Source organism: Paenarthrobacter sp. MSM-2-10-13 (assembly GCF_011605365.1).
Classification (GTDB): Bacteria; Actinomycetota; Actinomycetes; order Actinomycetales; family Micrococcaceae; genus Arthrobacter.
On sequence record NZ_JAAOXO010000014.1, the window covers coordinates 1 to 57,671 of the forward strand.

Annotated in this window: 47 protein-coding genes and 2 tRNA genes (1 of these 49 running past the window's edge); 18 read left to right on the forward strand and 31 right to left on the reverse strand. The window is 62.7% G+C overall.

Translation table 11 applies throughout. The annotated features are described in order from the left end of the window. Positions 1 to 487 precede the first annotated feature (487 nt). The 3 genes from HAV21_RS19805 to HAV21_RS19815 are packed head-to-tail and all read right to left on the reverse strand — an operon-like array spanning position 488 to position 8,026. Entirely contained in the window at positions 488 to 4,144 is a 3,657-nt protein-coding gene (locus tag HAV21_RS19805) for a 1,4-alpha-glucan branching enzyme (protein WP_166842860.1), read from the reverse strand. 1 nt (position 4,145) lies between these two features. Further along, complete coding sequence (gene treS / locus HAV21_RS19810) at positions 4,146 to 5,942, reverse strand: maltose alpha-D-glucosyltransferase (protein WP_142936557.1); 1,797 nt, start codon at positions 5,940 to 5,942, stop codon at positions 4,146 to 4,148. Beyond that, positions 5,942 to 8,026 (reverse strand): alpha-1,4-glucan--maltose-1-phosphate maltosyltransferase, encoded by a 2,085-nt coding sequence (locus HAV21_RS19815; protein WP_187697050.1) that lies wholly within the window; start codon positions 8,024 to 8,026, stop codon positions 5,942 to 5,944. Before HAV21_RS19815 ends, treS begins: the two co-directional genes overlap by 1 nt. 125 nt (positions 8,027 to 8,151) lie before the next feature. Between HAV21_RS19815 and glgP the strand changes: the two genes are divergently transcribed. After that, positions 8,152 to 10,776 carry an alpha-glucan family phosphorylase gene (gene glgP, locus HAV21_RS19820; RefSeq protein ID WP_347877678.1) on the forward strand — a complete coding sequence of 875 codons (2,625 nt, stop codon included), beginning with the start codon at positions 8,152 to 8,154 and terminating at the stop codon, positions 10,774 to 10,776. 137 nt (positions 10,777 to 10,913) lie between these two features. Here glgP and HAV21_RS19825 read toward each other — a convergent pair whose 3' ends face one another. The 3 genes from HAV21_RS19825 to glgX are packed head-to-tail and all read right to left on the reverse strand — an operon-like array spanning position 10,914 to position 13,892. After that, positions 10,914 to 11,273 carry a barstar family protein gene (locus tag HAV21_RS19825; RefSeq protein WP_166842861.1) on the reverse strand — a complete coding sequence of 120 codons (360 nt, stop codon included), beginning with the start codon at positions 11,271 to 11,273 and terminating at the stop codon, positions 10,914 to 10,916. Positions 11,274 to 11,279: 6 nt separating this feature from the next. Then, on the reverse strand, positions 11,280 to 11,750 hold the full coding sequence (locus HAV21_RS19830) for a ribonuclease domain-containing protein (RefSeq protein ID WP_166842862.1): 471 nt from the start codon (positions 11,748 to 11,750) through the stop codon (positions 11,280 to 11,282). 27 nt (positions 11,751 to 11,777) lie between these two features. Continuing rightward, positions 11,778 to 13,892, reverse strand: a complete 2,115-nt coding sequence (gene glgX / locus HAV21_RS19835) for a glycogen debranching protein GlgX (RefSeq protein ID WP_166842863.1) — start codon at positions 13,890 to 13,892, stop codon at positions 11,778 to 11,780. Positions 13,893 to 14,132: 240 nt separating this feature from the next. Here glgX and HAV21_RS19840 point away from each other — a divergent pair, with 240 nt between their 5' ends. Then, on the forward strand, positions 14,133 to 14,942 hold the full coding sequence (locus tag HAV21_RS19840) for a carbon-nitrogen hydrolase family protein (RefSeq protein ID WP_166842864.1): 810 nt from the start codon (positions 14,133 to 14,135) through the stop codon (positions 14,940 to 14,942). 202 nt (positions 14,943 to 15,144) lie between these two features. On the opposite strand, the gene rlmB is transcribed toward HAV21_RS19840, so the two are convergent. From rlmB to HAV21_RS19870, 6 genes are all read right to left on the reverse strand, one after another. Further along, positions 15,145 to 16,137, reverse strand: a complete 993-nt coding sequence (gene rlmB, locus HAV21_RS19845; protein WP_166842865.1) for a 23S rRNA (guanosine(2251)-2'-O)-methyltransferase RlmB — start codon at positions 16,135 to 16,137, stop codon at positions 15,145 to 15,147. An 80-nt stretch (positions 16,138 to 16,217) separates the two neighbouring features. Then, complete coding sequence (cysS, locus tag HAV21_RS19850; RefSeq protein WP_166842866.1) at positions 16,218 to 17,681, reverse strand: cysteine--tRNA ligase; 1,464 nt, start codon at positions 17,679 to 17,681, stop codon at positions 16,218 to 16,220. A 35-nt stretch (positions 17,682 to 17,716) separates the two neighbouring features. After that, the gene (locus tag HAV21_RS19855; protein WP_166842867.1) at positions 17,717 to 18,070 is read right to left on the reverse strand and encodes a hypothetical protein; all 354 of its coding nucleotides are present in this window, start codon (positions 18,068 to 18,070) and stop codon (positions 17,717 to 17,719) included. Next, positions 18,063 to 18,614: a 2-C-methyl-D-erythritol 2,4-cyclodiphosphate synthase gene (ispF, locus tag HAV21_RS19860; RefSeq protein WP_166842868.1), complete on the reverse strand. Its 552-nt coding sequence runs from the start codon at positions 18,612 to 18,614 to the stop codon at positions 18,063 to 18,065. Before ispF ends, HAV21_RS19855 begins: the two co-directional genes overlap by 8 nt. Beyond that, positions 18,614 to 19,396, reverse strand: a complete 783-nt coding sequence (gene ispD, locus HAV21_RS19865; RefSeq protein ID WP_166842869.1) for a 2-C-methyl-D-erythritol 4-phosphate cytidylyltransferase — start codon at positions 19,394 to 19,396, stop codon at positions 18,614 to 18,616. Before ispD ends, ispF begins: the two co-directional genes overlap by 1 nt. A gap of 85 nt (positions 19,397 to 19,481) precedes the next feature. Then, positions 19,482 to 19,964: a CarD family transcriptional regulator gene (locus HAV21_RS19870; RefSeq protein ID WP_011690592.1), complete on the reverse strand. Its 483-nt coding sequence runs from the start codon at positions 19,962 to 19,964 to the stop codon at positions 19,482 to 19,484. Between the two features lie 292 nt (positions 19,965 to 20,256). Between HAV21_RS19870 and HAV21_RS19875 the strand changes: the two genes are divergently transcribed. Next, entirely contained in the window at positions 20,257 to 20,793 is a 537-nt protein-coding gene (locus HAV21_RS19875) for a hypothetical protein (RefSeq protein WP_142936592.1), read from the forward strand. A 94-nt stretch (positions 20,794 to 20,887) separates the two neighbouring features. Here HAV21_RS19875 and HAV21_RS19880 read toward each other — a convergent pair whose 3' ends face one another. Then, positions 20,888 to 21,568 (reverse strand): response regulator transcription factor, encoded by a 681-nt coding sequence (locus HAV21_RS19880; protein WP_020608526.1) that lies wholly within the window; start codon positions 21,566 to 21,568, stop codon positions 20,888 to 20,890. Beyond that, on the reverse strand, positions 21,565 to 22,839 hold the full coding sequence (locus tag HAV21_RS19885) for an ATP-binding protein (protein WP_208097267.1): 1,275 nt from the start codon (positions 22,837 to 22,839) through the stop codon (positions 21,565 to 21,567). Before HAV21_RS19885 ends, HAV21_RS19880 begins: the two co-directional genes overlap by 4 nt. A gap of 199 nt (positions 22,840 to 23,038) precedes the next feature. On the opposite strand from HAV21_RS19885, the gene phoU reads away from it, so the two are divergent. Further along, complete coding sequence (phoU, locus tag HAV21_RS19890; protein ID WP_142936569.1) at positions 23,039 to 23,692, forward strand: phosphate signaling complex protein PhoU; 654 nt, start codon at positions 23,039 to 23,041, stop codon at positions 23,690 to 23,692. 69 nt (positions 23,693 to 23,761) lie between these two features. On the opposite strand, the gene HAV21_RS19895 is transcribed toward phoU, so the two are convergent. Then, a complete protein-coding gene (locus HAV21_RS19895) occupies positions 23,762 to 24,508 on the reverse strand; it encodes a phosphoglyceromutase (protein WP_166842870.1) in 747 nt (248 codons plus the stop codon). A gap of 96 nt (positions 24,509 to 24,604) precedes the next feature. Here HAV21_RS19895 and HAV21_RS19900 point away from each other — a divergent pair, with 96 nt between their 5' ends. Then, positions 24,605 to 25,426, forward strand: a complete 822-nt coding sequence (locus tag HAV21_RS19900) for a class I SAM-dependent methyltransferase (protein WP_347877679.1) — start codon at positions 24,605 to 24,607, stop codon at positions 25,424 to 25,426. Positions 25,427 to 25,432: 6 nt separating this feature from the next. Here HAV21_RS19900 and HAV21_RS19905 read toward each other — a convergent pair whose 3' ends face one another. Together HAV21_RS19905 and HAV21_RS19910 are read right to left on the reverse strand one after the other, a co-directional pair. Next, positions 25,433 to 25,774, reverse strand: a complete 342-nt coding sequence (locus HAV21_RS19905) for a DUF2516 family protein (RefSeq protein ID WP_142936571.1) — start codon at positions 25,772 to 25,774, stop codon at positions 25,433 to 25,435. A gap of 10 nt (positions 25,775 to 25,784) precedes the next feature. Next, positions 25,785 to 26,969 carry an aminotransferase class I/II-fold pyridoxal phosphate-dependent enzyme gene (locus tag HAV21_RS19910; RefSeq protein ID WP_166842871.1) on the reverse strand — a complete coding sequence of 395 codons (1,185 nt, stop codon included), beginning with the start codon at positions 26,967 to 26,969 and terminating at the stop codon, positions 25,785 to 25,787. Between the two features lie 73 nt (positions 26,970 to 27,042). On the opposite strand from HAV21_RS19910, the gene tmk reads away from it, so the two are divergent. From tmk to HAV21_RS19925, 3 genes are read left to right on the forward strand one after another with little or no spacing between them, the layout of a single operon-like run. After that, positions 27,043 to 27,732, forward strand: a complete 690-nt coding sequence (gene tmk, locus HAV21_RS19915) for a dTMP kinase (protein ID WP_142936573.1) — start codon at positions 27,043 to 27,045, stop codon at positions 27,730 to 27,732. Beyond that, positions 27,729 to 28,880, forward strand: a complete 1,152-nt coding sequence (locus HAV21_RS19920) for a DNA polymerase III subunit delta' (protein ID WP_142936574.1) — start codon at positions 27,729 to 27,731, stop codon at positions 28,878 to 28,880. The genes tmk and HAV21_RS19920 overlap by 4 nt, the downstream gene beginning before the upstream one ends. Positions 28,881 to 28,888: 8 nt before the next feature. Continuing rightward, positions 28,889 to 30,523 (forward strand): alpha/beta hydrolase, encoded by a 1,635-nt coding sequence (locus HAV21_RS19925; protein WP_166842872.1) that lies wholly within the window; start codon positions 28,889 to 28,891, stop codon positions 30,521 to 30,523. Here HAV21_RS19925 and HAV21_RS19930 read toward each other — a convergent pair. Then, a complete protein-coding gene (locus tag HAV21_RS19930; RefSeq protein ID WP_166842873.1) occupies positions 30,520 to 31,251 on the reverse strand; it encodes an HAD family hydrolase in 732 nt (243 codons plus the stop codon). The genes HAV21_RS19925 and HAV21_RS19930 overlap by 4 nt on opposite strands. A gap of 216 nt (positions 31,252 to 31,467) precedes the next feature. Between HAV21_RS19930 and HAV21_RS19935 the strand changes: the two genes are divergently transcribed. From HAV21_RS19935 to HAV21_RS19945, 3 genes are all read left to right on the forward strand, one after another. Beyond that, positions 31,468 to 31,540: transfer RNA gene (locus HAV21_RS19935), tRNA-Thr, on the forward strand. A 167-nt stretch (positions 31,541 to 31,707) separates the two neighbouring features. Further along, a complete protein-coding gene (locus HAV21_RS19940; RefSeq protein ID WP_142936577.1) occupies positions 31,708 to 31,968 on the forward strand; it encodes a helix-turn-helix domain-containing protein in 261 nt (86 codons plus the stop codon). After that, complete coding sequence (locus HAV21_RS19945; protein ID WP_166842874.1) at positions 31,965 to 33,227, forward strand: HipA domain-containing protein; 1,263 nt, start codon at positions 31,965 to 31,967, stop codon at positions 33,225 to 33,227. The genes HAV21_RS19940 and HAV21_RS19945 overlap by 4 nt, the downstream gene beginning before the upstream one ends. Here HAV21_RS19945 and HAV21_RS19950 read toward each other — a convergent pair. The 4 genes from HAV21_RS19950 to HAV21_RS19965 are packed head-to-tail and all read right to left on the reverse strand — an operon-like array spanning position 33,196 to position 37,237. Then, positions 33,196 to 34,404: a DUF6226 family protein gene (locus tag HAV21_RS19950; RefSeq protein ID WP_166842859.1), complete on the reverse strand. Its 1,209-nt coding sequence runs from the start codon at positions 34,402 to 34,404 to the stop codon at positions 33,196 to 33,198. The two genes, HAV21_RS19945 and HAV21_RS19950, sit on opposite strands and share 32 nt — an antisense overlap. A 28-nt stretch (positions 34,405 to 34,432) precedes the next feature. Next, complete coding sequence (locus HAV21_RS19955) at positions 34,433 to 35,662, reverse strand: amidohydrolase (protein WP_166842875.1); 1,230 nt, start codon at positions 35,660 to 35,662, stop codon at positions 34,433 to 34,435. Positions 35,663 to 35,705: 43 nt separating this feature from the next. Then, positions 35,706 to 36,440, reverse strand: a complete 735-nt coding sequence (locus HAV21_RS19960) for a hypothetical protein (protein WP_142936581.1) — start codon at positions 36,438 to 36,440, stop codon at positions 35,706 to 35,708. 47 nt (positions 36,441 to 36,487) lie between these two features. After that, positions 36,488 to 37,237 (reverse strand): DUF5058 family protein, encoded by a 750-nt coding sequence (locus HAV21_RS19965; RefSeq protein WP_166842876.1) that lies wholly within the window; start codon positions 37,235 to 37,237, stop codon positions 36,488 to 36,490. Positions 37,238 to 37,510: 273 nt separating this feature from the next. Here HAV21_RS19965 and HAV21_RS19970 point away from each other — a divergent pair, with 273 nt between their 5' ends. After that, entirely contained in the window at positions 37,511 to 38,959 is a 1,449-nt protein-coding gene (locus HAV21_RS19970) for an amidase family protein (protein WP_166842877.1), read from the forward strand. Here the strand turns inward: HAV21_RS19970 and HAV21_RS19975 are convergent. The 8 genes from HAV21_RS19975 to HAV21_RS20010 form a co-directional block, all read right to left on the reverse strand. Further along, entirely contained in the window at positions 38,940 to 39,896 is a 957-nt protein-coding gene (locus HAV21_RS19975; RefSeq protein ID WP_142936584.1) for an AsnC family transcriptional regulator, read from the reverse strand. The two genes, HAV21_RS19970 and HAV21_RS19975, sit on opposite strands and share 20 nt — an antisense overlap. A gap of 143 nt (positions 39,897 to 40,039) precedes the next feature. Continuing rightward, positions 40,040 to 40,879 (reverse strand): aldo/keto reductase, encoded by an 840-nt coding sequence (locus HAV21_RS19980; protein WP_026005386.1) that lies wholly within the window; start codon positions 40,877 to 40,879, stop codon positions 40,040 to 40,042. 135 nt (positions 40,880 to 41,014) lie between these two features. Next, positions 41,015 to 41,455: a hypothetical protein gene (locus HAV21_RS19985; RefSeq protein ID WP_142936585.1), complete on the reverse strand. Its 441-nt coding sequence runs from the start codon at positions 41,453 to 41,455 to the stop codon at positions 41,015 to 41,017. A gap of 8 nt (positions 41,456 to 41,463) precedes the next feature. After that, the gene (locus tag HAV21_RS19990; RefSeq protein ID WP_142936586.1) at positions 41,464 to 42,117 is read right to left on the reverse strand and encodes a bacterial proteasome activator family protein; all 654 of its coding nucleotides are present in this window, start codon (positions 42,115 to 42,117) and stop codon (positions 41,464 to 41,466) included. Between the two features lie 91 nt (positions 42,118 to 42,208). Next, positions 42,209 to 42,400 (reverse strand): YbdD/YjiX family protein, encoded by a 192-nt coding sequence (locus tag HAV21_RS19995; RefSeq protein WP_166842878.1) that lies wholly within the window; start codon positions 42,398 to 42,400, stop codon positions 42,209 to 42,211. 31 nt (positions 42,401 to 42,431) lie between these two features. Further along, positions 42,432 to 44,702: a carbon starvation CstA family protein gene (locus HAV21_RS20000; RefSeq protein ID WP_166842879.1), complete on the reverse strand. Its 2,271-nt coding sequence runs from the start codon at positions 44,700 to 44,702 to the stop codon at positions 42,432 to 42,434. A gap of 158 nt (positions 44,703 to 44,860) precedes the next feature. Beyond that, on the reverse strand, positions 44,861 to 45,427 hold the full coding sequence (locus HAV21_RS20005; protein WP_166842880.1) for a PadR family transcriptional regulator: 567 nt from the start codon (positions 45,425 to 45,427) through the stop codon (positions 44,861 to 44,863). 49 nt (positions 45,428 to 45,476) lie between these two features. Then, entirely contained in the window at positions 45,477 to 46,460 is a 984-nt protein-coding gene (locus HAV21_RS20010; protein ID WP_142936589.1) for an NAD(P)H-quinone oxidoreductase, read from the reverse strand. Positions 46,461 to 46,562: 102 nt separating this feature from the next. Between HAV21_RS20010 and HAV21_RS20015 the strand changes: the two genes are divergently transcribed. From HAV21_RS20015 to HAV21_RS20035, 5 genes are all read left to right on the forward strand, one after another. Further along, positions 46,563 to 46,650, forward strand: a tRNA-Ser gene (locus tag HAV21_RS20015). Between the two features lie 283 nt (positions 46,651 to 46,933). After that, positions 46,934 to 47,878, forward strand: a complete 945-nt coding sequence (locus HAV21_RS22610; protein ID WP_166842881.1) for a colicin E5-related ribonuclease — start codon at positions 46,934 to 46,936, stop codon at positions 47,876 to 47,878. After that, positions 47,866 to 48,198: a hypothetical protein gene (locus tag HAV21_RS20025; RefSeq protein WP_166842882.1), complete on the forward strand. Its 333-nt coding sequence runs from the start codon at positions 47,866 to 47,868 to the stop codon at positions 48,196 to 48,198. Before HAV21_RS22610 ends, HAV21_RS20025 begins: the two co-directional genes overlap by 13 nt. A 772-nt stretch (positions 48,199 to 48,970) precedes the next feature. Then, positions 48,971 to 49,756 (forward strand): VOC family protein, encoded by a 786-nt coding sequence (locus HAV21_RS20030; RefSeq protein ID WP_166842883.1) that lies wholly within the window; start codon positions 48,971 to 48,973, stop codon positions 49,754 to 49,756. 199 nt (positions 49,757 to 49,955) lie between these two features. Beyond that, complete coding sequence (locus tag HAV21_RS20035; protein WP_166842926.1) at positions 49,956 to 54,473, forward strand: ExeM/NucH family extracellular endonuclease; 4,518 nt, start codon at positions 49,956 to 49,958, stop codon at positions 54,471 to 54,473. Positions 54,474 to 54,568: 95 nt separating this feature from the next. Here HAV21_RS20035 and HAV21_RS20040 read toward each other — a convergent pair whose 3' ends face one another. After that, positions 54,569 to 56,506 (reverse strand): FAD/NAD(P)-binding protein, encoded by a 1,938-nt coding sequence (locus HAV21_RS20040; protein ID WP_166842884.1) that lies wholly within the window; start codon positions 56,504 to 56,506, stop codon positions 54,569 to 54,571. A gap of 60 nt (positions 56,507 to 56,566) precedes the next feature. On the opposite strand from HAV21_RS20040, the gene HAV21_RS20045 reads away from it, so the two are divergent. Continuing rightward, on the forward strand, positions 56,567 to 57,671 hold the 5' portion of the coding sequence (locus HAV21_RS20045; RefSeq protein ID WP_166842885.1) for a prolyl oligopeptidase family serine peptidase. Its footprint extends 1,124 nt past the window's final position; the window shows 1,105 of its 2,229 coding nt (coding positions 1-1,105); it begins with the start codon at positions 56,567 to 56,569; the stop codon falls past the right edge of the window.

Below are 57,671 nucleotides of genomic sequence, written 5' to 3' on the forward strand. Positions count from 1 at the left end.
CAGCTGAAAACCAGACCACCACACACGGGGGTGCGCAATGATCCAGCCATAATTTCAACCAATCAATAAAACAATCGGTATCAACAAACTTGGCACACTATTGAGTTCTCAAACAACAGGTCACTATCCCAGAGCAGTACCACCAGCCTCAACTGGATCGCTCCGGAGCAACTTTTCAAACCTACCGGCTGGATTCCTTACGGTCAAATCGGCAAGACTGACTTGATTTTTCCTTGCGGTTTCTTGTCAGTTTGCGGTCTCAACCAGTGGAGCAGCGCGGGTACTAACTATACCCACACTTGGCCCCGGTTGGCAAAGCCGCCTTGGTGAGGGCCGCCGTCGTCGAGCCGTTGCCTGTAGATCCGGCCGTAAACGCAAGCCGGCCGGGAACCAGCAACGCTCCCCCACGTGAGTGAGAGAGCGTTGCTCGAAAGCGGCCGTTATGTGAGCTAGGGACGCTGGAAAAGGGTGGTGATGTGAGAGAGGATCAGCCAGCCGGCGTGAACCATGAGGCGCCCAGCGGAGGAAGCGTTACAGTCAGCGCCGCAGGTTGTCCATCAGTTCCCGGAGTAGACGCCGTCAGCGATCCTGCGTTGACAACCCCCGAGCCGCCGTATGTCTCAGCGTCCGTGTTGAGGACTTCCGTCCACTCCCCTGCTGCCGGTACGCCCAAGATGTAATCCTTGTGCGGACCGCCGGAGAAGTTCACTGCGCACACCAGCGGTTTGCCATCGTGGTCCCAGCGGATGAACGTGAGGACGTTGTGATCAGCATCCCCGCCGTTGATCCATTGGAAACCGCCGGCCTCGTTGTCCCGCTGGTAAAGGGCCGGCGTTGCGGTATAGAGCTCGTTCAGATCCTTGATCAGGAGCTGCAGCCCGCGGTGCGCGGGAATGTCGGCGAGGAACCAATCCAGTCCGTACTGTTCGGACCATTCTGCTTCCTGGCCGAACTCCGTACCCATGAAGATGAGCTGCTTGCCCGGATGCGCCCACTGGTACGCAAAGAACGCGCGCAGGTTTGCCAGTTGCTGCCACCGGTCGCCCGGCATCTTCCGCAGCATGGAGCCTTTGCCGTGAACTACTTCGTCGTGGCTGATGGGCAGCAGGAAGTTCTCAGTGAAGGCATAGACCAAGGAGAACGTGATGGTGCCGTGGTGCCATTTGCGGTTGATGGGGTCTTCGGAAATGTACTTGAGCGAATCATGCATCCAGCCCATGTTCCATTTGAGCCCGAAGCCGAGTCCGCCGTGGTTGGTGGGAGCCGTAACACCGGGGAATGCGGTGGATTCCTCGGCAATGATGATGGCGCCCGGGTGGGACTTGTAGACGGTGGCGTTGACTTCCTGCATGAAGGAAATGGCTTCGAGGTTCTCACGCCCGCCGAACTTGTTGGGCTTCCACTGCCCTTCTTCGCGGGAATAGTCCAAGTAGATCATCGAGGCAACAGCATCTACACGCAGGCCATCAATGTGGAATTCTTCCAGCCAGTACAGCGCGTTGGACACCAGGAAGTTCCTGACCTCGCTGCGCCCAAAGTCGAAGATCAGCGTTCCCCAGTCCGGGTGTTCGCCCAAGGCAGGGTCCGAGTGCTCGTACAGTGGCTGGCCGTCGAACTGTGCCAGCGCCCAGGAGTCCTTGGGGAAGTGGGCAGGTACCCAGTCAAGGAGGACGCCGATGCCGGCCTGGTGAAGCGAATCCACCAGGAACCGGAACTCGTCCGGGTGTCCGAACCGTGAGGTCGGCGCGAAGTAGGACGTCACTTGGTAGCCCCACGAACCACCGAAGGGGTGCTCCGCCACCGGCATGAACTCAACGTGGGAGAAGCCGAGCCACTTCACGTAGTCCACGAGTTCCTTGGCGAGTTCCTTGTAGCCAAGGCCCAGCCGCCAGGATCCCAGGTGGACTTCGTAGACGCTCATGGGCGAGTTGTGCGGGTCTTTCGCAGCACGCGCGCTCATCCATTCCGCATCCTTGAACCGGTAGCTGGCGTCCACAACACGTGAGGCCGTCAGTGGCGGAACCTCGGTGCCGAAAGCCAGCGGATCGGCCTTTTCAATCCAGTGTCCCGACTTGGTCAGGATCTCGTATTTGTAGCACGCCCCTGCTACAACACCCGGGATGAACAGTTCCCACACACCGGAGGACCCCAGTGAACGCATTCCGTGGGAACGGCCATCCCACGCGTTGAAGTCACCCTTCACACGTACGGCCTGGGCGTTGGGGGCCCAGACGGCGAAGGAAACACCGTCCACCTCGCCCAGCGCGGAGCGGTAGTGCTGAACGTGCGCACCCAGAACATCCCAAAGGCGTTCGTGGCGGCCTTCGCCGATCAGGTGCAGGTCCACCTCACCCACGGTAGGCAGGTAGTGGTACGGGTCATCGATGGTGACGGGTTCGACGTCGTACACCACTTCCAAACGGTAGTCAGGCACGTGGCCGGCCTGCAGCGGTTCCAGAACAGCAGTCCAGACGCCGTGGGCCTCGTGGGTCATGTCGGTGCGGCCGGCTTCGGTCACTACAACCACGGACTTCGCGAGGTGCTTCACGGTGCGGATGGTGACGTGGCCGTGATCGTCCAAGTGTGCGCCCAGCACTGAGTGGGGTGCATGGTAGGCGGCGGCCGCCACGCGTTCCAAGGTCTCGGAGTCCACGTGCAGGGGAACTCGCGGCCGTTCGGTGCGTGCAGAGCCAGTCATGTCATTACCTTCCGCTGTAGCTGCCGCATGCTTGCCGCGGCTAGTGTTTTCGAGGATTCGTCGGGATGCATTCACGGGGATCGACAACCAGTCGGGCCGGTTCCGCAACTCGTAAACAACCTCGTATAAGGCCTTGTCCAGCCACAATGCCACAAAGAGCGGCGAGCGGCGGTCAATAGTTCCCGGGGTGACCTCGCTATACCCCTCAAGGAACGCGGCAGCGCAGTCATCCACCCAGGCTTCAGGCACTCTGACGTCGATGTTTTCGAGCGTGGCGGCCCCGGCTGCGTAGTCGAACGAGCGCAGCATCCCGGTGACATCCCGCAAAGGAAGATCGGGAGTATTGCGCTCATCAATGGTCCGGAGCGGCTCGCCCTCGAAGTCAAGGATGGCCCACCGCCCTGGCTGCCCCTCAGTGCCGGGAACCAACAGAATCTGGCCCAGGTGGAGGTCGCCGTGGACGCGCTGCAACTGGCCAACGTCGCGGGGATCCAGAGCCGCCAGCAACTCATCGAGTTGTTGGTCATGGGGACCGACGGCGGACGAGGCTTCCGCCCACGAGCCGCGGACGCGCCGGACTACTGAGGCGATGATGTCCGGGCCCTGTTCCTGCCCGTCCTGGGTTCCGAATGTTTCAGCGAGCCTGGCATGAACCGTGGCAGTAGCAGCGCCCAGCCCGCGGGCGTCTGCGGTGAAATCCTTACCGGCCGCGGCTGCCTCCACCGCCAGGCGCCAAGCGTCCCGGCCGCCGAGGAGAAACTCGTGGGCAACGGTCAGCTCACCGGTGGCCACTGTTGAACCGTTCGACGCCGGACCATTCCACGAGCCGGTAATCCAGCCAAGCGTCGCGGGAACCTCCGTGGTGCCAGCCGCGGTCAGGGCAGCGCCAAGCTCCACTTCAGGATTCTTGCCGTCGGCAAGCACACGGAAGATTTTGATGATCGCCGCCGAATCGCCGTCGTCAATGATGACTGACGTGTTGGATTGCTCACCCGAGAGGACACGCACTGACGTTGGGTCTTTCGGGAGCGCTACACGGCCAGTGGTTAGGTGTCCTTGGGCACCGCCCACTGTTCCTTCACTGCGCATGAGTTCCAGCCATGCTGTGACGAAGTCGGAATCGTAGACGGCATCGTAAACGAGCCTCAGGCCTAGTTCTGGATCCGTCACCTCGCCCAGCAAAGCTGTTGGCGCATCGGATAGCGGCTGGCTCCGGTAGCTCAACGGAACCTGAACAACGTCAGTCCGCGAACCGCCGTCGGCCGTTCGGTGGGTTACCGCCAACAGCACAACTTCCAGCTGTGCGTCGCCGCTTGCATGGGGGAGGCTGAAGCCGCCCACCTGCTCCAGCGCAAAGTCGGGGCTCTTGACCGGGAACCAGCGCTTGCCTGGCAGCCAGGTCCGGAGAAGTCCTTCAATGGAGGGGCTCAAGTGTTCCTCGTTCATCTCATCCTTTGGAGGTCACCACGGGAATCGCCTGGGTAAAAGGCGACGAGGGATTGGAAAATGCCGAGCGAACCCGCAGCCAATAGAAGCTGTGGCTGCCCAACATCACGGTCAGATGACCGTTGTCTCCGACCGCCGGGAAGGGCTGGCCGCCGAAAATGTCGCGCAGGCCCCTGCCCGCGAACTCGGGAATGTCCAGCGTTGCCGCTACAGGGTGCTGGGAGAGGTTGAAGACGCACAATATGGTTTCGGCGTCCTCCCCCTCGGGGTTACCCGCCGGCAACTCGCGAACATAGGCGAGCACCACTTCATGATCCGCCTCGATATGCCGGAAACCGCCCAGACCAAACACCGGATGGTTCTTCCGGACGCTCAGGATCTGGCGGGTCCAGCGCAGCAGCGAACCTGAGTGCGCGGCCTCGGCCTCAACGTTGGCCATGCTGTAGTTGTACACCAGCGATTGGATGACCGGCAGGTACAGCTGGCCTGGATCAGCACCGGAAAAACCTGCGTTCCGATCAGGGTTCCACTGCATCGGAGTTCGGACGGCATCACGGTCATCGAGCCAAATGTTGTCCCCCATGCCGATCTCATCCCCGTAATAGAGGAAAGGACTGCCCGGCAAGGACAGCAGCAGCGCGTTGATCAGCTCAATCTCGGAACGGGAGTTGTCCAGCAACGGCGCCAAGCGTCGTCGAATACCAATGTTGGCCCGCATCCGCGGATCCGGGGCGTACCATCCGAGCATGGCGGCGCGCTCTTCTGCTGGCACCATCTCCAACGTCAGTTCGTCGTGGTTCCTCAGGAAAGTCCCCCACTGCGCGCCCTTGGGTATCTCCGGGGTGTTCCGCAGTGTCTCAATGATGGGAGCGGCCTTCTGGTCCCGCAAGGCGTAGTAGAGCCTGGGCATGATGGGGAAGTGGAAGGCCATGTGGCATTCGGGGGCTTCCTCCGTGCCAAAGTACTCCACCACCTCATGCGGGGGCTGGTTCGCCTCGGCAATGATGACCCGGCCGGGGTAGTTCGAGTCCACCATCCGGCGGAGGTCCTGCAGGAAGGTGTGCGTGGCAGGCAGGTTCTCGCAGTTGGTTCCGTCTTCTTCGAACAGATAAGGGATGGCGTCAGCACGGAAGCCATCGATGCCCTGGTCCAGCCAGAAGCGGACTACGTCATAGAGCGCCTCAATCACCTTGGGGTTCTCGAAGTTCAGGTCCGGCTGGTGGCTGAAGAAGCGGTGCCAGAAGAACTGCCGGCGGATGGGATCGAACGTCCAGTTGGACTCTTCTGTGTCAACGAAGATGATGCGCGCGTCCTGGTACTTCTCGTCAGTATCGCTCCACACGTAGAAATCGCCGTAGGGACCCGTTGGGTCCTTACGCGATTCCTGGAACCAGGGATGCTGGTCCGAGGTGTGGTTCAACGGGAGGTCGATGATCACACGGACCCCACGGGCGTGGGCCTCGGCAACCAACCTCTTGAAGTCGCTGATGGTACCGAACTCGTCCAGCACGGACGTGTAGTCCGCAATGTCATAACCGCCATCGCGCAACGGGGAATGGAAGAACGGCGGCAACCACAGGCAGTCAACACCCAGCCACTGGAGGTAATCCAGTTTCTCGATCAGGCCGTGGAAGTCGCCGGACCCATCCCCGTTGGCGTCCGCAAAAGCCCGCACCAGTACCTCATAGAAGACTGCCTTGCGGTACCAGTGCGGATCGTGCTGGAGACCTGGGGCGTTCAACTCGAAGGTGTTCTTCGGCGTGAAGTACTGGCTGGGGTTCTGCGGAGAAAAACTCACTAAGGCTGCCTCCGGATGCTCAGTATGTGCGCCGGCTCAACGTGGGCATCCAGGCGGACGTAGTTGTGCTCGCCCCACTCCCAGCTCTCACCGCTGATCAAGTCGTCCACCCGGAACCGGCCGTCCTCGTTGAAGTCCGAAGGATCCAACTGCAGGGCCCCCAGGTCCAAGGACACCGTGCTTTCGCGGGTGCTGTGAGGATCCACGTTGACCACAATGATCAAGGTGTCCTTGGTGCCGTCCGGCAGCGTCTTGTGCTTGGAGTAGACAATCGTGGCGTCGTCGGTGCTGCTGTGAAGTGTCAGGTTCTGCAGATCGCCCAAGGCCACGTGGTCCTTGCGGATGGTGTTGAGCCTGGTGATGTACGGCGCCAAGGTCCGCCCTGACTCGGCAGCGCCTTCCCAATCCCGCGCCTTGTACTCGTACTTTTCGTTATCGATGTACTCCTCCGCGCCCGGACGGGCCACGTGCTCGTACAACTCATAGCCCGCATAGACGCCCCACAGCGGGCTGGCCGTAGCGGCCAAGACCGCCCGGATGCGGAACGCGGCCGGGCCACCGTACTGCAGGTACTCGGTGAGAATGTCCGGGGTGTTCACAAAGAAGTTGGGACGGAAGAAGGCAGCGGTCTCGTGGCTGACCTCGTGGAAATACTGCTCCAGCTCGGTCTTGGTGTTCCGCCACGTGAAGTAGGAGTAGGACTGCTGGAATCCCGCGCGGCCCAAAGCGTGCATCATGGGCGGGCGTGTGAAGGCTTCGGCCAGGAAAACAACCTCGGGGTTCTTCTTGTTGATCTTGCCGATCAGCCATTCCCAGAACCAGACGGGCTTGGTGTGGGGATTGTCCACACGGAAAACCTTGACGCCGTGGCTGATCCACAGCTGGACAATCCGCAGGATCTCCTTGGAAAGGCCGGCCGGGTCGTTGTCAAAGTTCAGGGGATAAATGTCCTGGTACTTTTTCGGCGGGTTCTCTGCATAAGCGATGGAACCGTCCACTCGGGTGGTGAACCACTCCGGGTTGGACGCTACCCAAGGGTGGTCCGGAGCTGCCTGCAGGGCGAGGTCCAACGCAACCTCAAGTCCGAGCTCGTTGGCTCGCGCTACGAACGCGTCAAAGTCCTCAAACGTACCCAGTTCCGGGTGGATGGCGTCATGGCCACCGTCCCGGGAACCAATGGCCCACGGCGAACCGGGATCCTGCGGGCCCGGAGTCAACGTGTTGTTGCGGCCCTTGCGGTGTTGAAAACCGATCGGGTGGATAGGTGGCAGGTAGATGATGTCGAAGCCCATCTCCGCCACGGCGTCGAGCCTTCTGGCTGCCGTCCGGAAGTTGCCGGAGGTCCACACACCGGTGGAGTGATCCAGCACAGCGCCCTCTGAGCGGGGGAAGAACTCGTACCAGGAACCGCGGCCCGCGAGGTCGCGCTCCACCTGCAGCGGGAAACGCTCGGAAACAGTCACCAGTTCGCGGATCGGAACGCGTCCGACGGCGGCCAGCACCTCCGGGCTGAAGCCGGCGCCAAGGCGCTCCTCGGCAGTCTTGGTGGTGTCGGAGAGCACAACGGAAGCGGCACGCAAGGTGCGCTTCTCCGCAGCGCTGCGTCCGGCGTCGTCCACTGCTTCGGCGAGGAGGGCAGCGCCCTCGGCAAGCATCAACTCAACGTCAATGCCGGCCCCCACTTTGACCTCAGCGTTGTGGTGCCAGGTGCCGTAGCGGTCATGCCAGGCCTCAATGACGAAGGACCAGGCGCCGGTGCCGGCGGGCGTGATCAAGCCCTCCCAGCGGTCCAGGCCCTTCCATTGCTCGCCCTCGGCCGGGGTCAGGCGGACGCGCTGACGCTCCTTGCCCTTGGGATCGAGCAGCACAGCGGATACGCCCAGCTGGTCATGGCCTTCACGGAAGACCGTGGCGCCAACCACGAGGTCCTCGCCCGGCAAGGCCTTCGCCGGGAAACGGCCACCCTCAACCACCGGCTGCACGGCCGTGATGGGGAACCGGCCGAAGCGAAGTCCCTCGGTGATGTCCGTAGTCGTCTTGGATTTCAGAGCGGTGATGGTTCGCGCGGTTTTCGTCACAACCACGACGTTAGCGAGAAAAATCACAGAATGCTAAGCACACGACCTTTCTCCTCGACGCAAGATGACTTTTACCTAAAAGAAACCCAATGCAGTTCCGGCTTCCATGCGAGTCCGTTAGTGTGGCGCTCGTGAAGGCTATTCGAAGGTTTACAGTCCGTACCGTCCTCCCCGAGCCCATCAGGCCCCTGGCCCGTCTGGCGACCAATTTGCGCTGGTCCTGGCACCGGCCCACTCGGGAACTTTTCGCGAGCCTCAACCCGGCTCTCTGGGAGGCCTCGCAGCACGACCCCATCGCCTTGCTGGGGTCCATCAGCCGCGAGCAACTGCAGGACCTGGCAAACGACGGAGAGGTTGTGGAACGCGTTCAGCACGCCGCAGCCGATCTGGACCGCTACCTCAGCGAACCCCGCTGGTACCAGGACCTCAACGAGGACGCTCCGGCATGCATCGCGTACTTCTCCCCCGAGTTCGGCATCACCGAAGTGCTTCCGCAGTACTCCGGAGGTCTCGGAATCCTCGCCGGCGACCACCTCAAGGCCGCTTCGGACCTCGGCGTGCCGCTGATCGGCGTAGGCCTTCTGTATCAGGCCGGCTACTTCAAGCAGTCGCTCTCCCGGGACGCCTGGCAGCAGGAAACCTACCCCGTCCTGGACCCCGACGGACTCCCCCTGACGCTGCTTCGCCACCCTGCCAAGGACGGCGCCCCCGGAAAGCCCGTTCACATCTCCCTGCCGCTGCCCAACGGACGCGAACTCCACGCGCATGTCTGGCGTGCCGACGTCGGACGTGTTCCTCTGCTGCTCCTGGACTCCAACGTCCCCTCCAACGACGAAGCCGCGCGCGGCATCACCGACCGCCTGTACGGCGGCGGCGGCGACCACCGGCTCCAGCAGGAACTTCTCCTGGGCATGGGCGGCGTCAAAGCCCTGCGCGTCTATCAGGAGATCACCGGCACACCCGCGCCCGAGGTTTTCCACACCAACGAAGGCCACGCCGGTTTCCTGGGGATCGAACGCATCCAGGAAGCCATGTCCAATCCCGAGCACCCCCTCAGCTGGGACGAAGCCCTCGCCGCCGGCCGGGCATCCACCGTCTTCACCACGCACACACCCGTACCCGCCGGAATCGACCGCTTCGAAACCGTGCAAATCAAGCACTTCTTCGAAGCCGGGCTGGCACCCGCCGTGCCCACCGAACGCATCCTGGAACTCGGACGCGAAAACTACGACGGCGGCAACCCCTCGGTGTTCAACATGGCCGTAATGGGCCTGCGCCTGGCGCAACGAGCAAACGGTGTGGCCAAGCTGCACGGCGTGGTGTCCCGCGAAATGTTCGCCGGACTCTGGCCGGGATTCGACCACTCCGAAATCCCCATCACCTCCGTCACCAACGGCGTCCACGTGCCCACGTGGGTGGATCCCCGCATCTCCGCCCTTGCACGGACCCAATTCGGGGCCGAAGCCGAAGCCATGGGACGCTGGGACCTGGCCTACAACGTCAGCGACGAAGACGTCTGGGCCCTCCGCCGGGAGCTCCGCGCCCAGCTCATCGACGACGTCCGACGCCGGCTCCGCGCCTCCTGGAAGAAGCGCGGCGCGGCCGATGCCGAACTCGGTTGGACCGACTCCGTGCTGGACCCCGACGTCCTGACCATCGGATTCGCACGCCGTGTGCCCACCTACAAACGGCTCACCCTCATGCTGCGCGATCCTGCACGGTTGAAAGCCCTCCTGCTGGACCCCAAGCACCCCATCCAGCTGGTCATTGCAGGCAAGTCCCACCCCGCAGACGACGCCGGCAAGAAAATGATCCAGGACCTGGTCAAGTTCACCGACGACCCCCAGGTGCGGCACAGGATCGTGTTCCTGCCCAACTATGACATCGCCATGGCAAGGACCCTGTTCCCCGGCTGCGACGTCTGGCTCAACAACCCGCTCCGCCCGCTCGAAGCGTGCGGCACCTCCGGCATGAAAGCAGCCATCAACGGCTCGCTCAACCTCTCCGTCCTGGACGGCTGGTGGGACGAAATGTACGACGGCGAAAACGGCTGGGCAATCCCCACAGCCAACAACAACGCCTCCTCCGAGGAACGGGACGACATTGAGGCATCGGCACTCTACGAACTCCTGGAAACCCAGGTAGCGCCACGGTTCTACGGCACAACGGTGGCACAAGCCGCCGGCGCGGCCGGACCCTCGGAATCCAGCGTTGAGACCGTGCCCACCCACTGGGTGTCAATGATCAAGCACACGCTGGCCAACCTGGGCCCGGCAGTCTCGGCAGAACGCATGCTCCACGACTACGTCAACAACCTCTACTGCCCGGCCGCTGTATCCGGGCGCAGGGCAGTTGCCGAAGCGTTCAAGGAAGCCAAGGAGCTCGCATCCTGGACCACCAAGGTAAGGAACGCGTGGCCCGAGGTTGTGGTGGAACACGTTGACTCCGTGGGCGTCTCCGAAGAACCCCAGGTAGGCGACGCGCTCCAAGTCAACGCCTACGTGGCTCTCAACAACCTGACACCCGACGACGTCTCCGTGGAAGTAGCCTTCGGACGAGCCGAGGAATCCGACGAGCTCGAAGACATTGTGGTTGCCGAACTGGACTCGGTGGAAGACCTCGGCGGCGGACGCCACCTGTTCAGCGGGTCCTTGGTGATCAACAGGTCCGGCTCCTTCGGCTATACCGTCCGGGTGTTCCCGAAGCACTCAGCGTTGGCATCCAAAGCTGAGCTGGGATTGATCGCGAACGCCTAGTCCGCCGTAGCCCAATTGGCGACCGTAACCCTCTGCGTGCTGCTCCTTCGTCGCTTTGACGCACGCTGCCGGGTCACGGTCGCCAATTGCGTCTCAAGGCCCGCTACGGTTGGGATCCATAGGGCCCGTTGGCGCGACTAGTTTTCGAAGACCGCGATGACCGTGAGGTCCCGTCCGGCGTACTTTTCGGCGTCTTGGAGGATTTCGCAGACTACTCCGAAGGAGCGGTCCGTGCGGTAGGCCGCGGGGACTTGCCAGATCATGGTGACTGGGCTGCCGTCATCCTCAGAGAGGGCATCGGCGTAATCGTGCAAGGAGTCGTTGAGGGCGTCGAGGTTCACCCCGTAATACTCGGGGAAGTCGAGGACCTGGCCGAAAACCTCCAGAACCGCCTGCTTGGTGGTCGCCGGCGGGACAAGGAGGGTCCGGCGGCCGGCGTCGGAGACCTGCTCTTGCAGTTCTTCAAGCGTCCAGGTGTCTGCGGAATAAATCTTCATGAGCTCCTACTTGTCTTCGACAATGAATTTGAAGGACTCGTAATGGTCCGGTGTGTAGTACTTGGCTGAGTCCTTGCCCACAATGATTCGTCGCGCGCCACGGTCCGACTCCCCTGGCGTAGGCACTGTGTACTCCTTGTAGAAACCACCGGACTTCTTGGGCAGCAAACCCTCGAAGTTGCCGAAATTCACGCCGTCACGGTCGTAAGGGTACGGGCCGCCCTTAGCAATCAGGGCAAGGGTTTGGCGGGCTTCCCTGGGTAGCTGCGAGGCGTTGATGGAGGGCAGCGCAGAAGGGTTGGCGACGGCAGGGGTGGCAGCTGCGGTGGTTGCTGCCTTCGGTGACGTCGACGGAGAGCCAGGTTCCGGCGTCGTGGTTTGCGCGGTCAGTGAGCCTCCGCCCACCATGGCAACCACCAGCACGACGACGGCGATCACCAGTCCCGCGAAGGCCACCAGTTTGTTTCGGCTGCTCATGCGGTGAACTCCCTGCGTGGTTAGTGCCTAGGTGCGGTAGACGTTAATGGTGTTGGCTTGCAGGATATCCCGCTCGCCGGAAGCCACCAACGCCCCCTTCCTGCGCTCATGCAGCACCGAGGTGGTGAAGCGAAGTTCGAACATGCGCTTACCGATGCCTGACTCGCTCAAAATCTCAGGCAGGACCATTTTCACGTCCTGGTTGCTGCCGTTCACCGAGATCAAGCCGCGGATCTCACTGTCCTCGTGACCCATCAGGAGCTGGACGGAACGGAGGTCGGGCTCGTTCCAGCGCGCCGGAGTCATCCGCTTTCCCTTGTCATCAAACCATTGCAAGCTGGAGTCGTTGGCGTTGCCGGGGAAACTCTCGGGCTGATGCCGCAGAAACCACCGGCGCAGCCTGACCAGTTCGCGCGTGGTCCTGAACATGGCATTGGCTTCCTGGGTCCGGCTCCAATCGAGCCAAGCCGTGGGGTTGTCCTGGCAGTAGGCATTGTTGTTGCCCTGTTGGGTCCGCCCGATCTCGTCACCGGCAGTGATCATGGGAACACCGAAAGACAGGAGCAAAGTGGCCATCAGATTGCGGACCGACAGTGCGCGGGCGGCCACGATTGCCTCGTTTTCGCTCCGCCCCTCCACGCCGTGGTTATAGCTGCGGTTGTCTCCGTGGCCATCCCGGTTCTGCTCGCCGTTAGCCTCATTGTGCTTACGGTCGTAGCTCACCAGGTCTTTGAGGGTAAAGCCGTCATGAGCAGTGATGAAGTTGACGCTGGCCAGCCGTGTGCGTCCCGATGACGCGAAGAGATTGGCGGAGCCCGCCATCAGCTCAGCCAGTGACGCAATGGAGCCGCCATGGCCACCGGATTCCATGGCAGCCCGGTCGGAGAGCCAGAAGCTCCGGACGCCGTCGCGGAAATGGTCATTCCAGTCCGACCAGCCCTGCGGGAAGCGGCCGGTCTGCCAGCCACCGTAGCCCACGTCCCAAGGTTCGGCGATCAGTTTGACCCCTGATAGTACGGGGTCCTCGGCAATCGCCTGCAGGAATGGGTGCTGCGGATCAAAGGTGTTGCTGGCATCGCGGCACAGTGTCACGGCGAGGTCGAAGCGGAACCCGTCCACATGGAAGTCGTTCACCCAGTAACGCAAGGAATCCAATGCCAGGTCAACCACTACTGGATCACTGAAATCCAAGGTGTTGCCGCACCCGGTGGTATCCAAGTAACGGCCGTGGGCATCGTGCCGGTAATAGCGTTTCTCAGCCAATCCACGGAAGCTCAGTGGCGGTCCGTCCGGCCCCGCCTCGGCGGTGTGGTTGTACACGACGTCAAGGATGACTTCGATCCCCGCCGCATGGAGCAGCTTGATCATGCCCTTGAGCTCATCCTGCACCGCATGGGGGCCAGCGTTGCGAGCCGCCTCCGTGGCGTAGTCAGCGTGGGGAGCGAAAAAAGCGGCCGTGTTGTAGCCCCAATAATTGGTCATTCCCAGGTCCTGAAGATGGGACTCATCCAGGTGGAAATGAATGGGCAGGAGCTGGACAGCGGTGATGCCTAGTTCGGTGAGGTGCTGGATCATCACAGGATGCGCCATGCCCGCATACGTCCCGCGGAGGTGCTCCGGGATGTCCGGGTGGAGCATGGTCTGGCCTCGGACGTGTGCCTCATAGATCACCGAGGTACGCATGGGCGTCCGGGGCGGTTGATCGTCGCCCCAATCAAAGCCTGTCTCCACGTGGACACTGGTGAGGAACTCGCCCCGCTGGTCCACGGCGCGGCCATAAGGATCGAGCAGCAGCGGCTGGCCGCCGTCGTTATCCAGGTCCAAAGCTGGCATGGACAGAGGAAGCCCGCCCTCGCTCGGGGCGGCCCGGAAGCCGTAGCGGGTGCCTGACGGCATGCCGTTGACAAGGCTGAAGTGCACGCCGTCCTCGGTGTTGGACAGGATGTGGGACTGCCAAGCTTCCCCAGGTGCTTGGAACACCACCTCCACCCGGTCCAGATCCGGGGCGAACACGGCCACGTTCACCAAATTTTCCGGGGTGATCTGGGCGTCGGGAACTGCGGGCTGGGGCGTGCTCAGTCCGAGGGGCCTGGGTTGCGATGCGTCCAGGGCAGTTGCTGTGTCAAAAATAGGCATAACCATTGCTTGCAAGTTTAGTTCCACGCAAAGCATGTACCGCGCGGGCCCGCCATGTGACGACGTTCAGCGTCTCGATTTCATTACTTGCCCCAATATGGCGGGATTTGATCAGCCACTCACGTGCTGAAACGCCGCATGTGAGTCCGGCCGGGTGGGGATGGAGGGAAGCAATTGTGTCGCCTTGCTCTGCCTCCTTGCCAGTCGGATTGGCATACTGGGACCAAGACAACTGGAGGTTACATCGTGCGAGTGGCACTTGCCCAAGTCATCACCGGCCGGGATCTGGCCGGCAACCTGCGGCTCCTTGAGGACAACGCCCGCCGGGCCAAGGACGGCGGCGCCGAGTTGGTGGTGTTCCCCGAGGCGATGATGCGCGCGTTCGGAAACTCGCTGCTGGACATCGCCGAGCCGTTGGACGGGCCGTGGGCCAGCCGGGTGAGAGCCCTCGCCGAGGAACTTCAGCTGGTGATCGTGGCGGGCATGTTCACCCCGGGCAGCCCCTCCGATTCCGGTTCACCGCGGGTGCGGAACACGCTTCTGGCCACGGGATTGGGCGTGGAAGCGAGCTACGACAAAATCCACCTCTTTGACGCGTTCGGTTTTGCGGAATCGGACACCGTTGAGGCTGGCACCGATCCGGTAACGTTCGACGCCGGTGGTCTCACCTTTGGTTTGGCCACCTGCTACGACATCCGTTTCCCCGCCTTGTTCATGGCCAATGCCCAGCGCGGAGCCGTGGTCAACATCGTTTCCGCGTCTTGGGGTTCCGGGCCCGGCAAGGCCGAGCAGTGGCAACTCCTGGCCCGTGCCCGCGCCGTGGACACCACCACGATCGTCCTCGCCTGCGGCCAAGGCGATCCGGCAAGCCAAGGCATCGAGGTTAAAGGTTCCGCGCCCACGGGAGTGGGGTACTCCGCCGTCGTATCCCCGTTCGGACAGGTACTGGAAGCCCTCGAAGGCGAGCCGGGCCTTATTTTCTACGACCTCGACCCCGCCACTGTGGAAGACGCCCGCCAAAAACTTCCCGTGCTGGCCAACCGCCGCGACTTCTAACCCGTCCCGGTGGATTCCCCATTTTGCTCGGCGGCCCAAACCCGACGGATGTGATAGAGCGTCCGGCCCAAACCCGAGGGATGTGAGAGAGCGTTGCAGCTCAGGCACACGAAAGGCGCCGCAAGGGCCATCCGGTAGCGTGCGTCTAAGCGAGGAACGAGCGAGCACGCGGAGGATGGCGCTTGCGGCGCCTTCTCGAGGATTACTTAGCGGCGCGCTGCCTCGACACTTCGTACAAGGAGATTCCGACGGCCATGGATGCGTTGAGCGATTCCATGGCGGAGTCGATCGGGATCGAGACGATTTGGTCGCAGTTTTCGCGCACGAGCCTGCTGAGGCCCTTGCCTTCGGAGCCCACTACGATGCACACGGGCTCGGTTGCCACGGTGAGGTCCGGCAGCGAGACGTCGCCGTCTCCGTCCAGGCCGAGCACGTAGATGCCCATGTTTTTGAACTGCTTGAGAGCGTTGTTCAGGTTCGACGCGCGGGCAACCGGGACGCGGACAGCGGCACCGGCGCTGGTCTTCCAGGCGGACGCCGTGACGCCGACGGAGCGACGCTCGGGGACGATCACGCCATGGCCGCTGAAAGCGGAGACGGAGCGGATGATCGCGCCGAGGTTGCGGGGGTCGGTGATGCCGTCCAGTGCAACGAAGATGGGGGCGTTGGAAATGTGCCCCTTCTTCCACTTGGCGAGGGTCGTCTCGGCGAGGTCGTATGCGTCCTCGTATTCGTACGGCGGGATCTGCAGTACGAGGCCTTGGTGGACGGCGTCCTCGGTCATGCGGTCCAGCTCAACCTTGCCGGTTTCGAGCAGCGGAATGCCGCGTTCGGCCGCGAGTTTGAGGGATTCCTTGACGCGGTCGTCCATCTCAATGCGGATGGCGACGTGCAGTGCCTTGGCGGGGATGCCGGCGCGGAGGGCCTCGACCACCGAGTTACGGCCCGTTACCAGCTCTTCCGTGGCACGGCCCTTGGGGCCGGAGCGGGCGCCTGCACCGCCGGGACGAGTGCCCGGGCCGCGCTTGGCAGCCGAGCGCTCAGCCAGCTGCTTGTTCTTGTATGCCTTGTGGTAGGTGCGTTCCTCCGCTTTGGGCGTAGGACCCTTGCCTTCCAGGGCCTTGCGGCCGTGGCCACCGGTTCCGGTGGTGGGGCCCTTCTTCTGTTTGACCGACCGGCGACCATTATTGGCCATGAGATTCCATCCTTGATTTTGTGAGTAAGTCTGGAATCAAGTCTACTGACCCGATGCAATTCGGCTGTCGCGCCGGTTTGTCAGTCGCGTTTCAGGCTCCAGGTGGCGCCGTCCGCACCATCTTCGACGACGACGCCGGCGGCGGCGAGCGTGTCACGGATCGCGTCGGACGCGGCCCAGTCCTTGCTGGCTCTGGCGGCGGCACGGGCTTCGAGTTGAGCTTCGATCAGCACTTCCAGGGCCGCGTGCTCGCGCCCTTGGACGGCTTCGGGACGTTTGACCGAATCCAGGCCAAGCACTTCGGTCATGGACAGCACACTGTAGAGGGCCGATTTCGCGCCTTCAAGGTCACCGGCAGCCAGGGCGGTGTTGCCTGCCCGCACGGTTTCGTGCAGGACGCCCAGCGCCTGGGGGACGTTGAGGTCGTCGTCCATGGCTGCGATGAAAGCCGCGGGCATATTCGCCTGCGGGGACACGTCCGAGGCATCCGTGTCCACCTTGGAAGATGCCTTGTGGATGAAACCGTCAATCCGCTCGACGGCGGCCGCGGCCTCCTGCAGCGAGGTGGGCCGGTAGTCCAGGATGGAACGGTAGTGGGCCTGGCCAAGGTAGTAGCGGACCACGCGAGGCGATGCGAGCTGGAGCATCTCGGCCGGGCTCACCGTGTTGCCAATCGACTTGGACATCTTTTCGCCCTCGTAGGTGACCATGCCGTTGTGCATCCAGAAGTTGGCGAAATCGTCGCCGGCGGCCTGGGACTGGGCCATCTCGTTCTCGTGGTGCGGGAAGCGAAGGTCCAGTCCCCCACCGTGGATATCAAACCGGGGGCCCAGGTATTTGGTGACCATGGCTGAGCACTCCAGGTGCCAGCCGGGACGGCCTGCGCCCCAAGGGGACTCCCACTTGGCGGTGACGGGCTCACCGTCTTTGAAACCCTTCCACAGCGCGAAGTCGCGCGGATCGCGCTTCCTGCTGATGAATTGAGCCTCGACGTCCGTTGCTCCCTGCATGTCGTCAATATTCTGGCGGGTCAGCGAACCGTATTTGCTCCAGGAGCGGACGTCGAAGTAAACGTCGCCGGAATCGTCCAAGGCGGGGTAAGCGTGGCCGCGGTCGATGAGGCGCTGGATGAGGGCATGCATTTCCGGGATGTGGCCCGTGGCGCGGGGCTCATAGGTGGGCCGCTGCACGCCGAGGGATTCGTACGCATTCTCGAATTCCTGCTCGTAGCGGTATGCCAGTGCCCACCATTCTTCGGCTTGGCGCGCGGATGGCTCGGCGTCCCAGTCCGGCCCGAACGACTGCGCGGACTTGGCCAGGATCTTGTCGTCGATGTCCGTGACGTTGCGTACCACCGTGACCCGGAGGCCCCGGAACTCGAGCCAGCGCGTCAGCTGGTCAAAGGCGATGGCCGACCTGACGTGGCCCACGTGCGGCATTCCTTGGACGGTGGCCCCGCAGTAGTACACGCTGGCCTTGCCGTCTTCGAGGGGAACGAAGTCGCGGACTTCGGCGGAGGCGGTGTCATAGAAGCGCAGGGTCACCGCTCCAGATTAGCCGATGACTCGACGTGACCTGCCTACTTGCAGTATTCGCCGATCTTGTTGAACTGGACTTTGAGCTTCTCCTGCTGGTCCTGGGTGGCTGCCCCGAGGGACGATCCCGCTGCTTCGTCCATGATCGCGGCCATCTCCTTGATGGGGTTCCCGACCTCCGGCGCCAGTTTCCCAGCGATCTGGTGATAGTGCTCGGCGATCTGTTTCGACTGCTGTTGCTGGTTACCGTCGGGCTTGAAGGTGTCGTTGTTCAGGAACTCGCAGCTGGCCTTGACGTCCATGGTTTGGGTCCCTCCGCAACCACTCAGCAGGAGCGCTGCGGCCAAGCCCGCAGACACCACAGCGGAACGCACGACGCCGGCACGTGACTTAGGCATGCGGCGCACCTTTCGCAGGACCAGGCTCCGCCGGGGTCACCGCGGAGACGCCAGCGGGGTACACGAGGGCCGTGGCAACCGCGGAAATCCCTTCGCCGCGTCCCGTGAAGCCGAGTCCGTCGCTGGTGGTTGCCGTGACACTGACCGGCGCACCTGCTGCTTCGCTCAAGACACGCTGGGATTCTTCCCGGCGTGGCCCGAACTTGGGACGGTTAGCAACGAACTGCACGGCCACGTTGCCGATCTCGAATCCTGCCGCACGCACAATGCGTGCGGCCTCGCTGAGCAGCATCACACCTGAGGCGCCCGCGAACTCGGGGCGGTCCGTGCCGAAGTGCGTACCAAGGTCACCGATTCCGCAGGCGGAGAACAGCGCGTCGGCAGCAGCGTGGGCTACGCAGTCGCCGTCGGAATGCCCTGAAAGCCCTTGCTCGCCTTCCCAGAAGAGCCCGCCCAACCAGAGCGGCTGCGGGTCATCTTCAGGCGCGAATGCGTGGACATCTATCCCGACCCCAGTTCGGGGAAGGACCATATTCAGTGTCATCAGCCTTCCACCCATCGAATCCCCAGCGGGCCTTCCAACAGGCCTTCGGCGATGATCAGGTCCAACGGTGTGGTGATCTTCAGCGACTGGCTTGCGCCGCGGACAGCGTGCACCGGAACGCCCAGGAGCTCCACCAGCATGGCGTCGTCAGTGACAGCTGCTGACTGTTTGTCATCGAAGAGCCCGGCGGCTTCGTGGGCCCTGCGCAGGACGGCCAGTTCGAAACCCTGCGGGGTCTGCACGGCACGGAGATGCTCGCGGGGAGCTGTGCCTGTGACGACCTCCGGGGCGATGGATGCGTCTGAGCCGCTGGTTTCGGCAACGGTCTTGATGGTATCCACTACCGGCATGGTGGGAATGACGGCCTTCGCTCCGGAAGCCAAGGCTGCAGATACGCGTTGGAAGACCCGCTCGGGGGTCAAGGCACGTGCGGCGTCATGGACCAGGACAAGTTCTGTCCCGTCCTCCAAAGCAGCCATGGCGGCGCGGACCGAATCCGCGCGGGATGAACCGCCGTCGACCACCGAGATTTCAGGGCCGCCGTCCACCAGGTCAATGGTGAACTCGGCAATTGACTCACGCAGGGCCGTGTCCCCCTTGGGCACGGCGACGCAGATCTGGCGCGCGACATCGGAAGCAACCACACCACGGAGTGCATGCATCAGGATGGTCTCGCCGCCCAGCGGAACCTGGGCTTTGGGCATGCCGTAGCCGAGGCGTTCACCGGAGCCGGCAGCAACCACGATCACGGCCGTGACGGAGCGCTTGGTAGGAATACTCATGCTCACCAGAGTACTTGTGGGAAATGAAACCCGGAGTGTGGCAAAAAGAAACCCGGCGGCGCTTTCGCACCACCGGGCTCAATTCTTAGGAAGCCAAGACCTCGTCAAGAACGCTTGCAGCCTTCTCTTCATCTGTCTTCTCAGCCAGGGCCAGTTCTGAAATCAGAATCTGCCGCGCCTTGGCCAGCATCCGCTTCTCACCTGCGGAAAGGCCGCGATCGTGATCACGACGCCAAAGATCGCGAACGACCTCTGCCACCTTGATGACATCGCCTGAAGCAAGTTTCTCCAGGTTCGCCTTGTAACGACGTGACCAGTTGGTAGGCTCTTCAGTGAACTCGGCGCGGAGAACGTCAAATACGTGCTCCAAGCCTTCTTTGCCCACTACGTCCCGGACCCCAACAAGGTCAACATTCTCTGCTGGAACTTCAATGGTCAGATCACCCTGAGCCACCTTGAGCTTGAGATACATCTTCTCTTCGCCCTTGATGGTGCGCATCTTGATTTCCTCAATTTTTGCTGCACCGTGGTGAGGGTAAACTACTGTCTCGCCGACCTCAAAAACCATGTGGACTTTCCCCTTTCCCGCAGATTAGTCTATCACGATTAAGGCATACGACTGGCACCGGAAGGGCCCTCCTGCCGCGCCAATAAAGGGAATGAGCCCTCAAACGACTTCCTCCAAGGTCTTGACGTATTAGGCGAAAGATGCATGGAGGAGGCAACGTGCGAGCAAGATCTCTTCTCGTATGGCGCCACATAGCCTTCCCGAATCCATATTTCCGGGGGTTTGCCGATAGGCTATGGCTGAAAAGTGTTCCAATGACTCTTGAGGAGTAGGTGTCGTGCGCAATACTGCGATGAACCCTGTCCAGCGCGGCAAGCTGGCAATTGCGGCGGCTGCGATCGGCGTCGGTCTTCTGTCCGTCACCGGCTGTGGATTCGTCAACGCCCAGCAGACCACCCACCAGTACTCGGCATCGGACGGGATCAAAGCAGATCTCGGCTCGTTGCAGTTGCGCAACATCCTGATTGTTGCTTCGGGCGAGAAAGAGCCCGGCCGCGTGATCGGTGCTGTGTTCAACTCCTCCAGCACCGACGCCACCCTCACCATGAGTGGTGCCAACGGAGCCCAGACCGAGATCCCGGTCAAGGCCAACGGCGAGACCTTCCTGAATGACACCGCGGATGCAGCGATCCTCAGCACCGCGGGTGTCATTCCCGGCGGCCTGGTTCCGGTCACCATCCGTAGCGGCTCCGACTCCGCCACCATCAACGTCCCGGTGCTTGACGGTACCCTCCCCGAGTACGCCAAGTACCTGCCCACCACGCCGAGCCCCACGGCAACGCCGACGTCCACTGCGACGACCTCGGAGGCTCCGGGAGCCGGTCACTAGGCCCGCGCCACAAGCGATACAACGAAGGAAGGGTCCCGCCTCGGCGGGGCCCTTCCTTCGTCGTATGCAGAGTCTTTGTTGTGTGCAGGGGTTCTTACGGCTCGAACTTGTAGCCCAGGCCGCGGACCGTCACCAGGTAGCGAGGTGCGGAGGGGTCGGGTTCGATCTTGCTCCGAAGCCGCTTGACGTGGACATCGAGGGTTTTGGTATCCCCCACGTAGTCCGAACCCCAGACGCGGTCGATCAATTGGCCGCGAGTCAAAACCCGGCCTGAGTTGCGGAGCAGCATTTCCAGCAGCTCGAACTCCTTAAGCGGCAGTGAAACCTGCTCGCCGTTGACACTCACCACATGGCGTTCGATGTCCATGCGGACAGGACCGGCCTGCACTGTGGAGGTGATCAGTTCCTCCGGCTCACCTTGCCGACGCAGCACCGCACGGACACGGGCCACGAGCTCGCGGGAGGAATACGGCTTGGTGACGTAGTCATCGGCGCCGAGTTCCAGGCCAACAACTTTGTCGATTTCGGAGTCTTTGGCCGTCAGCATGATGACGGGCACGCTGGAGCGCTGGCGAAGCTGGCGGCACACTTCCGTCCCCGGCGTCCCAGGCAACTGCAGGTCCAGGAGGACGAGGTCGGCACCGTTCCGGTCAAACTCCACCAAAGCATCGCTGCCGTTGTCCACTACCTCGACGTCAAACCCTTCCTTGCCCAGGAGATAAGACAGGGGGTCGCTGAAGGACTCTTCGTCCTCCACTATCAAAATCCGGCTCAAGCGCTGGCTCCTTGCTCTTGGGCGCCGTTGGCGCCCCTTTGATGATTCACGCGTTGGGGTTGTTGACTCAAGGGACGAGGCTCGACGTCGGCAGTCCCCTGTTGCTCGGTGGGCGCAGCTGCAGCGGAAGGCGGCAGGCCGGCGTCGTCGCCCTGGCCTTCCATCTCCGGCAGGCGGACAGTGAACGTGGACCCTTGGCCGGGCTGCGACCACACAGTCACCTCACCGCCGTGGTTGGAGACCACGTGCTTGACGATGCTGAGGCCAAGTCCTGTGCCGCCAGTATGGCGGGATCGCGCCGCGTCCACGCGATAGAAGCGTTCGAACACCCGCTCCTGGTCCTCCGGCGTGAGGCCTTCGCCTTGGTCTGTGACGGAGATGGCCACGACGCCCTCCCGCGTCCGCACGCCCACACCCACCCGTGTATTCTCCGGCGAGTAGCGGATGGCGTTGTCGATCAGGTTCCGCAATGCGGTGACCAGGAGGTCGTGGTCTCCAAACACCAGTGCCTCAGAGTGACCGCCCACCACGATCTGGATGTTCTTGCTCTCGGCCGGCAGCTGGGAACGATCAACCGCTTCTGTGATGACGGTATTGATGTCCACCGGGAGACCCCGCTGGGCGACGTTGGCTCCCTGCAGGCGGGAAAGTTCAATGATGTCCTGGACCAGTGCTGCCAATCGCCCGGATTCCTTGTGCATGCGCTTGGCGAAGCGGCGCACTGCCTCTTCGTCATCCGGCGAGGCTTCGAGGGCCTCGGCCAGGAGGGAGATGGCGCCGACGGGGGTCTTGAGCTCGTGGGAGACGTTGGCCACGAAGTCGTTCCGGATTTCCTCGGTGCGGGTGATCTCGGTACGGTCGTCGGCCAGGAGCACGATGTATTCCCACCCGAGCATGGCTGCGCGTACCTGAACCACAATGGTCCCTTTGCCCAGCGGGCCGCGCGGGAGTTCGTACTGCTCTTCGAGGATCACGCCGTCGCGGCGGACCTTAGCGGTCATGTCCAGGAGTTGTTTGTGGACCACGGTGTGCCCGCGTACCAAGCCGTACGCGTAGGCTGCAGGACTGGCGCGGACCACGCCGTCGATCGCGTCCACCACCACAAAGGCACGCCCGACGACGGACAGCACCTCCGCGGCACCCTCAGGAAGCAGGGGTTCACTGACGTCCAGGTCCACGATGCTCCGCTGACGTTCGCTGATCCTGAAAGCGAGCATGCCAAAGACGCCCAACGACAGGCCTACAAGGCCAGCGACGACACCTATGAGCAATGGATCCACGTGTCCAGCTTATGCTGTGGAAACACGGCCAAGCAGTGATCGGGCCCTAAACGCGGACGGTTCAACTAACGTTCATCTAAAGGTGCCGAACCGTTCACTGGCCCCTGACACAGTTACTGGTTGGACTGCCAATGGTTTTGAGATCCGCCCCGCCCCATGGGAGCCGGATTTCCAAGGAAAGGACGCCTTAGTGCGCAAGGTTTTTCAGGAGGAGCTCACCCAGGTAGGTGACGACCTCATCGAGATCTCCAAGCTGGTTCACGAAGCAATCACGAAGGCGACTACCTCCTTCGAAGGCGCGGACGTGGATCTTGCCCAGGACGTCATCGCGGCAGATGCGCGGATCGACTTCCTGCAGAACAGCCTCGACGAGCGTGCCATCGACATCCTTGCCTTGCAGGGCCCGGTGGCCAGCGACCTCCGCATGATCGTAGGTTCGCTGCGCATGAGCGCGTCGCTGGAACGCATGGGTGACCTGGCCCGCCACGTGGCCCAGCTGGCACGCCTCCGCTACCCGGCTACCGTGATCCCCGCTTCGCTGACCCAGACCTTCAAAGCCATGGCCCAGCACGACATCGAGATCACCGCCAAGGTCATTGAACTGCTGGAAACGCGCGACCTTGAGGTTGCCCGCGACATCCTCAAGATCAACATCGCCGTGGACGACCTCCACCTCAGCGTCTTCAAGGCGATTGCTTCCCCCGAGTGGACCGAGAGCCCGTCTACCACCGTGGACGTCGCCCTGGCGAGCCGCTACTTCGAGCGCTTCGCCGATCACGGCGTTTCGGTCGCTCGCAAGGTCACCTACTTGGTGACCGGTGAATGGCAGCCTGAAGGCTTCTAGCCACAACAGCATTAACGACGACGGCCGGTCACCTCAGGTGACCGGCCGTCGTCGTCGTTAGCTACAACGTCATTTTTTGCCCTGGTTGGCCACCGCGAGGATGGCCTGGGCTGCTGCGTCGGGATCCAGGTAGGTTCCGCCCGGGTTGATGGGTTGGAAGTCCTCATCCAGTTCGTACACCAGCGGGATGCCCGTGGGGATGTTGAGGCCGGCAATGGCGTCGTCGCTGATGCCGTCCAGGTGCTTCACGAGGGCGCGCAGTGAGTTGCCGTGGGCTGTGACCAGCACGGTCTTGCCGGCCTTGAGGTCTTCCTTGATGTCCGATTCCCAGTAAGGGAGCAGGCGCACAAGGACGTCCTTGAGGCACTCGGTGCGCGGGAGGGCGTCACCAAGATCCTTGTAGCGGACGTCGTGGGCCTGGGAGAATTCGCTGTCGTCAGACAGGGGCGGCGGCGGGGTGTCGTAGCTGCGGCGCCATTCCATGAACTGCTCTTCGCCGAACTCGGCCAGGGTCTGGGCCTTGTCCTTGCCCTGCAACGCGCCGTAGTGGCGTTCGTTGAGGCGCCAATCGCGCTTAACCGGAATCCAGCCGCGGTCGGCCTTGTCCAGGGCCATGTTGGCGGTGTTGATGGCACGCTTCAGCAGCGAGGTGTAGAGGACGTCCGGGAGGACGTCATTCTCAACCAGGAGCTCTCCACCGCGCACTGCTTCTTGGCGGCCTTGATCGTTCAGGTCAACGTCCACCCAACCGGTGAACAGGTTCTTGGCGTTCCATTCGCTGTGGCCATGGCGCAGCAGAATCAGCTTGTAAGTCATGGTTTTCATCCTAGCCGAGCAGCTCCGTGCCCTGCCCGGCGTTACGTCCGGCAACGGACTCCCCGGTCTGATGCGCGCAGCGATAAAGTGGGGGCCGTGGTGCAAAAAGCGGAACGGGTGGGCTCTCCCCGCAGTCGGGGCGGGAAGCCGGTTGGCAACATCACCCGCGGCACCACCAACCCCAACCGCATGCGACGCCTGGACCGGTGGCTTGCCGGACCGCAGGCGTGGCGGCTGCGCGCCGCCGTCGACCCCCTTGTGGTGGACCTGGGCTATGGCGCCTCGCCGACCACCGCCGTCGAGCTTTTCGAACGCTTGCAGGCCGTGCGGCCGGATGTCCGGGTCTGCGGGATCGAGATTGAGCCGGAGCGCGTTCGGACTGCCAAAGCGCTCGAACGGCCCGGGCTCAGCTTTCACGTGGGCGGTTTCGAAGTCCCCGTTCCCGGTAACCCGGTGTTGGTGCGGGCCTTCAACGTGCTGCGCCAATATGAGGAAGCCGACGTGGGCGGAATCTGGCGGCTGGTGCAATCGCGGTTGGCGCCCGGCGGGCTGTTCATTGATGGCACGTGCGACGAAATCGGCCGACGCGTCACGTGGGTGGCTTTGGATGCCGAGCGCCCTTTGAGCCTGAGTTTTTCCGTGCGGTTCGGCAGTTTTGAGTTGCCGTCCGAGGTGGCCGAGCGGCTACCCAAGGCCCTGATTCACCGGAACATCCCGGGCGAGCCGATTCATGCCTTCCTGCAGGCCATGGACAAATCCTGGTTGGAAGCTGCGCCGTTGGCATCGTTCGGGAACCGGCAACGCTGGACGGGCATGTGTAGTTCACTGCGCGACGCCGGGTGGCCGCTTCAGGATGGTCCGGCGAGGTGGCGGTTGGGTGAAGTGACGGTGGCGTGGGACGCGGTGGCGCCTCAGTAAGGCTGTTTACCAGGGACCGTACGGGCCGACGTTCCGGTTGCCGCCGCTGCCGGCCTCGCGCAGGGCGGGACGGACATCGGCAAGGTACACGCACGCTGCGGTGACGGCGGCGATGCCGAACAGTCCAAGGCTGCTGCCGCCCGTCAATACGGTCAGGGCGCCGATCGCAAGCGCAACGCCTGTGAGCGCCAACCAGAACATCTTGGTGCGCTTTGAAGCCGCCACGAAGAGCGTCGGCTTATGGCGCAGGCAGTCCGCGAACGCCCACAGTTCCAGGGCAAGTGCCACCAGGCCAAGAATCCAGTAAACCCCGCTGGTGACAACCGCGATCAAAATTTTTCCGTCCACGTCCTTTAGCCTAGCCGTCCAACGACTTCAGCGCTTGCTCGAGGTCGGACCAGAGGTCTTCCACATTCTCGATCCCCACACTCAACCGGACCAGGTTCTCCGGAACGCTGAGCGGCTCAGCCGTGTGCCGGCGTCGGCGTTCAATCAGCGACTCAACCCCGCCCAAAGACGTGGCGGGCAGCCAGAGCTGCAGCGCGCGGACCAATTCGTCGGCGGCGTCGGCACCACTGCGCTGTTCGTCTCCAGCGATCTGGATGCAGAGGATGGACCCGAAGCCCTTCATCTGTACCTTGGCGCGCTCGTGCCCGGGATCGCTCGGGAGGCCCGGGTAACGGATGGTTTCCACCCGGGGGTGGCTGCTGAGGCGTTCGGCAAGGGTTGCCGCTGAGGCCTGCGAGCGTTCAATCCGCAGCGCCAAGGTGCGGAGACCGCGCAGAGCCAGCCAAGCCTCAAACGGCCCGGCGATGCCGCCGTGGATGATGCGGTGATGGAGCAATGTGGCGCGCAGTTCCGGGTTGGACGTGACGAGGGCGCCGAGGACGACGTCCGAATGTCCCGCCAGGTATTTGGTCACCGAGTGAAGTACGACGTCGGATCCGAGTTTGAGGGGCTGCTGCACCAGAGGCGTGGAGAAAGTATTGTCCGTGACCACGATTGCGCCGACCGCGTGGGCAGCGTCCGTCAGTGCGCGGATGTCGGCGATGCCGAGCATGGGGTTGGTGGGGCTTTCCAGCCAGAGCAGATCTGCCTTCTTGCCCGTCTGGGGACTGATGAGCGCCTTCACGGCGTCCGTGTCCGTGATGTCCACCGTGCGAAGTTCAAGGAATCCCTTCTCAGCCAGTTCAGTGGCCATGACCAGGGAACCTGCGTAACTGTGTGAGGGCATCACCACCACACCGCCGGCGGGCACAAGGGACAACGCTGAGCTGACTGCCGCCAGGCCGGAGGCGTAGAGCAGCCCGGGCAGTGTGGCGCCTTCCAGTTTGGCCAGCGCATCCTCGAAGGGATCCCAGGTGGGGTTGGCGTAGCGCCCGTAGCCGCGATCTCCGTCGCCTAATGAACCTGTTCCGAAGTATGTGGAGGACAGGACAATAGGCGGGTTGACGGGCTCGTCGTGGGCGCGGTCGGGGCGACCGGCCGCAACGACAACGGTTTCCGGAGACAAATCGGCGGCACGTTGATCGGAAAGGCTCATGGTTTCAGCGTAGCCGCGGGCAATGCTGTGGATAAAAGCCGTCTCGCATGCCGGTGATCGGTAGGCTAGTCCAGTGAGTATTAAGAGCCCAGGCCTTTTCATCGCCTTCGAAGGCGGGGACGGAGCGGGCAAGTCCACCCAGGCCGCCCGGCTCTCTGACGCCCTTGAGTCGCGGGGTCTGTCCGTTCTGCGCACCCGTGAGCCAGGCGGCACTCCCATCGGCGAGAAATTGCGCTCCTTGGTCCTGGACCACGGACACGGCACCATCGACCCCCGCACGGAAGCCCTCATGTTCGCGGCCGCCCGCGCCGCCCATGCCAGCCAGGTGATTAGGCCTGCGCTTGTTGAGGGAACAGTAGTCATCACGGACCGCTACATTGATTCCTCCGTCGCTTATCAAGGTGCCGGGCGCGGACTTGGCGCCGAGGGTGTTTTGTCGCTCAACGAGTGGGCCACTGAAGGCCTCCACCCGGACCTGACGGTACTGCTCGACGTCGACCCCTCCGATGGCCGCCGGCGCCGGACCGCCGGGGACGCCACCGAGGACAGGTTGGAGTCCGAGCCTGACGATTTCCATTCCGCGATCCGGCACGCGTTCCTGGACCTCGCAGCGGCTGCACCCGCCAGCTATCTGGTGCTGCCCGCCAATGCAGATATCGAAACCTTGGCGTCCCGGATCCTGGAGAGGGTGGAGGCCTTGCTGGTTGCCAATGGCGTGCCGGCCTCTTTGAAGGACGATACTGTTTTGGGCGACCGCCCGTGAGCGTTTGGGACGACCTCCAAGGGCAGGCACCTGTGGTTGCCCAGCTAAAGCAAGCGGCACAGGGCGACACCGGCCTGACCCATGCGTGGCTCTTCACCGGTCCGCCGGGATCGGGCCGTTCAAACGCAGCCAAGGCTTTCGCGGCAGCCTTGAACTGCGAGCAGGACGACGTCACCCTGCGCGGCTGCGGTCAATGCGCTGCCTGCCACACCATCCTGGGTGAAACCCACTCAGATGTGACGTTCGTGCGGACCGAGAAAGTCACCATCACCATTGATGAGGCCCGCGAACTCGTCTCCAAGGCAGGCGACCGGCCCGCCACTGGGCGGTGGCGGATCATTGTGGTGGAAGACGCGGACCGTATGGCAGAGCGGACCACCAACGTGCTGCTGAAGGCCATCGAGGAACCCACACCCAGGACCATCTGGATGCTGTGTGCCCCCTCCCCTGCCGATGTTTTGGTCACCATCCGTTCCCGATGCCGCCCGGTGAGCCTGCGGCTGCCGCCAGCCTCCGACGTCGCCGACCTTCTGGTGAGGCGCGACGGCGTCGAACGCGGCCTCGCCGACCGTGCGGCGCGTGCGGCCCAAAGCCATATAGGGATTGCACGCCGGCTGGCCCGCGATGCCGATGCACGGCAGCGCCGCTTGGATACCGTGCGTATACCTCTTGGTCTTCGCGGCGTCACCGCTGCGGTGATGATGGCTGAAAAGTTGGTCAAAATAGCCACCGAGGAAGCCAATAGCTCCAACGACGAACGCGACGCCGCGGAAAAGATCGCACTGCTGGCGAGCCTGGGCGCTCCTGAATCCGGGACACTCCCACCCTCCATGCGCAGCCAGGTCAAGCAGCTTGAGGACGATCAGAAACGGCGTGCCAAGCGCTCCATCACCGACTCGTTGGACCGCACGCTCACAGATCTGCTGTCCTTCTACCGGGACGTCCTGATCATCCAGCTGGGGAACGCCGTGGAACTGGTCAACGTTGAACTCAAGAGCGAACTGGAAGACTACGCGGGACAGTCAACACCGGAAACCACCCTGGCCCGAATGGACGCCATCAACAAAGCCCGTGTCCGAATCACCACCACCAACGTGGCGCCGCTGTTGGCGGTTGAGTCCATGGCCACGAGCCTCATCCAGCAATAGGAGAATGCATGAAGTCCGCACCCCGCCGGTCCGCCGGTACCCCTTCAAGGGACCGGTCTGCCCAGCTTGAAGCGGGTGGTGGTTCGGCGATCCGGGGTGCTGCACGGGGGTCCCGCCGCGGGTTTGCGGCGGTCTGCGTTGCCCTGGCGTCCATGCTGGTACTCAGCGCGTGCACTGTCCCGTTCCTGCCGCCTCCAACGGCACAGCCGTCCACCAGCACTGTGGATCCGTCCATCGCCGCCTCAGCTCCTGATGGCCTGGAGAAGTACTACTCGCAGTCGGTGGAGTGGAGCTCATGCGAGGACGGCTTCCACTGCGGCAAAGTGCAGGTGCCCAAGGACTACGGCAATCCTTCATCCGGGGACATCACCCTTTCTGTCATCAAGTTGCCCAGCACCGGCAACAAGCAAGGGTCCATTCTGGTCAACCCCGGCGGCCCAGGTGGTTCGGGCGTGGACTTCGTCAAGGACGCCGGCAACACCCACTTCACCGAGAAATTGCGCGCCAATTATGATGTTGTCGGTTTTGATCCCAGGGGTGTGGGCCGTTCCGCGCCGGTGACCTGTATGACCGACGCCGAACGTGACGCCGCCCGCGAAAAAGTGTTTCGCAAGAACACTGACGAAGGGCTGGCCGCCGCGCTTGCCTTCAACAAGTTTTTCGCCGAGCAGTGCGCCCAGCAGACCGGCGATGTCATGGGGCACATAGATACCGTGAGTGCGGCTAAGGACCTGGATGTCCTGCGCGCGGTGTCAAACGATGCCAAGCTCAACTACCTGGGCTTCTCCTACGGCACCTTCCTGGGCTCCACCTACGCTTCACTTTTTCCGGACAACGTGGGCCGGCTGGTCCTCGATGGCGCCGTGGATCCTTCCATCAGCAACGAAGAACTGACAGCGGGCCAAGCAGTCGCTTTCGAAAAAGCCCTGCGCACCTACGTGGGCAGCTGCCAACGGCAGCAACAGTGCCCCCTGAGCGGCTCAGTGGATAACGGTGTCCAGGAAATCCGGGAACTCATCACGGCTGTGGACCAGAACCCCCAGACCGCCAAAGACGGACGGTTGGTGACCTCCAACGACTTCGTCAACGGTCTCATCCTCCCCCTCTACAACGACCAAAGCTGGCCGGCCCTGACCCAAGCGCTGGAAAGCGCCTTCTCCGGTGACGTGTCCCAGATGATGCGGTTGGCGGATCTTGGCGCCGACCGCGAACCCAACGGCACGTACAGCTCCAACTCCGCCTTCGCATTCCAGGCCATCAACTGCCTGGACTACCCGATGGTGACCGACACCGCCGCCATGCGAGCCGAGGAAGTCCGCCTCATGCAGGACTCCCCCACATTCGGGGCGTTCTTTGCCTACGGAGGCGTCAGCTGCAAGGACTGGCCCTACGCCAGCACGCGCACCCCGGCACCCGTGGAATACAACGGCTCCGCACCCATCGTGGTGGTCGGCACCACCGGCGACCCCGCAACTCCATTGCAATGGTCCCAGTCGCTGCGCAAGCAGTTGGAGAATGCCTCCCTGGTTACGTGGGAAGGTGAGGGGCACACAGCGTACGGCCGTGCGAACTCCTGCGTCAGCACCGCCGTCGACGACTACTTTGTTGACGGCAAACTGCCGCAGGACGGCCTCAAGTGCTAGAGGTGGCTGGCTTCGCGCTTCTCCACCAAGAGCGGGAGCTCCTTGATGGAATCCACCACGACGGTGGCTCCGGCCGCGCGTAGTGTCGCCTCTGAATGGGAGCCGGTGAGGACACCTGCCACGAGGGATGCTCCGGAACGAACACCCGAGAGCATGTCCGAGCTGGTGTCACCCACCACAGCCACCTCCCTTACGTCGTCGAGGTCAAGGGCGAGCACCGCCGTCAGGATCATGTCCGGGTAAGGCCGTCCACGTCCAGCGTCGGACGGGCACAGGCTGAGGTCCGCCAGCCCCATCCACCCGAGCGATTCCAGCACCATGTTCTGGGTGTGGCGGCCGAATCCCGTGGCCAGGCAAACCCGCATGCCGGTCTCACGCATCCACAGGATGGCTTCCTCCGCTCCGGCAATGGCCCGGACACCACCGTCTTCAATGAACTCGTCATAGCTGTTCTCGAAAACTCTGTTGGCGCTCTCGGCCACGGCAGGATCCTCAAAGAGGTGGCTGAAGACAGTCATTTTCGAGAGGCCCATGGTGTCCCTGGCGTAGCCGAGCATGCTCTCGAACCTGGTGGTTCCGGGTTCAATTCCGTGGTCAACCAGCGCCCGGGACATGGCACGCTCTGTTCGGCCGTCGTCCGTAATGGTGGTGCCTACCATGTCCACCACGGCCAGTCTCAGCCGGTTGGGTGCTTGGCTGGCGTCCTTGGGCAATGCATCCCTCGTCATGGAGCGGCTCCTTAAGCTCATATGGGTGGCTTCATGTCACCGCCACAGTTGATTCCCCAGCTTCCGGCCACCGGGAAACCTCCGCCTGAACCCGGCCCGACGCGTGGGTGAACATCCCCGCAACGGCCGCCGTCGCCCTCGTTTTGACCCGGGTGCGGTGCCTCTATTACAGTTATGTCTTGCGTGATCGCCCGGGAAACCGGTGATGAACGCGGTGCTTCCTTAGCTCAGTCGGTAGAGCGTTTCACTCGTAATGAAAAGGTCATCAGTTCGATTCTGATAGGAAGCTCAGAGAAAAAGCCCCGCTGGTTCGTTGAATCGGCGGGCTTTTCGTTTGCCAAGGCCGGGACTGAGCCGTCCGAGTGTGCCTGATGATGGAAATATCGAACATTCGCCCAAGTCATTGAATTGTTCAAAATATAGGACATTTGGAGTGTTGAGCCGTATGATCGTTATATGGAACATTCCGATGAGTTGACACCGTTTTACCGGGCCGTCGACGCCGCCTCCCTAGGGCGATCCATCGCTGAGGCACGCAAAGAGGCCGCACTCACCCAGCACGAGCTTGCCGTGCGACTGGGCGTCACCCGCGGCACCATCGTGCGCCTTGAAGCCGGCGAAGCAGTCTCCATGGTCGTGGCTATGCAAGCCATCAGGGCCGTGGGCCGCGACGTGGCCCTGGTGCCGCGCTTTTCGAAGCTGCAGGTTCGGCCATGAGCCCCCGCAAGACCCTTGATGTGTACCTGCGCGGGGACCGAATCGGTGAGCTGCGCGGCAACGGCCTCAAGCTGTCCTTCCAGTACGCCCCGCAGGTGCTGGCCGCCTACGGTGCCGGGTCCATCCTGCTATCACTGTCCCTGCCGCTGACCAGAAAGCGCTTGGACGGGGTGGAAGTCTACAACTTCTTTGACGGTCTCCTGCCCGAAGGCCAGGTCCGTTCCAACCTGGCCAAAGAACACGGTGTCACCGTCCCGGACGCTTTTGGGCTGCTCCGCGTCCTGGGCGCCGACTGCGCCGGGGCCGTCCAAGTCCTGCCGCCAGGGGAACCCCCCGCCCGGGAGGACGCTGCAGCGCCCATGACCGCAGAAGAGGTCATCAACGTGGTCGAATCCCTGCCTACGTGGGACCTGCCGGAGCATTTCCTGGTCACTGCGTCCTTGGGCGGCGTCCAGTCCAAGGTGCTGCTTTCCCAACATGGCGACGGCTGGGCCTGGCCAGGCAGTGGTTCGGTGTCGACCCACATCATCAAGCCCGAACCACTCGAGTCCACCATCCCGGAGCTGCTCCCCGCCGAGGACTGGGCTTTGCGGACAGCAGCCGCGGCAGGGCTTCCCGCGGCCAAAGCCCATCTGGAAAGCTTCGGATCCCGTCGGGCCATTGTGGTGGAGCGCTTCGACCGCACAGGCGAGGGCAGCCGGTTGCACCAGGAAGACTTCACCCAAGCCTTGGCCCTGGCCAGTGAAGCGAAGTACGAAGGCACCACCGCACCGCCCTCGCGCCTGACCCGGCTGGTCAACGCCGCGGCGCCGCACACCCGCGACGAGGCCGCGTTTCGCCGTAACCTGTTGCGCGCCGTGACGTTCAACCTGCTGATCGGCAACGGCGATGCACACTCCAAAAATTACTCCCTCATGCTGCGCGACGGTGGAGAAGTGCTGCTGGCTCCGCTCTATGACGTTGCGCCCACCCTGCTGCTGTACCAGCCGAGCGGCCTTGCCGGGCACGCCGTCAGCGGCCAGATCCGGCTGGGCTACATCACCTTGGAACATCTGGTCGCCGAAGGGGCAGCCTGGGGCATGGACGACGACGATGCCCGTCAGACAGTGGCTTCAACACTGGAGAGGGTGGCGGCAGCGGCGGCGGAAACAGCGCCACCTGAGTCCCTCGGCTTCCTGTCCGAGCTCATCGCGGTCCGCGCCCAGGACCTACTGAACGGCGGCACAGCTAGGCGGGTCCTGGTGCCGAAACACGAGTAGACCTTCCGCCCCTCCTGAGTGGCCATGCTTTCCACCCATCCGGGACGGCTTGGAGTCGCTCCTCAGCGGCGGCTAGTTGAGCGGGCGTGGCTCCCACGGGGCCACGCCCGCTACGGTTGCCGGATCCATCAGCAGCGAAGAGCGCATACTCCGCCCACCGCTTCCGGCCCACGGGGTAGCGTTCGCCGTAGCCGCCTGCTGCAACGCCAAGGACCAGCTCCTCCATGCGGGATCCTTCGCTCTCGGCGGTCTCGTCACAAGCATCGCAACCGCAGATAGGGAACGCAAAGTTGTGCAGCGCACCGGCGTGGAGCACCACCCCCGGAGAACCGGTCACCACGAACGTCAGCGGAGCGGCGAGCGGGTCCCGAGGGGTCAGCCGCGCGACGTCGATCACCTCAGCGATGTTCATGGCCGCATCCGCCGCGTGCGCCGGATCCCAGCTGACATCGACGTCGTACTCGCTCTCCAGATACTCAACCAACGCCCGGGCCACCGTATGGAGCCCTTCAAACCGTTCCCTGTGAGTTTCCACGCTGTAGGAGTCCTCAGGTGGGCTATCTGCGCCCCATCGGTTCCCGTATCCGATCGCTTCGCCGTCAGCATTGCGATAGTCACGTGAGGGCAGCTCCGGCCGCACAAAAGGTTCACGGAATTGCCCACTGGGGACCGGCCGCAACGCGGGGAACTCGGGACCGTCCGGCTCGTCGTCCGCCCACTCCGTAAGGTGCGTGAGGAGGCCGGCCACCATCCCGTCGTCGGCCTCCCCCAGACCGTCCATCAAGCGGTCCACCGTGATCATCATGTCGCGGTCGCCTACTTCGCGGGATCCGTCCGCCATCACTGTCCAGTGCGCTTCCGGCCGCATGGCCGCAATGACGTTTCCAACGAAGATGGTGGCGGCTTCATTGAGGCCGGGGTCGCCCGGGATGTCGCCGATGTTGGTGCGCAGGAATCCCAGCAACGCGTTCACGTCGGAGGCAAGCTGCCCAGCGGAAACTCCCCTGCTTTCGCAGAACGCCACGAAGGGCGCGTACCCGGCAAGGTGCTTGACCGGGGCTGCGTCCTCCGCCGCTGGCCCGGATTGGGCCGTCAGCCGACTCAGCACGGCTTTGTTGGAAAGCGGTGCTGACAATCCAGATGCAGGCCCGCCAAAAAGATCTTCAATTTCCCCCATGGGAAACATCCTAGGGCGGACCCGGATGTTAGTGGCCCAGCCGGGACATCAACACGGCGACGGCGGCGGAGACTCCCCCGGCCAGCGAACCTTCCAGCTCGGGAGCGAAGAACGGCGAATGGTTCACGGGGGTGGGACCAGGCCCTTCATGTCCGTCCAGCGGTGTGCCACCGATCATCCAGAACACGGACGGCACTCCGATGGCGGTGCCCAGGTGCCCAAAGTCCTCGCTGCCCATCATCGGTGGGGTGATTTCGACGGCCTCATCCCCCAACGCAAGCCGCAGGGCCTCAACAACGGACGGAACGGCGTCGGGATCGTTGAAACATTGCGGGAAGCGGTACATCTCCTCGATGTCCGGCTGTGGTGCCCCGGAAGCGGCAGCTTCGGCCTCGATGATGCGGCGGATGGCGGCCAGAACCTGGCCGCGGACGTCGTCGTCGAAAGTTCGGATGTTGAGGGTGAACTCGGCAGAGGCCGGGATGATGTTTTCCTTGAGGCCGGCATGGAATGTCCCCACCGTCACGACGGCGGACTTCCGCGGATCCAACTCGCGGGACACAATCCCCTGCAACCGCGTGACCATGTGGGCGGCCATCACGATGGGGTCGATGGAATCCTGTGGCTGGGAGCCATGGGACTGCTGGCCGTGAACCGTGACCCTGAGCGAATCCGCCATGGCGGCTACCGGCCCACTGGAAATCGCAACCGTACCTACCGGGCGGGGCATGACATGCTGCCCGAAGATCACTTCCGGCCGCGGTGCTTTGTCCCACAGTCCGTCGTCGAGCATTGCCAAGGCACCGGCGGCAGTCTCCTCGCCGGGTTGGAAGATCAACACCAGTGTTCCTGACCAGGCATCCCGGTTGCCCGCAAGCAGTTCGGCGGCGCCCAGCAGGCTGGCCACGTGGGTGTCATGGCCACAGCCGTGCATGACCGGGACTACCGTGCCGTCCGGCAGTGTGCCTGTATCCCTGCTGGCGTAGTCCAAGCCGGTAGCTTCCTCGATGGGCAAGCCATCGGAATCGGCGCGGAAGGCCACCACGGGTCCGTCGCCGTTTCGCAGGATTCCCACCACTCCGGTGCCGCCGCAGCGGAAATGCTCAATGCCCAGGCCGTCCAGTTGCTCCTCGATCAGGGTAGCTGTGGCGAACTCCTGCATGGAGAGTTCCGGATGTGCGTGAAGGTGCCGGTACAAGGCATGTAGTTTGGCGGTCTGGCTGGTATCGAGCTGGAGGGCGGTAGCTGTTGACGTCATGGGTCCTGTCTTCCTGGTGGATGCGGGCTTGTTCCGGGCGTTGCTACTCGATGTGGATAGGCTTCGCCTCGGCAATGGTGGACTTACCGCGGAAGAACCATGCCAGCAGGATGGTGCCCAGCACAGCGATAGCGGTGGACACCATGGCGAGCGAAGGCACCAGCGGAAGCACGACGAACACGACCACGGCCGAGATCAACAAGGCGAACACAGTAGTGCGGGGCTGCTTCATGGAAACGATGGCCTGCACCAGTACGGCTCCCAAGACGGTGGGCAGCACATAAAGCCGGGTGACGAGCAGCACCGACGGCGGGATGACGCTGATGAGCCAGCTGCCCAGGAGACCGACGAAGATCGCCAAGGAGACCAGGTGGACTACCGCTGCGCCGCAGATAGCAACGACGGCGGCAAGTTCCGCCCGCTTGCTGCCCGGCTTTGCGCCGATGTTGGTTTGGGCGATCAGTGCCGCTGGCAGGAGCTTGTTGGAGATGTTGCCGATCATGAACGCCTGGTACATCGCTGCCGGGCCCAGGATCGGGTAGTACGTGAGCGGCTCGACGATCCAGATGATGCCGAATGTTGCGGCTACTGCCGCGAAGGCGATCCACAGCTGGGCGGGTGCAATATCCAGCCCGGTAGCGAAAACCAGGTACAGCGGACCCGCCACGGAAACCAGGAGGCCTGCGATCATGGTGATCTGGCCCCAGCGGGACGTGGTGCGGCTGAAGTCCGCCATGGCGGTGTTGTTGGCGGTTGGAGCAGAAGTGATGGAAGACATTTGGGCGTTCCTTTCGGACCTAAAGAATGACGACGTCGGCAGGCGGCTTAGGCGCTGACGGCCAGGTAGGCGGCACTGAGGCCAATGACGATCGAGATTCCGAGCCCCCATTCCCGCAACCAGCTCTTGCCGATTTTCTTGGCCAGCAACAGGCACGTGCCCATGACCGCTGCGGAGACTGCGAAGGACAGCACATGGATTCCAGATTTGGGCAGCTCTGTGAGACCCAGGCAGGAGAAGGCACCGATCAAGGCCGCCGCAGGGACGATCGCCATGGCTGCTGGATTCACCGAGCGGATCTTGGCGTCACCCTTGTGCAGCAGAGGCGTCAGGATCAAGGTAGCGAGCATCCACATCGCCCCGCCGATGCTCATGGCAAAGAACGCCACCGCGAAGACACTTTGCGTGTAGCTGGCATCGCCGAGCTTGGCTCCCATGGAACCTGCTGCGATGCCCGCGGCCGAAACATCGTAGGCAGCCGAGCCGATCAGGCCGATCCGGGACAACACAGCCGGTGCCCCGAAGAGACCCAGCAAAGCAATGGCCACCAGCGATACCGCCAGGGAGGGACCGATGGCCGAGACAGCGCCTGAGCGGAACGAGGTCCTGATGTCTTGCACACTCATGTCCACTGAGGGAGCAGCGCGTCGGGCTGCCTTCATGAAGATGACGGATTGGATGATGATGACGCCAAAGACGCCGGCCACGCAGATCCAGAGGACGGGATTGTTGGCAATTGCCATGATGTCGGTGGAGTCGGTGGGTGCTAGCGGTTGAAGAGCCAGGGGTTGGTGCATGGGAACCTCCCAGGTGTTGGCCCCCGGCAAGCCAACATCCGGACGACGCTGTGCGGTATGTGGTGCCGTGGGGCAAATCCTTACCCATCGACCAGATCGGCCAGTGGGTTACCAACACCCTCTGCTATGAGCCGGATCACACACAATAGCTGACGGAATCAGCCTCAGAAGTGGCCGAATTGTTCAAAGCTTGCCATTGGTTGATTCGGGGCTTCCCCCCGTCAAAGTGACCCGGCACACTTTCAGGCAGTAGCAATCCAGCAAAGGAGCACCATGTCTGACACCCTTGGCGAGCTGTCCGCCGTCGAACTTTCCGCAGCCATTCGCCGGAAGGAAGTCTCGGCGCGCGAAGCGTTGACCGAACACCTGGAGCGCATTGCCGGGATTAATCCCGTAGTCAACGCAGTGGTCACCCTCGACGCTGAAGGTGCACATGCCCTGGCACACCGGGCAGACCAGCTCACAGCATCCGGAGCGGAACTGCCACCCCTTCATGGGATTCCCATGACCCACAAGGACACCAACAACACAGCCGGGATGCGCACCACCCAGGGCTCACTGGCCTTGCGTGACTTCATCCCCGACGCCGATGACCTCATCATTGCGCGCCTGAAGGCAGCCGGCGTGGTCAGCACCGGAAAGTCGAACGTCCCCGAGTTCGGCGCCGGCTCCCACACGTTCAACGAGCTCTTCGGAACCACCACCAACCCCTACGCGCCAACATTGAGCGCCGGCGGCAGCAGCGGCGGAGTGGCCGCCGTCGTCGCATCCCGCGTCCAGAGCATCGGCGACGGCAGCGACATGGGCGGATCACTCCGCATTCCGGCCTCCTTCTGCAACGTGGTGGGTTTCAGGCCGTCGACGGCGGTCATCCCCATGCCGTCCGACGTCAACGCCTACGCGTGGCTGGGGAGGACAGGGCCCATGGCCCGGACTGTGGAGGACATTGCCCTGTTCATGTCCGTCACGGCGGGAAAGGATCCCCGTGTTCCGCATCCGGCCGGCCTGGACCCGGAGGTATTCCGATCCACCCTGGAGACGGACCTGCGCGGTGTGCGAATCGGGTGGTCCCGCGACTTCGGGATCGGGGTCCCGGTGGACCCGGAGATCGTGGATCATCTTGAGCGGCAACTGGCCATCTTCGAAGATCTCGGAGCGATTGTGGAGGAAGCCACCCCGGATTTCAGAGAAGCGGACCTGGTGTTCGGCAATACCCGAGCCCTGGACTTCGCAGCAGGGCTCGGGCCGATCCTGGAGCGGGCCGGGGACGTTATCAAGCCCGAAGTCCACTGGAATGTGGAGAAGGGCTTCGCCCTGACGGCTCGGGATGCCATTGACACCGCGGCCGCCAGGACCCGGCTGGAATTGAGTGTTCAGGACTTCTTTGGACGGTACGATCTTTTCGCCAGCCCCTGCGCCCAGGTTCTCCCCTTTGATGCCACCCTCCGGTACCCCGCGGACATTGCCGGAACGGCCTCGGAGACGTACTTGGATTGGATGCGATCAGCCTGCCTCCTGTCCGCAACTGGGCTGCCAGTGCTCAGTGTTCCCGCGGGATTCAGCTCCGCCGGACTACCTATCGGCCTGCAGCTCGCCAGCAACCATTTCACGGACATGCAGTTGCTTCGCTATGGCCGCGCGTTCGAGCAGCAGACCGGGTACGCCGCCGTCGCCCCTGTTGTCTCGGCCGGCCACAAGCCGCTCACGACTGTGAGCGCATAACCCTGCCACCACGCTTCCTCGCATCAAGGAGGATCGAAACATCCACGCCAGCGGCGTTTTGTGCCCACTCCGAGGTGGTGATGAAGCGGTAGAGCGCAGCCATGTCCTCCACCGTCACGTCAGCCATGATCTGGTAAGTGCCTGCGATCGCTGCGGCGTATCGGACGGTGGGAAGCTCAGCCAAGCTCTTCCCCACGTGTTCAACATGTTGCGGCGAGGCACGGATCCACAGCAGCGCTTCAACGCCAAGGCCAAAGGAAGCGGGCTCTACAATGGCCCGCAAGTGGACCCGGTTGTTGGCAAGCAACCATTCGCTGCGGCGGCGGGCAGTTGCCTCTGAAACGCCCACCCGGCGGCCCAAAGCCTCAAAACTCATCCGGCCATCGGCACACAGCGCGTCCACGAGTTCGTTGTCCTGGCGACTCAAATCCTGCCGCGGCACCAAGGCTCCCGAATCCTGGGTAAAGGTGGAGCGGAGTGCCTCCGCTTTGTCGGCGGTGAGAATCTCCGGCCGCCAACCGCGGATGGTCCGGAAATACCGAAGCACGGGGTAGCTGGTGGAATCGCGCAAGCCAAGCGTGGCCGGCAGCTCGTCAGAGAGGACCTCCGCCATGCGAGAGGGTTCAGTGAGTACCTCAGCTACACAATCACCGGTGCCGGTGGTGGTGTAAACGAAAGTGGTGTCGGAGCGTTGCGAGAGTGCGTGAACTGCGGCACGTACCGTCCCGGGCATGCACCGCATTTCCACCAGCACTACCGACGGCTTGGGCCGGATGCCCACCACAGCCACCGCACCGGATTCCAGCAACTGCGATCCCCTGCGGGCAACAGTTCGTTCGGCTTCTCCCAGGACGGCGGCAATCTTCCGCCACGGGCAGCGCGGATCCAGTTGCAGGGCAGCCACAATCTGCCGCTCCAATGCGTCAAACACCACCATGCCAACTCCGTCCGTCTGCGTCGCTCAATTTCATCACGGACACCGGCGGCGACGCGTCGCGGACGCGAGTGGCGTTGTCGAGCGTTAAAGGCAGGTGCCCCGCACCCATGAAGGGTACGGGGCACCAAAGTGAGACTTCGCGTTTAGGCGAAGTCGGAGACTGCCGGGTCCGGGCCGATGCGGCCTTCAGCACCACGGTCCAGGCCGTTGATGGCCTCCACGTCGGTAGCGTCCAGCGTGACGTTGAGGGCCGCGAAGTTCTCCTGGATGCGGGACTCCGTGACGGACTTGGGGATCACCACGTTGCCGATGGCCAGGTGCCAGGCGATGACGACCTGGGCCGGGGTGGCGTCATGCTTGGCGGCGATCTCAGCCACGGTAGCGCTTTCAAGTAGCTCGCCACCTTGGCCCAGCGGCGACCAGGCCTGAGTCAGGATTCCCTTGGACGCGTTGAATTCGCGCAGATCAGCCTGGTTGAAGAACGGGTGGAGCTCCACCTGGTTGATGGCCGGAACAACACCGGTCTCGTCGATGATGTGCTGCAGGCCTTCCTTGGTGAAGTTGGAAACACCGATGGACTTGACCCGGCCGCGCTTTTTCAGCTCGATGAGGGCCTTCCAGGTGTCAACGTACTTTTCCTGCTTGGGCTGCTGCCAGTGGATCAGGTACAGGTCCAGGGTCTCCAGGCCGAGGCGGTCCATGGACTCCTCAAAGGCAGCGAGAGTGGATTCGTAGCCCTGGTCCGCGTTCCACAACTTGGTGGTGATGAAGATTTCCTCGGCAGAAAGACCGGAGGATGCAATGGCGCGGCCGACGCCTGCCTCGTTGCCGTAGATCTTGGCGGTATCGATGTGGCGGAACCCGGCTTCAAAAGCCTGGCGCACCACCTTTTCGGCTACATCGTCTTCAACTTGCCACACCCCGTAGCCGAGCTGGGGGATGGTGTTGCCGTCGTTGAAAGTAAGTGTTGGTGACGAAGTCATGTCTGCCATCCTGCCAGCCCGCGGCTATCAAAAGCGCCGAATATTACGCAGATAAGCTATGCGCTTAACTTCTTGCGCGCAGGGAATAGAAGCGCACGCCGGTAGTTGCGCACGCGCCCCATTGGGATGTGAGGGTCAATCTCCGAGTTGGCGCTCAGCGTCGGCTACCTGCTCGAATACCGACTCCGCCCGGCGCCGAACCGACAACGCGCCAACAGGGACGGGCCCCACGGCCAACCTCAACATGGCCGCAGCCTCAGCCGTAGTGGCCAACGAATTTCCTGCCTTGGACAGGGCGCGGTGGACTCCCGCTAGTGCTCCCGGGACATCCAGACCATCACTCGGGGACCGCTTCTGGGCCTCGACACAGATAGTCCTCACCCGTACCGACAATTCGGCAAGCTCGTTGGCTATCTCCACCAGCTCGTTATAGAGCTGCTCATCATCAACACCCTCAAGGACCTGGTGGTACCGGTCCAGTCCCCGATGGAAACGGTCATGGGCGCGGCGCCACAAGCCCTTGCCAAGCTCCACATCGTCTTTCCGTCCTTGACGGACGGCCCCAAAGAAACCCACGTGCGAACTCAGAGGTACTGACCCGGACCGTGGTCGGGGTCTTCCGGTCGGCCTTGCGGAGCAGCGCCGCCAGCACCCTGTGCGGCAGCCCGCTGCGGTTGGCCGTTTTCGCCGATCACAATGCCCGGTGCGATGACAGTTCCCGGCGGGAGTTGACGGAGCTGCATCTGCGCTGCAGCGTGTTCCTTGGCCGCTTGCTGCGCCGCAATTGCCGCCTGAATGCCATGGAACAAGCCCTCCAGCCAACCAACGAGTTGTGCCTGCGCGATGCGAAGCTCCGCATCGGAGGGCGCTTTATCGTCAGGGAAAGGCAAGCTGATTCGCTCCAGTTCCTCAATGAGTTCCGGAGCCAGCCCATCCTCAAGTTCCTTGATGGACCGCTCGTGAATCTCGGCAAGGCGATTGCGGGCAGCGTCGTCCAATGGTGCGGCTTTCACTTCCTCCAGGAGCTGGCGGACCATAGTGCCGATCCGCATCACCTTGGCGGGCTCGTCCACAAGATCGTGAAGGCTACCTCCCTTGGGTTTGGCATCCTTGGCCACCCCTTCCGTAAAAGGCTCCTGTCCGGCGGGCTTCTCAAGGCCCTCGTCCAGCGTGGTTCCCTCCACAGGGGTGTCGTCCGAAGCCTCATCCGTGGGCTGAATGTTGTTCAGATCGCTCATCCGTTCATACTCTCACGCGCTTCACGCGAACTTCTGTCCCAGCCCCGATTTTGGACTTCGTTCGTAGCGAAACCTCGTTCCGGCCGCCGCCTCAGCAGCACCTGCCCTGCGGGTTGCTGTCCTGCCGGTCCATCCGGTCCCGCCAGAACTCGCGTTCAGTCATGGCGGGCCCGGAATGGCCGCTTGCTTCGAAATGCTCAAGGTACTTCCGGTACGCGTCAGCACCCATGAGCGAGCCCATATAGGTGGCCAAGCCGCGGAGACCCTTCACTACGGTGTTCATCAGCGGCGTTCTTCAGCAGTTGTGTTGTTCATCAGTGGTGGCCGGCCTTCTGCGTCCGTTTCTCCGCAGGCAGGGCGTTCCACTCTGCGAGCAACTTTTTCTCGGCAGAAGTGGGGAACAACCCCGCCGGTGCGTACACCTTGGACGGCACCGCCGGGTCTTCATGATCCTGGCCGCCACCCGCGCGGATTGCCTTGACGGTTGCCAGGAGGGCGGCGACGATCACGATGATGCTCAACGTCACGAAGATGACCGAAAGTACGCCTTGGATCATGGTGTTGCGGACCACGGCTTCCATCGCGGCGACGGTCTTGGCAGTGCCGAACTCCGTCTTTCCATCAGCCAATGCCTTGGAGAACGCCTGGTTGTTGGCGAAGTAACCCACGGCCGGGACCGGCGAGAAAATCTTGTGGAAGCTGGCGGTGATGGTCACAACAGCTGCAAAAGTCAGCGGAACAGCTACGATCCACAGCCATTTGAACACTCCACGCTTTGCAGTGATGGCAAGGCACACAGCCAGTGCAATGGCTGCCAGCAACTGGTTGGCGATGCCGAAGAGCGGGAACAGCGTGTTGATGCCACCCAGCGGATCAGTGACGCCCATGAGGAGCACGGCACCCCACGCACCCACCATGATGGCAGTGCACAGCCAGGCACCAGGACGCCATGAGGCTTCCTTGAACTTGGGAATGAAGTTGCCGATGGAATCCTGAAGCATGAACCGGGCGACGCGGGTTCCTGCGTCCACGGCGGTGAGGATGAACAGTGCTTCGAACATGATGGCGAAGTGGTACCAGAAAGCCATCATTCCGGGTCCGCCGATGAACTGCTGCATGATGTGGGCCAAACCGACAGCCAAGGTGGGAGCGCCGCCCGAACGGGAAATGATGCTCTCCTCGCCCACGTCCTTGGCAGTCTGGGCCAGCACGTCCGGGGTGATGTTGACGTTGGCCAAGCCAAGGCTGTTGACCCATTGCGCCGCAGATTCCACGGTGCCGCCGGTGAGTGCCAGGGGTGCGTTCATGGCGAAGTAGATGCCACGGTCGATCGAGATCGCGGCTACCAAAGCCATAATGGCCACGAAGGATTCCATCAGCATGCCGCCGTAGCCGATAAAGCGGGTCTGCCGTTCCTTCTCGATCAGCTTGGGGGTGGTCCCCGAGGAGATCAGGGCGTGAAAGCCGGACAGGGCGCCACAGGCGATGGTGACGAACAGGAAGGGGAACAACGCCCCGGAGAAGACCGGGCCGTTTTCCCGGCTGGCGAACTCGCTGAACGCCGGGACTGTGATCTCCGGCCGCACCACAATGATGGCGAGCGCGAGCATCACGATCACGCCGATCTTCATGAAGGTGGAGAGATAGTCGCGCGGAGCCAGGAGCAGCCAGACGGGCAGGATTGCGGCGATGAAACCGTAAATGATGATGCCCCAGGCAATGGTGACCTTGTCCAGGTGGAAGAAGGCTGCACCCCACTCGGTACCGGCAACAGCGCCGCCTCCGATGATGGCTGCCATCAGGAGCACGAAGCCGATGATGGATACCTCCATCACCTTCCCCGGCCGGATGAACCGAAGATAGACGCCCATGAAAAGCGCGATGGGGATGGTCATGCCCACAGAGAACACGCCCCAAGGACTTTCACCCAGGGCATTGACCACTACCAAAGCAAGGATGGCCACAATGATGATCATGATCAGCAGCGTGGCCACTAGGGCTGCCGTACCGCCGATGACGCCGAGTTCCTCCCGCGCCATCTGGCCAAGTGAACGGCCACCACGGCGCATAGAGAAGAACATGACCAGGTAGTCCTGCACGGCGCCGGCGAGAACGACGCCGATGATGATCCAGATAGTGCCGGGAAGGTAGCCCATCTGAGCCGCAATGACAGGTCCAACCAGCGGTCCGGCACCGGCAATGGCGGCGAAGTGGTGCCCGAACAGCACGTTCCTGTCAGTGCGGACGTAGTCCTTGCCATCAGCCTTGTACTCAGCAGGAGTAGCGCGGCGGTCATCCGGCTTGAGCAAGTAGCGCTCAATGACCTTGGAGTAGAAGCGGTAGCCGATCAAGTAGGTGCAAACGGCCGCGAAAACGAACCAGATGGCATTGACGGTTTCGCCGCGCACCAGTGCGAGCATGAACCACGCCACCGCTCCCAGCAGCGAGATGGCAATCCAGAGACCAATCTTGACCGGGGTCCACTTACGTTCCTCCGCTTCACGCACGGAGTCCTCCACAGCCGGAGGAGGCAGCGTGGGATCCAATCCTTCCGCAAGCTTGGATTGGTCAGAAATCTTGCCCATATCTCCTCCTTGAGAACTGCTGCGGTGACGGATGGTGCGGTGGGGGCCGCTGCGTCGGGTACTTCTCCTCACCTTAACAACCGACACGGACAGGATAGGGCCGTACACGGCAAACGTCTGCAGGTACGCGGTGAACGGTCACTACCCTGCGCCGGACGTCAGCTCAACCGTTTGGGAGCAGCTTGGCTCGATCCCCCGTTTGCCTGGCCTTGCACCATGCGGGCCTCGCAAAGATCCAACCACCGGACTTCCGCTTCGGCCTGGAAAATCAAGGAATCGAGCACCAGCAGCCACGCGGTATCCGAGGACCGCTGATTGGCCGAGACGGCTTTTCTGGCCTGCGTGTGCTCTTGCAGGGCCTTGACAGATACTTCTCTTTGGGACTGAATCACCGCAGAAGTGTCCACGCCCGGAAGGGTCACTGCGAGCGCCAACTTGATGGCAATCTCATTCCGAGGAGGATTGCCCCGGTCCACTGCACCGGCGAACCACGCTTCGACTTCCCCAGCCCCGGCGTCAGTGATGCTGTAGATGACGTGCCCGCCGCCGTCGTCGCCGTCTTTACTCACCAAGCCGTCGCGCTCAAGCCTATCCAAGGTGGTGTAGACCTGGCCGATGTTCAACGGCCACGCGGCGCCCGTGCGGTCTTCGAATTCGACTCGCAGCTCGTAACCGTACCGCGGCTGATCCTGGAGCAGGGCCAGCAGGCTGTGCCGGATGGACATGTGGCTCCTCGCTGCAGTGGGTCGAATGGACGGCGGGCGAACGGGCTTACTAGAGGAGCAGGAGGACTTTGCCCACGTGCTCGCCGGAGTCGAAGTACTGGTGTGCTTCCTGGACTTGCTCAAGGGGGAAGGACTTGGCCACCAGGGGCCTGATCCTGCCATCGGTCAGCATGGGCCAGACGAACTCGCGGACGCCAGAGATGATGATTCCCTTTTCAGCCACCGGTCGCGGCCTCAGCGCTGTGCCAATGACAGCAGCCCTCTTGCTAAGGAGTTGCCCGAGGTTGATCTCGGCTTTTGCGCCACCTTGCAGGCCGATGACGATCAGTCGGCCATAGTCTGCGAGAGCATCAATGTTCTGTTGCAGATATTTGGCACCCACGACGTCGAGGATAACGTCCGCGCCTTTGCCTCCGTTGCGTGCCTTGAGACTTTCAGCGAAGTCCTCTTCGGCATAATTGATGGCGATATCGGCGCCGAGGAAGGCCTTGGCTGTACCGACTTTCTCATCCGTGCCGGCCGTGGTTGCCACGTGCGCGCCATAGGCCTTGGCCAGTTGGATGGCCATGGTGCCGATGCCGCCCGTTGCACCGTGGATGAGTACAGTCTCGCCGGGTTGCAATTGTGCGGTCATGATCAGGTTCGAATACACAGTGGCTGCAACTTCAGGCAGGGAAGCCGCAGTTATCAGGTCCACGCCTTCGGGCACCCGCAGGACTTGCTCGGCCGGAACTGCCACTTGCTGGGCGTAGCCGCCACCAGACAACAGTGCCACCACTTTGTCTCCCACGGAGAACGCTTTAGTGACGCCGGGGCCGAAGGCGGCTATGCGACCGGAAACTTCCAGGCCCGGAACTTCCGATGCCCCCGGGGGCGGCGGGTAGAACCCTCTGCGCTGCTGGACATCGGCGCGGTTCAGTCCCGCGGCCACGACGTCGATCAGGACCTCGCCCTCGCCGGGCACCGGAGAAGGGACCTCGCGGATTTCGAGGACTTCGGGCCCGCCCGGCTCTGAGATGTAGACGGCTTTCATGACGAACTCCCGGTTTCTTGCTTGTCCTCCAGACCCCGGGGCAGGGGCTGGAATACGTGATGTTTTGGAACAGCCAACTCCCTATGAAACACTACTAGGCGAGGAAGGTTGTCCGAGCGGCCTAAGGAGCTGGTCTTGAAAACCAGTGTGCGGTAACCCCGTACCAAGGGTTCAAATCCCTTACCTTCCGCAAAGGCGGGACCCCCGGTTAGCGAAAGCTGCCGGGGGTCCTACTTTTTTGGGCCCTTTGTCGGCCTCGTTGCCCCATCGCTGGGCCCTGCTGCGCCGTGGGCCACCTCACCGCCCGGTAGTGGGGTTCCCATCATTCCCGTTCTTGCCGCGGGTTGACCGGCAGGCCCCCAATTGCTGTCCTTTGAATCGACGGTCAATCGGTTCCTTGGACTTATGGCGTCACGATACGTCCTTATGCGGCTCTCAATAGGTGGAACTGCGCTCTCGATTCGTGGAGCGCCGTGTCCATCCACCGGGACTCAGACCTCAACTACACCGGCCAACCCACCAACCCCACATTTGGAACCCACGAGTTCCACTCCCGCACCCTCGACCCCACCACCGGGACCTGGGCGGGGCTAGACAAATGGCGCGGCCTACTCAGCGCACCCCAAACCCTCAACAGGTACACCTACGTCACCAACAACCCCGCAACCCTCATCGACAACCTCGGCTACGACCCCGTGAGAGTCATCGGGGGCACCTCCTACGATTACCTGCCCGCGTCGCAAAGCTGGGAGCCTATCCCAGCCACCACACCGGCATTCTTCCCCGCTCCGCCCCTCCCCCCTTACTCCATCCACAGACCCGCCTACACACCACCAACCACTAACTCCTACTTCAATCGCTTCATTCAACAGGTCAGCTTCTCTACACCTGCCCGCGTCAGCGCCCCACAGATCAGCGCAAGACACACTGCCCTCGACTGTGTCGGCGACATGAAAGTCGGGACGAGCCCCCGGCAGCTCGCGATCAACGAAGCCCGCGGCAAAGCACTTGCCGAGGCCAACCTCCAAACCAAACCCCAATGGGTGCAGGACCTTAACCATGCCAACCAGGCATTCGCGGAGAAGGCTAGGCCACTCATTATGCTGGGCTTTGCCGGACTAGGCGGGACAGCCACCAAAGCGGAGTTGACTTATACTTTGGAAACTAAAGCTGCGGGCCAGATGTCTGGACGAGGTTGGTCAAATGATTTAATTTCCAACGCCATTAATCAGCCCACACGCACGGTCATTACACGTGACACGCGGTGGGATCCCGCAATCAATGCAAGGAGGGACGATCCCGCAACTGCCTATTACGCCACTGACGGCAGTTATGTTGTTAGGAACGACGTCAACGGTACAGTTGTCCAAGTAAGTGACAAATTCAAGCCCACCTGGAAGGCGCCTTGGGAAAAATAGAGCAATTTGAGGAGAGAATTGCGGCAGAATTTCCATCAACCGCCGTCCGTTCTGGCCGGACGCTGCTAATTGACTTTTCCATTCTCGACGAAGTGCTTCAGAAAGCACAAAGCCAGGGCTTCGGATTGTTGGGGCTGGACGGTTTCAAGGTGGCAGGAAAATCCCTTGTACCGATGATGGACTACATCGTCGATTTCTCGTCGGCAGTGGCACGCGGAAGTTCAATTTCTTACCTATACGATGCCACCAAATCATTTATTCGCGACTGCCAAAACAAACCTGATCTGGTTGAAATCGTACTTTTCGATCCGGCGGGCTGAAATCTTCAAGGTCAATTGCGTCCCCTAAGATGGTGGCGGCCGTGGTGTGTGTAGTTGCCTCTGGCTTCACGACTCAGTTCGACACCCTCCAAAGAACGTCCTTCGAACCAGCCCTTCGGTGAGTAAGGGTTCAGGCAAGGGCGCTCGGCCCCTTTACTCTGACATTTGCTGGATCTGGCCAAGCGGCGGGCACCTCGTCAGACCACCACGGGTGTCCTAATCCCGACAAGTAGCCGCCGGTTACCCAAACTAGTATTTCGCCGTCCTCAACTCCATCCTGCGATACAACGCAGTGTTTATCGGGACCGAACCATTACGACTAACGCTTCTCGGCTGGTCCGTGTCAACGAGTAGATCAATGAGCCTAGGTCAATCACCAATTAGCGCCTCGGTGTGTTCCAGCTGGGCAGGGGGGAGGTCTCCGCTGGGACCGCGTTGGATGGAAAAGCGGACTGCGTAAGTTCTGGGAGCAATGCCGTTGTTAGTCAACCGTGCCTTGCCCCGCCATATGCTGTCTTCATCGGCAGCGCGCAGAGGAAACCACTCAATGCGTATGGACCTGCGGTCGGCCTAATGGTGACTGCAGCTGCCACTGTTGCCGTCGCTGACTCTTAGCGCAGCCCGTGAATCCGGCCTCCGGGTGGCCGATCTGAGATCCCACACCCGGAAGATCATTGAAACTGTCAGAGCCCCCGCATAGTGTTCTTCCTGTCTTCACATCGCAGACATCAGTCGCAGCATTCGCCACGGCGTAACAACAGGAGCTTCATCTATGCCCAAGCCTGACATCACTCCCGGTTCCCCTTGCTGGATCGACCTCATGACGTCCGATACTGAGAAGGCCAAGGCCTTCTACACGGCACTTTTCGGCTGGACCTATGAGACCGGAGACCAGGAAAAGTACGGTGGCTACATCACCGCTTTCAAGGACGGCCAGATGGTGGCAGGCATCATGGAGAAGCAGGCGGACATGGGTGCCATGCCGGACGTGTGGTCCACTTACCTGCGCACCGATGACATCGCAGCCACCACTGAGGCAGCGGCAGCCAACGGCGGACAGGTGCTCCTGGAACCCATGGAGGTGCCTGAGCAGGGCAGCATGGCCATGTATGGGGATGCCGCGGGCGCCGCCATCGGCGCCTGGCAGTTCGGCGAGATGAAAGGCTACGAGGTCGCGGCAGAAGCCGGGGCTCCGGCCTGGCACGAACTTCTTGCCAGGGACTACGAGTCCGCTGTCACCTTCTATCAGAAGGTCTTCGGCTGGGACACGTCAGTCATGAGCGACACCCCGGATTTCCGTTACGTAACGCTGGGGGCCGGTGACGACGCCAAGGCAGGCATCATGGACGCCTCCGGTTTCCTGCCCGAACAGGTCCCCTCCATGTGGAGCGTGTATTTCGCGGTGGAAGACACCAATGCCAGCGTGGAGCAAGCCACGGCTCTCGGTGCCATCGTCATGCAGCCCGCGGAGGACACACCTTTCGGCCGACTGGCCACCCTGTCGGACCCCACGGGAGCCGTCTTCAAGGTCATTCAGGACTTGGGGCAAACCGCCTAGTCGTCGGACTATTGGGCCGTTGCACGGTCCCTCATTGTTGACCCCGGGTCAACCCTCCATTCATCCGTTCGTGTTCAGCTAGGTCCGAGGCAGCATTACCCGGGAGTAACTTCCGGCACTCGTCCACGTCACAAGACAGTGGGCGCCATTCATGGAGCTCCACAGAGCTCACTGATGAAAGTTCAAGCGGATGAAATTTATGCATAGGAAATCCTTGGCGGGAACGGTCCTGTCAATGGGGTTGCTCGCGGCCCCGCTGACGGCCGTCCCAGCCATGGCAGCGGACGAACCTGCCGCCGCCGGTACCTCCCCGGTGGTGATCAACGAGGCCTACCTCAGCGGCGGGAGCAACGGCGCGGCCTTCAAGAACAAGTTCGTGGAGCTGTACAACTCCTCGGACGCGCCGGTCAGCCTGGCCGGATGGTCCCTGCAGTACAGGTCTGCCACGGCTACGGCAGCACCCACGGGTGTCACCCCATTGACGGGCAGCATTCCCGCCAAGGGGTACTTCCTGGTCAAGGGTGCCACCAATAGCGGCACATCAACGGCGCCGGATCTACCCGCTGCCGATGTTCAGGCAACCGGCACGCTTAACCCCAGCGGAACCACGGGAACCCTGGTCCTGGCCAAACAGGCCACTGCAATCTCTTCACTTCCAGCAGGATCAGTGACGGGCAATGCAGCCATCGCCGACCTTCTGGGCTACGGCACCTCCAACACGTTTGAGACCGCCGTTGCCTCCGCACCCGCCGGCAACTCGGACGTCAAGAGCCTTAATCGCACCAATGGTGTGGACACCGACTCCAACGCGGCGGACTTCAGCCTCAGCGCCACCATCACTCCCACCGCCTCCAACGGCGGCGATACACCGCCCGTAGACCCCCAGCCCGGGTTTAAGGCCATCGCCGAGATCCAGGGAACCGGCCCGGCCAGTCCGTTTGTGGGCAGCACCGTGACAACCAGCGGCAAGGTCACAGCCGTCTACGCAACCGGCGGTTTCAACGGCTACTACGTCCAAACCGCCGGAAGCGGCGGGGACAACGCGGGGGCGGCCAGGACGGCGTCGGACGCTTTGTTCGTCTATTCGCCGTCGACGGCGGCAGCGGTCCAGCCGGGCGACTACGTGCAACTCACCGGTGTGGTCAGCGAATTCGCCAGCCAAACCCAGCTGACCGTTGAGGCGGCGGGGTTGAAGAAGCTCACCGAGGCGGCACCGGAGGTCAAGTCCACGCCGTTCACGTTGCCTGCCAACGAGGCCGCGCGGGAAAGCCTGGAGGGTATGCTCCTGGCTCCTCAGGGCGACTTCACGGTCACGGACAACTATTCGCTGAACCAGTACGGTGAGATCGGCCTCGCAGCCGGCACATCCCCTCTGGTGCAGCCCACTGCTGTGGCAGCCTACGGCTCCGCCGAGCACGCGGCCGTGGTGGCGGACAACGCCCTGCGCGGTATCAAGCTCGACGACGGCGCGTCCACCAATTTCTTGAAGGACGCCTCCACCAAGGCCCAGCAACTTCCGTACCTGACCACGTCCGACCCTGTCCGTGTCGGCTCACCCGCAAAGTTCCGGACCGACGTCATTCTGGGCTACGGCAACAACTCCTGGAAGTTCCAGCCACTGACCGCCCTGACAGCGGCCAACGCTGACTCCGTCCAGCCTGCGAGCTTCACCGCCAGCAGGCCAACAGGCCCCGCTGACGTAGGTGGCAACCTCAAACTGGCCTCCTTCAACGTGCTGAACTACTTCCCCACCACCGGTGACCAGCTGGCAGGCTGTGTCTTCTACACCGATCGCGACGGCAACCCGATCACGGTCAAAGAGGGCTGCAACGCCCGCGGTGCTGCCAACGCGGAGAACTTTGAGCGCCAGCAGAGCAAGATCGTCACAGCCATCACCAAGTCCGGCGCCGACGTCGTATCCCTCGAGGAAATCGAGAACTCGGCACAGTTCGGCAAGAACCGCGACGACGCCTTGTCCAAGCTGGTGGATGCCCTCAACGTCAAGACACCCGGTGTTTGGGACTACGTGCGCACTCCCGCCAACGCTCCCCCGCTGAGCGACGAGGACATGATCCGTACAGCATTCATCTACAAGAAAGCCGTGGCCGAGCCCGTGGGTGAGTCCATCATCCACAATGACACCGTGGCTTTCGCAAGTGCCCGCAAGCCCCTCGCGCAAGTCTTCAAGCCAGTTGGCGGAGACGATGACAAGAAGTTCATCGCGATCGTGAACCACTTCAAGTCCAAGGGCTCGGCAGCGACCCCGGATGACACTGACAAGGGCCAGGGCGCCTCGAACATCGCCCGTACCAAGCAGGCCGAATCCCTGCTGGCCTTCTCCAACGACCTTCAGGCCTCGAAAGGCACAGACAAGGTCTTCCTCATTGGTGACTTCAACGCCTACTCCAAAGAAGATCCCATCAACGTCCTGACGGGCGCCGGCTACACGGACCTGGAAGCCGGCACCGGCAAGCACTCCTACTTGTTCGGTGGCATGGTCGGCTCCCTGGACCATATCCTCGCCTCCCCGGCCGCCCACAAAGTGGTCACCGGAACTGACATCTGGAATATCAACTCCGTGGAGTCCGTCGCGCTGGAGTACAGCAGGTATAACAACAATGTGACCAACTACTATGCCGGTGACGAGTTCCGGGCCAGCGACCACGACCCCGTGGTGGTGGGCCTGAACCTGACTGCCGACGAACCGGCAACTGTTGACCTGCAGTTCCTGGGTATCAACGACTTCCACGGCCGGATCGACTCCAACACAGTCCTCTTCGCCGGAACAGTCGAGAAGCTCCGTGCGGCAGCAGCTCCCGGCGCTACGGCCTTCATTTCCGCCGGCGACAACATCGGTGCTTCCCTCTTCGCTTCCGCAGTAGCGAAGGACCAGCCCACCATCGACGTCTTGAACGCGCTCGAATTGCAGGCTTCCGCTGTGGGCAACCACGAGTTCGACGGCGGTTGGGCGGACCTGCGCGACCGCGTCGTCGCTGGAGGTACCAACGCGAAGTTCGCCTACTTGGGTGCGAACGTCTATCAGAAGGGCACCACCACACCGGTCCTGCCGGAGTACAAGGTGCTGGACATGAACGGCATGCGGGTGGCAGTGATCGGTACTGTGACGCAGGAAGTTCCTTCCCTGGTGACGCCGGCCGGAATTGCGGATCTGGAGTTCGGCGATCCTGTGGAAGCCATCAACCGGGTGGCCGCGAAGATCAAGGCCGACAACCTGGCAGACCTCATCATCGTGGAAAACCACGACGGCGCGGCCTCCGGAACGCCCGAAGGTGCCACGTTGGAACAGGAAGTTGCAGCCGGCGGGCCGTTCGCCAAACTGGTCAACGAAACCACTCCTGACGTCGCCGCGATTTTCACGGGACACACCCACAAGGAGTATGCCTGGGACGCTCCGATCCTGAACGCCAGCGGTCAGCCCACCGGCAAGACCCGCCCGATCGTGCAGACCGGCAACTACGGTGAAAACGTGGGAACCGTGACCCTAACGGTGGACACAGCAAGCAAAACAGTGACCGCTTACAAGGCCGCAGTCGTGGACCGGACAACCGATACCGCGGACAGCCTCGTTGCTGCCTACCCGCGGGTGGCCGCTGTGAAGACCATCGTGGACAAGGCCCTCGCGGAGGCTGCCGTCATTGGCAACCAGCCCGTAGGCTCAGTAACCGCTGATATCACCACCGCCTTCACCCCGGATCCGGCGGGCGGCGCCCCTAAGCGGGACGATCGCGCGAGTGAGTCCACGCTGGGCAACCTGGTAGCGGACTCACTGGTGGACACGCTCAAGGCGCCTGAACTGGGTGCGGCGGAGATCGGCGTCGTAAACCCCGGCGGCCTGCGTAATGAGCTGTACTACGCGCCCGATGGCACCATCACCTACGCCGAAGCCAACGCCGTCCTGCCGTTCGTGAACAACCTTTGGACCACGTCCCTAACCGGCGCGCAGTTCAAGACGCTCCTGGAGCAGCAGTGGCAGACCAACGCCGACGGCACCATCCCCAGCCGTCCCTACCAGCAGCTGGGTGTGTCCAAGAACGTTAATTACACCTACGACGCCGCTCGCCCCGCCGGGGACCGTATCACCGGCATCTGGGTGAACGGAGCCGTGATTGATCCTGCCAAGCAGTACAGGATCGGGACCTTCAGCTTCCTGGCTACCGGAGGTGACAACTTCCGGATTTTCAAGGAAGGCAGCAACACCAAGGACACTGGCCTGGTGGACCGCGATGCGTGGATCAAGTACCTGCAGGCACACAAGCCCGTGTCCCCGGACTTCGCACGCCGCTCTGTTGCGGTGGCCAACTCCACGGCGCCTGAGGTGAAGGCCGGAGACTCCATGGCTCTGGCGGTCTCCAAGCTGAACCTCACCTCCATCGGCAGCCCGGCCAACGCAACGCTGAACGCTGTGTTCGTAGATTCCAAGGGTGCAGCGATAGCGCTCGGCTCGGTCCCCGTGACCGCGGGAAGCGCCACTGTGGACCTCAAGGTTCCCGCAGCGGCAGCTGCAGGCACCGGAACCTTGGTGCTCACCGCCGTCGAAAGCGGAACCGTAGTGAAGGCGCTGGTACAGGTGGCAGGGAGCGGCCCGAATCCGCCGCAGTGCACCGCGCCTACCAAGCCGTCAAAGTGGTACGACATTGCGGGATGGCTCAGGTACGCGTTTGCATGGCTGGAGTATCAACGGTGCCTGAGGGGCTGATCCGCTCCTTAGCGTGACCATGAAAAGCAGGGCCTCTCACCGCGTTGTTGGTGAGAGGCCCTGCTGCTGTTTGAACGTTGGGGCGCCCCGGGTCGTTAGCGGCCCAGAATGCTCCGGGCAATCTCGTCCGCATCGCGAAGGGTCCGTTGTCCGCTCGCGTAGGCCGGGCCGGTGCGCGGCCTCGCTTCCGCGGCAATGGCCGTACCCCACTGTGAAGCTGACAGTTGGAGGCCCAGGACATACAAGTCCTCCGTGACGGATCCGTTGGCTGCCAAGGGTCTGTAGGGGTGCGGTTCCACATCAAGCCCAGTGGTCTGCATGGGCGTTCCCTCAACACTCATCATGATCTTGGTGCGCACCAAACCATCTGCCATAAGTTGCTCCAGCAGCGGCGAGAGGTTGATGCCCACCCTGTTGGCCGGCGACATCGCCTCCACAAGTGTCCGCGCCTCCACCGGAGAGTCATGAACCCACGGGGACACCGCCCGGAACACCCTGGCCCCGCGGTCCACACTGAACTTCGGGTCCGGGCCAACAAAACTTACGACGCCGGCACGCGCCAAAGCGGCCAACTGCTCCGAACGCAGCGCAGGCGCTCCGCTGGCCAGACCTTCAACGAATGACTCGAACCAGCCCCGCAAACCCGCCAGCCAGGATTCATCGGTGATCCCGCCATCCGCCACCACGGATTTGAGGATGGCCCGGCCGGTGTGGAGAGCCCCGATGGCCATCTTGACGGGGTCCGCCTCGCCCAGCGCCGAGCGGCGGGCATCATCATCAAGGTAGGCGGTGATAGCGGCGTCCAGCTCGCTCCGGGAAGCGAAAGTCCGGCCCGCGAGCGGTGCTGCGAGCCCTCTCAAATTCAGCCGGCGGGACGTGGCAACGTGTTTTTCAACGAGGTTCCCCACCTCAATTTCCCAGTTCGCAGTGGTGTGCGCATGCGGTTGGAGCGCATCCTCAAGATCGGCGAGGAACTGCGCGGGATCCTTGATCGCGGCGGGCTGGGACCGGGCAAGCGTTGAGTAGTAGGCCCACAGCGCATCGCGGTGAAGCAACGGCCAGAGGTCATGATCAAACCCGGGCTGGATGCCGGCCGCGCGGAACCGGTCCACGGCGTCTTCTGTCAGGTAGCGCATGGTGATGCTGCTGGGGTAGTAGCCCGCCAAGCCCGCCTTGGCCCGGTACGGGGTGCCCCTGCGGGATGCCGCAATGATCCTTGGCTCCCGGCCCGAGGGCCGGTATTCGAGCACACCGGCGCCGGGTGAGCTGGCCTCAATGAACTTGCCGCCACGACCCTCAGTCAATTGCCCCATGACGTCAAAGAAGTTCAAGCCCATGCCCCGGACCAGCACAGGTTCATTGTCCGGCACAGCCTGCCAATCAACGTCAGCCGGTGGAGCAGGCGGGAAGTACAGCAGGCCCTGCTCGTCCGCGGCACTCTTGAAAGAGCGCTGCTCAGGACTTAGCCGGGACTCGATGTGGCCCAGCGCGAGGACCACGGAACCGACGGTGAGTGTGCCGCCGTTGGCGAGTTCGACGTCGAACCCGTCCGCCACCGGGCGCGCCGCAACGGCGAGCGTCTGGTGGAAGGTGACCTCGACGCCGTCGGGCAGCCGTTCCAGCAAGCCCGCCAACGTTTGGCGAAGGTACCGTCCGTACAGTGCCCGGCTGGGAAAGTCGTGCGATTCGAGAGTGGCCAGCTCCGCCTTCTCGGCGTCGTTCAGTCCCACGCCATCACGACGACGGGCCTCCCGCCACTGATCAAACGAACCACCCGCGAGCGGCGGTGGGAGCTCAGAGTCCTCGGGGATGAGCGTGGGATAGAAAGACTGCGTGTTCATCAGGTACAGCCGGGACTGCTCCGGCTGCCACACGTGACCCGAACCGGCCGGGTAAGGGTCCACAACTTCGATACGAAGGGTGGCCCCTGGCTGTGTGTCCGCGGCCCAATTCGCGAGCAACCTCTCAAGGACACTGGTGCCCCGAGGGCCAGCCCCGATGAGGGCAACACGTTTGGTCTGCGATTTAGCCACGCTCAAGCCTAACTTCTGCGTGACTTGCTTACCGTCGAAGAGTGTTGCTTGGATGGGGCGATGACCACCACAGAAGCTGATCAATCGCCACTTCCCAACAACGAGACCGCGCAGGCCCGCAGCCCGCGGCATGCCGCGGACGTTGCACCTGAGCCAACGGACGAAAACGTCTGGCTTGAGGACATCCACGGCGAAGAGCAACTGGCGTGGGTCCGCGAGCAGAATGCCCGCACCGAGGAATTGCTGGAGGACGCCGAATACGAGGCCGTTGAGGCCGGCATCCTGGAGGTCCTCGACTCCACCGATCGCATCGCAATGGTCTCCAAACGCGGCGATTTCTACTACAACTTCTGGAAAGACCAGGAACACCCCAAGGGCCTCTGGCGCCGCACCACGTGGGAAAGCTATCTCTCCGACGAACCCGAGTGGGACGTCCTGCTGGACGTCGACGCCCTCGCCGCCGCTGAAGGCGTCGAGTGGGTGTTCCATGGGGCCAGTTTCCTCCGTCCGGACGACGGCTCCGAGTACCGCCTGGCCATGGTTTCGCTCTCCCCCGACGGCGGCGACGCGGACCGCCACCGCGAATTCGACGTCGAATCCCGCACCTTTGTGGAGGGTGGCTTTGACCTGCCCACAGCCAAAGGCAACGTCAGCTGGCTGGACGCCGACACGTTGCTGGTCTCCAGCACAGCCGAAGGCCTGCCCGCCACATCGTCGTCCTATGCGCGTACCGGTGTGAAGCTCCGCCGCGGCCAGTCCCTGGCCGACGCTGAGCGCCTCTTCGAAATCCCCGAGGACCACATGCTGGCCATGGTGGCCCACGACTCCACCCCGGGTTACGAGCGGACCTTCGCCGTGGACTACATCGACTTCTACAACCGCATCACATCCCTGCTGCGCGGCGACACGTGGGTGGCAATCGACGTTCCCACCGACGTGAACATCAGCGCCCACCGGGACTGGCTGCTGTTCCGCCCGCAAAAAGACTGGGAGGTTGCCGGCGTTGTCTACCCTGCCGGTTCCTTGCTGGCCGCCGACTTCGACTCCTATCTGGCAGGGACCCGTTCTCTGCTGGTCCTGTTCACGCCGGATGCCCACACGTCACTGCAGTCCTGGAGCTGGACCAAGGACTACCTCCTGCTGAACCTCCTGCGCGATGTCTCCT

Bases quoted from the DNA above. Each gene is read 5' to 3' on its own strand.
- HAV21_RS19830 (WP_166842862.1), bottom strand. From the start codon at position 11,750: ATGAGCAGCCGAAACAAACTGGTGGCCTTCGCGGGACTGGTGATCGCC.
- HAV21_RS19825 (WP_166842861.1), bottom strand. From the start codon at position 11,273: ATGAAGATTTATTCCGCAGACACCTGGACGCTTGAAGAACTGCAAGAG.
- HAV21_RS19965 (WP_166842876.1), bottom strand. From the start codon at position 37,237: ATGCACCAACCCCTGGCTCTTCAACCGCTAGCACCCACCGACTCCACC.
- HAV21_RS19870 (WP_011690592.1), bottom strand. From the start codon at position 19,964: ATGGTTTTTGAGGTCGGCGAGACAGTAGTTTACCCTCACCACGGTGCA.
- HAV21_RS19955 (WP_166842875.1), bottom strand. From the start codon at position 35,662: ATGACGTCAACAGCTACCGCCCTCCAGCTCGATACCAGCCAGACCGCC.
- HAV21_RS19970 (WP_166842877.1), top strand. From the start codon at position 37,511: ATGTCTGACACCCTTGGCGAGCTGTCCGCCGTCGAACTTTCCGCAGCC.
- HAV21_RS19945 (WP_166842874.1), top strand. From the start codon at position 31,965: ATGAGCCCCCGCAAGACCCTTGATGTGTACCTGCGCGGGGACCGAATC.
- HAV21_RS19975 (WP_142936584.1), bottom strand. From the start codon at position 39,896: ATGGTGGTGTTTGACGCATTGGAGCGGCAGATTGTGGCTGCCCTGCAA.
- HAV21_RS19990 (WP_142936586.1), bottom strand. From the start codon at position 42,117: ATGAGCGATCTGAACAACATTCAGCCCACGGATGAGGCTTCGGACGAC.
- HAV21_RS19960 (WP_142936581.1), bottom strand. From the start codon at position 36,440: ATGTCTTCCATCACTTCTGCTCCAACCGCCAACAACACCGCCATGGCG.
- HAV21_RS19910 (WP_166842871.1), bottom strand. From the start codon at position 26,969: ATGAGCCTTTCCGATCAACGTGCCGCCGATTTGTCTCCGGAAACCGTT.
- HAV21_RS20010 (WP_142936589.1), bottom strand. From the start codon at position 46,460: ATGAAAGCCGTCTACATCTCAGAGCCGGGCGGGCCCGAAGTCCTCGAA.
- HAV21_RS19980 (WP_026005386.1), bottom strand. From the start codon at position 40,879: ATGACTTCGTCACCAACACTTACTTTCAACGACGGCAACACCATCCCC.
- HAV21_RS19855 (WP_166842867.1), bottom strand. From the start codon at position 18,070: ATGCCTAAGTCACGTGCCGGCGTCGTGCGTTCCGCTGTGGTGTCTGCG.
- HAV21_RS19925 (WP_166842872.1), top strand. From the start codon at position 28,889: ATGAAGTCCGCACCCCGCCGGTCCGCCGGTACCCCTTCAAGGGACCGG.
- HAV21_RS19930 (WP_166842873.1), bottom strand. From the start codon at position 31,251: ATGACGAGGGATGCATTGCCCAAGGACGCCAGCCAAGCACCCAACCGG.
- HAV21_RS19995 (WP_166842878.1), bottom strand. From the start codon at position 42,400: ATGAACACCGTAGTGAAGGGTCTCCGCGGCTTGGCCACCTATATGGGC.
- HAV21_RS19940 (WP_142936577.1), top strand. From the start codon at position 31,708: ATGGAACATTCCGATGAGTTGACACCGTTTTACCGGGCCGTCGACGCC.
- HAV21_RS20035 (WP_166842926.1), top strand. From the start codon at position 49,956: ATGCATAGGAAATCCTTGGCGGGAACGGTCCTGTCAATGGGGTTGCTC.
- ispD (WP_166842869.1), bottom strand. From the start codon at position 19,396: ATGAGTATTCCTACCAAGCGCTCCGTCACGGCCGTGATCGTGGTTGCT.
- ispF (WP_166842868.1), bottom strand. From the start codon at position 18,614: ATGACACTGAATATGGTCCTTCCCCGAACTGGGGTCGGGATAGATGTC.
- HAV21_RS20000 (WP_166842879.1), bottom strand. From the start codon at position 44,702: ATGGGCAAGATTTCTGACCAATCCAAGCTTGCGGAAGGATTGGATCCC.
- glgX (WP_166842863.1), bottom strand. From the start codon at position 13,892: ATGGTTATGCCTATTTTTGACACAGCAACTGCCCTGGACGCATCGCAA.
- HAV21_RS20030 (WP_166842883.1), top strand. From the start codon at position 48,971: ATGCCCAAGCCTGACATCACTCCCGGTTCCCCTTGCTGGATCGACCTC.
- HAV21_RS19895 (WP_166842870.1), bottom strand. From the start codon at position 24,508: ATGACTTACAAGCTGATTCTGCTGCGCCATGGCCACAGCGAATGGAAC.
- HAV21_RS19875 (WP_142936592.1), top strand. From the start codon at position 20,257: ATGAACCCTGTCCAGCGCGGCAAGCTGGCAATTGCGGCGGCTGCGATC.
- rlmB (WP_166842865.1), bottom strand. From the start codon at position 16,137: ATGGCCAATAATGGTCGCCGGTCGGTCAAACAGAAGAAGGGCCCCACC.
- HAV21_RS19805 (WP_166842860.1), bottom strand. From the start codon at position 4,144: ATGAACGAGGAACACTTGAGCCCCTCCATTGAAGGACTTCTCCGGACC.
- HAV21_RS20005 (WP_166842880.1), bottom strand. From the start codon at position 45,427: ATGTCCATCCGGCACAGCCTGCTGGCCCTGCTCCAGGATCAGCCGCGG.
- HAV21_RS19950 (WP_166842859.1), bottom strand. From the start codon at position 34,404: ATGGGGGAAATTGAAGATCTTTTTGGCGGGCCTGCATCTGGATTGTCA.